This window comes from Herbidospora mongoliensis (genome assembly GCF_001570545.1).
In the GTDB taxonomy this organism is placed as follows: Bacteria; Actinomycetota; Actinomycetes; order Streptosporangiales; family Streptosporangiaceae; genus Herbidospora; species Herbidospora mongoliensis.
In genome coordinates this window covers 341,867-398,520 of the sequence record NZ_BBXD01000013.1, presented here as the reverse complement: position 1 = coordinate 398,520, position 56,654 = coordinate 341,867, and the positions used below count along the sequence as shown (strand labels likewise).

Here is a 56,654-nt window from a genome sequence, read left to right as displayed (position 1 = left end):
CGGGACCAGGGTCGTGCTGACCGTCAGGACGCCCAGGACGATGCCGAGCAGCCAGACCCAGAAGGCCGGTTGGCGGGTCACTGCTGCGCTCCGGCGAACTGGATCGAGGCGATCATCTGTCTGATGTCGTCGCTGTGGGCGGCGATCGCGGCCGGGTCACCGGCCACCAGGACGCTGGCGCCCTGGTCGGGGGCGGCGAAGACGGTCTGGGTGCCGATGCGGTCCTTCACGGTGATCATGCCGGACAGGCCGGGGACGCCCTGGCTGGTCGTGATCGGGGTGGGGCTCTCGGCGACGATGGGGACGCCCTGAGCCTTGAAGATGAGGTGCTGACCGGTCCAGAGCTGCTGCGGGGTGGCCGATTCCGCGTCGATGACGCCGAGCTGGACGGTCGCGCCTCCGTTGACCAGGGACACCGACTCCGACAGTGACGACGCGCCTTCGTCGAGGGACCATCCGGCGGGCACCAGCATGGAGATCGGGCGGCTGCCGTTGTCGAGCTCCTCGCCGACCTGGATGACCGTGCCGGGCTTGAGCGGCACGGCCTCGTCGACGAGACCGGCGTTGGCCAGCGGCAGGCCGATGGCCAGGAAGCCGAGAATCAGCAGGATCGCGATCGATCCGGGCCAGCCCGTACGCGCCATGATTCCCCTCACGATGTGGGGGGTTGTCCGACTCATAACCGCCTACGTCAGAACAAAACCTGCCTCCCGGGCAAGCTGCAACTCCTCCCGCGTCTCGACGACCAGGACCGGCACCCCGTCCGTGCTGATCAGGCCGTCTTCGGTACGGTTGCCGCCCACCGGCTCCCGCACCCCCAGCAGGCCCAGCCGCCGGCAGACACCCGCGCGCACCTCCGGCTGGTCCCAGCCGATCTCGCCGGTGAAGACGAGGGCGTCGAGGCGGTCGAGGGAGGTCGCGGCGGCGGCGATCTCGCGGGCCACCCGGTGGCAGTAGACGTCGAGGGTGAACGTGTCGCCCGCTTTGACCAGGTCGCGGGTGTCGCCGGAGAACCCGTTCGACAGGCCCAGCAGACCGGAGTGCTGCTCCAGGCCGTCTCGTACCTCCGAGAGAGAAAGGCGCCCGTCGAGGAGCCACAGCAGCATGCCGGGATCGACGCTGCCGGACCGCTTGCTCATCGGGACGCCCTCAAGTGGCGTGAACCCCATCGAGGTGTCCATCGACTGCCCGTCCTTGACGGCGCAGACCGACGCGCCGCCGCCCAGGTGGCACAGCACCATCTGGGACGCGTCGACCAACCCGCCGGCCCTGCGCAGGGCATGGGCGTAGGAGAGGCCGTGGAAGCCGTATCGCCGCAGGCCGAAGCGTGATCGCCAGTCGGCGGGGATCGGATAGGTCGAGGCGACCGCGGGCATCCCCGCGTGGAACGCGGTGTCGGGGCAGAGGACCTGCGGGACATCAAGGGCCTCAAGTGAGGCGCGGATCAGCTTGAGTGCGGGCGGCAGGTGAAGCGGGGCAAGGTCTGAAATCTCCGACAACTGGTCGACCAGCTCCATCGACGCGCGCACCGGTTCTCGCACGATCGATCCGCCGTGCACCAGCCGATGGGACACCGCGTCGGGCTTCTCGTCCAGGAATTCGAGCAGCGCGTCCGCCGACGTCGGGGCCTGTTCCACGTGGTGAGTGGCCAGAACCTCGTCTCCGGAGACCAGGTGGAGCCGCAAACTCGATGAACCGGCGTTGACCGTCAGAACCTTCACAATCCGGAGACTTCCCCGTATCAAGGGGTAGAGACCTCGAACATGGACGCTTTGCAGCAGGTCTCCGCCTACTGGCGCGCCGCGAATTATCTCTCCGCCGGTCAGATCTACCTTCTGGACAATCCGCTGCTGACCGAACCGCTGCGCCCGGAGCACATCAAGCCGCGCCTGCTGGGCCACTGGGGCACGACCCCGGGCCTCAACTTCCTCTTCGCCCACCTGAACCGGATCATCACCGAACGCGACCAGGACATGATCTACATCTGCGGCCCCGGCCACGGCGGCCCGGCGGCGGTCGCGCACGCGTGGCTGGAGGGGACCTACAGCGAGATCTACCCCGCCGTCTCCCAGGACGCCCGGGGCATGCAGCGCCTGTTCCGCCAGTTCTCCTTCCCGGGCGGCATCCCCAGCCACGTCGCCCCGGAGACCCCCGGGTCCATCCACGAGGGCGGTGAGCTGGGCTATTCGCTCGCGCACGCGTACGGCGCCGCGTTCGACAACCCCGATCTGGTCGTGGCCTGCGTGATCGGCGACGGCGAGGCCGAGACCGGGCCGCTGGCGGCGAGCTGGCATTCGAACAAGTTCCGCAACCCCCGCAGGGACGGGGTGGTGCTGCCGATCCTGCACCTCAACGGCTACAAGATCGCCAACCCGTCGTTCCTGGCCCGCATCCCACCGGCCGAGCTGACCAAGCTCATGGAGGGGTACGGCTACCGGCCCTACGTCGTCGAGGGCGACGACCCCTCCCAAGTGCATCCGTTGATGGCGAGCACCCTGGACGCCGTCTTCGACGAGATCGCGACCCGCCCTGAGCGCCTCCCGATGATCATCCTGAGGACGCCGAAGGGGTGGACCGGGCCTAAGGAGGTCGACGGGAAGCCCGTCGAAGGGACGTGGCGGGCCCATCAGGTGCCGCTCTCGGAGGTGCGGACCAACGCCGCCCATCTCGAACAGCTCCAGGACTGGATGTCGTCGTACAAGCCCGAAGAGCTCTTCGACGACAACGGCAGGCCCTATCCCGAAGTCGTGGGGCTGGTGCCGAAGGGGCCGCGCCGGATGAGCGCCAACCCGCACGCCAACGGGGGAGAGCTGCTCCGGCCGCTCGTGCTGCCGGACTTCCGGGACTACGCCGTGCCGATCGAGAAGCCCGGCACCGGCTCGACCGAGCCGACGCGGATCCTCGGTGAGTTCCTGAGAGACGTCATCGCCGCCAACCCGCACACCTTCCGGCTGATGGGCCCCGACGAGACGGCGTCGAACCGGCTCCAGGCGGTCTACGAGGCGTCCGGCAAGGAGTGGGAGTTGACCACGCTGCCGACGGACGAGAACCTCCAATCGGGCGGGCGAGTGATGGAGGTCCTGTCGGAGCATCTGTGCCAGGGCTGGCTGGAGGGCTATCTGCTGACCGGGCGGCACGGGCTCTTCAACTGCTACGAGGCGTTCATCCACATCGTCGACGCCATGTTCAACCAGCACGCCAAGTGGCTCGACACCGCTCGCGCGATCCCGTGGCGGCGGCCGGTCGCCTCGCTGAACTACCTCCTGTCCTCACATGTCTGGCGGCAGGACCACAACGGGTTCACCCACCAGGACCCGGGCTTCCTCGATGTCGTACTGAACAAGAAGGCGTCGGTCGTGCGGGTCTACCTGCCGCCGGACGCCAACACGCTGCTCTCGGTCGCCGACCACTGTCTCCGGTCGCGTGACTACGTCAACGTGATCGTCGCCGGGAAGCAGCCCGTCCTCGACCTGTTCGACCGTGACGAGGCGGTCGTCCACTGCACCCGGGGTCTCGGCATCATCGACTGGGCGTCCAACGACGCGGGTCACCAGCCTGACGTGGTGCTGGCCTGCGCGGGCGACGTCCCGACGCTGGAGACGCTCGCCGCCGCCGCGATTCTGCGGGAGAAACTGCCCGAGCTGCGGGTACGCGTCATCAACGTCGTCGACCTGATGCGCCTGCAGCCGCCGGGGGAACACCCCCACGGCCTGTCCGACCCGGAGTTCGACGCACTCTTCACGACCGACAGACCGGTGATCTTCAACTTCCACGGCTACCCGTGGCTCGTCCACCGGCTGACCTACAGACGGCACGGCCACCCCAACTTCCACGTGCGGGGATACCGCGAGGAGGGCACCACCACGACCCCGTTCGACATGGCCATGCTCAACGGCATCGACCGGTTCCACCTCGTCAGAGACGTGATCGACCGAGTGGAGGATCTGGGGGTCCGGTTCGCCGGCCTGCGCCAGGAGATGACCGACGCCCGCCTGCGAGCACGCGCCTACACCCGCGAACGCGGCGAGGACGCGCCCGAGATCAGCGACTGGGTCTGGCCTCGGTAGCCCACCAGCGCACCGGCCAGCACCGCCCCCACCACGGGGATCAGCAGCGCAGTCTGCAGTGACCCGGTCGCGTAGATCGCCGTGGCGGCCGAGACACCCAGAGCCATGCCGAACTGGGTGCACGTGTAGAGCAGCCCCCCGGCCAGCCCGTGCTCCCGTTCGGCCACGCCGTCGGTGGCGGCGATCGTGTACGGCCCATAGGCCAGCGCGAAAGCCACCCCCACCAGCAGCAGCGCGGGCAGCATCACCAAGACGGCCTGGTCGACACCGGTGGGCAGGAACAGCAGATAGGCGACCGCGCCGACGGCCGATCCGGCGAAGATGACCCGGGTCGTGCCGTACTTCCTGATCAACCAGGGTGTCACCGTCGGGCCGAGGATCGCGTCGACGCCCATCGTGGCCATGACCAGGCCGGTGGTCAGGGTCGACCAGCCGCGTTCCTCCTGGAGGTGCAGGGTGACCAGGAACTGGAAGGCCGAGAACGACGCCATGAAGAGGGTCGCCGACACGTTGGTGCGCGAGACGGTCTTCAGCAGGCCGAGCCTGACCAGTGGATAGGAGGCCCGCCGTTCGATCGCCACGAACGCCGCGACCAGGCCCAACCCGGTGGCGAAGATCGGCACCGCCCACAGGTCGGGGTGTTCCAGCCGGACCACCCCGTAGATCAGCAATAACATCGCGCCGGTCACGGTGAACGCCCCGGCGAGGTCGAAGCGGCCCCGCGTCCGCTCCCCGTTGTCGCGGATCAGCGGGATCGCCGCCGCGAGCAGCAGCGCCGCGAAGATGACCGGCGCGAAGAACACCCACCGCCAGCCGAACGAGGTCAGCACGCCCCCGGCGACCATGCCGAGCGAATATCCGGCCCCGCCGACCGCGCCGTAGATGATCAGAGCCCGGTTTCGCACAGTGCCCTCGGCGAAGTTCGCCGTGATCAGCGACAGCCCCGCCGGGGCGATGAACGCCGCCGCCAACCCCGTGACGAACCGGGCCAGCAGCAGCATCCAGCCCTCGGTGGCCAGACCGCCCAGCCCGCTGAACAGCACGAAGATCGTCAGCCAGGTCAGGAACATCCGTCGTCGGCCCAGCATGTCGGCCGCCCGCCCGCCGAGCAGGATGAACCCGCCGAACCCGAGCACGTACGCCGAGACCACCCCGCTCAGCATCGCCGTCGACAGCCCGAGGTCGGCCCTGATGGCGGGCAGGGCGACGTTCAGCAGTGCGACGTCGACGCCTTCCATGAAGATCGTCCCGCACAGCACGAAAAGCACACCCCAGGTGCGCATGTGTGGCCCCCTGTCTCGGTTACCTCTTGTAAGCGACTCCATCCTGGGTAACCATCAGGGGCTATGGAAGACGGGACTTTAAGTACACCGGGGCACTGCGGGGATACCGACTCTGACTTCGACGTATTCCAGTGGGACAGCCGCGAGGACTGCGAGGTCCGGCAGATCCTCGACCGGATCGCCGACAAGTGGTCGCTGCTCGTGATCGCGCTGCTCGACAACAAGAAGATGCGCTTCACCGAGCTGAAGCGCGAGATCGACGGCATCAGCCAGCGCATGCTCGCCCGCACGCTGCGCCACCTCGAACGCGACGGCCTGGTCAAACGGACCGTCTTCCCGGTCGTGCCGCCCCGCGTCGACTACGAGCTGACCCCTCTCGGCGAGAGCCTGCATGAAACGATCAAGGCCCTGGTGACCTGGACCGAGGCCCACCAGCAGGAGATCGCCCGCGCCCGGGAGACGTACGACCTCAGTGGATCTTCTCGGGGATGATCTGGGTCAGCCGCGTGCGCGGTTGTAGACGTTCCCTCAGCTGGGTGACCTGCCGCTGCACGTCGAGTTCCTGCAGGCAGGTGAGGGGTCCTGAACCGAGTTCGCGTACGGACAGACGGGCCCCGTAGTCGTAGGTGACGCCGGGCTTCCTGGGTTTCAGGGCCACGAGCCGGCAGACGCGGGGCAGCGCGAGCAGGATGTCCACGGCGAGATCGGTGCGGCGGACCGACAGAACGCCTCTCGCGATCTTCGTCAGACCGTCCGGCAGCAGGTCGGCCAGCCGGTAGACGTCGGCCACCGGCGGCAGCACGGTCACCACCACCTCGCCGTAACGCCCGTCGGTGCGCAGGAACGCGGTGACGGTGATCTCGTCGTCCTGGAGGATCAACCGGCGGTAGCCGCGCGGGCCCTCGCTGACGGTGATCGCCGGGCGGGCCTGGTCGAGCAGCGCCGACGTGGGTTCGAGCACCCCGGACGCCACGAAGACGTCGGCCTCCTCGGGCAGTTCCAGGCCAGGAGAAGGCCAGGTCTCGTGGACGTCGCCCGCCCCGATGAAGGGCCGTTTCGACAACGTGAGGTTGCCGTGCTGCGCCCGGCTCAGGTAGTCGAGCCTGGGGGTGTCGATCGGCTGGATCGTCGCGCCGGCCTTCAGCCGTCTGGCCAGGATCACCCCCGCCCTGACGCGGAATCCCGTCACGATGATCAAAGTGACCGCGATCGCCGACATCCCGACCGGCATGGCCCCCAGGTCGACCGGCTGCCCGCTGATCAGCGCCTCCAGCCACGGCACCTTGACCATCAGCAGCACGCCGATGACCATCACGACGACAGGCCCGCCCCGGCGCGAGTGCTGGAACCAGACGAACCCGCCCAGGACGATGAGCCAGCTCACCATCCGCCAGAAGTCGAGGATCAGCCCGGCCGCGATCACGACGGAGACCAGCAGGTCCCGGTACGCCATCAGCCGCCGCGCCCGCAGGCAGTGCTGAACCACCGGGACCACATCGAAGTCGCCCGCCGAGGGAGCCACACCCCGGTAGGGGTCGCGGACCAGCTCCCCGAGCACCGCCTCGCGGAACCGGGTGTCGAGATATCCGGCCGCGCAGAGATAGCGCGTCGTGTTCGACATGATTGTGGCCACATCAGGATGATAAGTAGCGGTATTCGAATTGCCTGCTGCCAAATGCGGCTATTGGCCAGCTTTTATCAATTCCTTGCGGAGAGCCGCCTATCGTCGGATTTATGGACATGAACGCCTGGGTGGTGGCCCGGCCGGGGACGCTGGAGTTCACTCGGCTGCCGGTTCCTGAGGCAGGGCCGGGCGAGGTGCTCGTGCGGGTCGAGGTGTGCGGCGTATGCCGCACCGACCTGCATCTTCTCGAAGGTGAGCTGCCGCCGCACCGGCCGAGGACCGTGCCGGGGCACCAGGCCGTCGGCCGGATCGTGGGCACCGGCGAGCGGGTCGGTGTCGCCTGGCTGCGCTCGACCGACGGGACCTGTCAATACTGCCGGCGCGGCAACGAGAACCTGTGCCCGAATTCGACCTATACCGGATGGGACGCCGACGGCGGTTACGCCGAATATTTGGTCGCGTCGAGCGATTACGTTTATCCGCTGCCCGACGACTATCCGGCGGAGAAACTCGCGCCGCTGCTGTGCGCGGGAATCATCGGCTACCGCTCGCTGCTCCGGGCCGAACTCCCGCCGGGCGGACGGCTCGGCATCTACGGCTTCGGCGCGTCCGCCCACCTGACCACACAGGTCGCGATCAAGCGGGGGGCGACGGTCCACGTGCTGACCCGATCTGAGGAGGCGCGCAAGCTCGCCCTCTCCCTGGGCGCGGCCAGTGCGTCGGGCGCCTACGAGCAGCCCCCGGAGAAGCTCGACGCCGCGATCCTGTTCGCGCCGGTCGGCGACCTGGTGCCGACCGCGCTCGAAGCCCTCGACCGGGGCGGCACGCTGGCCGTCGCCGGCATCCACCTGACCGACATCCCGGTGCTGAACTACGACAAGCACCTGTTCGAGGAGCGCGACCTGCGCTCGGTGACGGCCAACACGCGTGAAGACGGCCACGCCTTCCTGGAGTTCGTCGCCGACCACCCGCTGACCGTCGAGACCACTCCCTATCCGCTCGACCAGGCCGACCGGGCACTCACGGATCTGGCCAATGGTCGGGTGCGAGGTGCTGCGGTTTTGCGTATCGGAACATGATCCAGGCGCCGCCCGCCGCCGTCACCGCGCTGAGCACCACGGCCAAGACCGTGGCCTGCGCGTACGTGGGCACCCAACCGGCGCTCCAGGCGATGAACGGCAACATGATCAGCGACCACACGAGCCCGCCGACGACACACCCGATGGGCCAGATCCACCCGGGAGGGGCCGCCCGGCCCGCCGAGATCGTCATCACCACGATCGCGACCGGTACGCCCAGGACCAGCAGCATCGGGATGTTGACGTCGATCATGCCGATGGTCCGGTGATCCCGCGGCGTCAGGGCGCCCCAGGAGCCCAGCCAGATGACCAGCGCTCCGAGGGCGAAACTGGTCCGGCGCACCCCCATGGTCAGGGTCAGCAGCCCGGCCGCGATGGCGACCATCAGCGCGTTCATCGGCAGTGTGTCGTCGTAGCGGCCCGTGACGGTCAACGGCACCGTGAACGACTCGCGGAAGCCGTCTTCGCCGATGCCCAGCCGCTGCCAGGCTCCCGAGGCGTCCCTGACGGCGATACCGTCGGCGCCGTTCGCGACCACCACGACTCCGTTGACCGCCGCGACGCCCAGCGACTCGGTCGCTTCGCGATCCTCTTGGTATTGGGGCGGGTTCGCGCGCGCCAGCCGGTCCTGCGCCTCGACGGGGACCTCCCAGGCGGTGACCCACCGGCCCGCCACCGCCTCCTCGACCTTCAACCGGCCGGGCACGACCCGGTAGCAGCGACTGCCGTCGCAGTCTGACCTCGATGGAACGGCCGCCGGCTTGGGGGAGGCCATGAGGGACCAGGCGTGGGCGTCTGCGGAGACGAAGACGGGGCCGTCGTCGTCGATTCTCCCGCCGCCCAGGCCGCCCCGGGTGTGCACGATGATCGTCCCGCCGCGCTCCGCCACGCTGTAGGCGGTGTAGGTGTACCAGGTCGGTCCCGGGCCGGTGGCGGTCACCGCCAGCACCGCGGCCGGGATCAGCAGGATGACCACGGTCCGCCCCACGGGCACCGGGTTCCGGGAGGCCCACCAGGCGGCGTACAGCGCGGGCAGGGCGAGCAGGTCCGTGAGGTCGGCGAGGATCACCGACGGTCCCCAGACGAGCGACCACGCCTCGGAGGCCAGCCAGGCCCCCGTCTCGGTGGCCTTGACGAGGGTGAACCCCATGCCGGTCAGCGCGATCGAGAGGGCGGGACGGCGGAGCAGCAGGTCGAGCAGGGCGGGCGCGACGATCAGCCCGGCGACGTCGCTGAGTTTCCCGGTGACGAACCCGGGCCACGTGAATTTCAGCAGATGGTCGTTGACGACGAGCACGACCAGCGCCAGCACGGTCAGGGGCTGGCCGATCCACGAAGGCCGCATGGTCATGACCACCCGCCGTGCGGAACCGGAACGTTCGGCCGCCGCGTCCAGTCCCCGGCCCCGATCGCCGCCAGAGCCACGGCCCCGAAGGCGATCTTCGCTCCGGTGTCCGCGTCGGAGTAGAGCTCCAGCCAACCGGCCTGCCAGGCGGCGTAGGGCGCCACCACCGCGGCCACGGCCAGCAGCCCGGCGAGCAGGCTCACCGGGACCAGCCGCCCCGGCGGCCTGGCCCGGGAGACCCCGAAGGCCACCAGACCGGTCCCCGGCAGACAGACCATCAGCCCGAAGGGCAGCGCGCCCGAGATGATCAATGACTCTCCCGAGCTCAAGGCCACCCACAGGCCGAAGACCATCATGGCCCCGCCCACCACGACCAAAGGGCTGTGGGCGCCCCCGAACAGCGCCAGCAACGTGGCGACCAGAGCCGCCAGGCTCGCGAGAACGAACACGTCATAGCGGCCCGACACGGTCAACGGCGCCGCCCTGGCCGGGTCGAAGCCGCCGGGACCGATGCCGAGCCGGTGCCAGGCGCCCCGGGCGTCCCGCAGGGCGATGCCGTCGGCGCCGTTCGCGACGACCACCAGCCGCTCGGTCACCGCGACGGACAACGACTCCACCGGTTCCTTCATATCGCTCGAGTACGCCGGGTTCCCCTCGGGATAGAAGCGGAACAGGTGATCACGGATCTTGTCCGGGATGCTCCACACGGGCGTCCACACACCGGCCCGCGACTCCTCCACCCGCAGATGACCGCGCGCGACCCGGTAGCACCTCGCCCCCAGGCAGGCCTTGGCCGCGCCCTCGATCAGGTCGTGCTGGATCCACTTGTCCCAGGTGACGCCGTCGCGGGTCCGGTAGGCGATCAGGTCGCGGCCATAGCCGTATCCGCCCTCGGTGTGGACGACGATCTCGTCCCCGTCGGACACGACGGCGTAGGCGGTGTACGGCCAGTCGTACGCCGCCATGCTCGTCGCGGCCACCGCCAGCACGGCGGGCGGGACCAGGAGGAACACCACGGCCTTGTGCACCGGAACCGGGTGCCGGTACGCCCACCAGGCAGCCCACAGCGCGGGCAGGGCCAGCAGGTCGGTGGGGTCGGCGAGGACCACCGACGGGTCGAACACCAGCGACCAGGCCTCCGAGGCCAGCCACGCGCCGGTGGCGCTCGCCTTGACCAGCGTGAACGCGATTCCCGTGACGGCGATGGAGACCTTCGGGCGCCGCAGCACCAGATCGAGCAGAGGAGGAAGGAGGATGAGTCCGGCGACGTCACTCAGCTTCCCGGTCACGAATCCGGGAAAGGCCTGTTTCAGCACATGATCGTTCACGACGAGAACGACCAGGGCCAGCACGGTCAGGGGCTGGCCGATCCATGTATGCCGCACAACTCCCAGAGAAGGCGGTGATCCCGCGGAAACCGATAGCCGTGATCATTCTGGGGCCGGATCGTGCGTGCGCCGATGCGGCCGTTTACGGTTCGTGATCGTATCGGGACGGTTTTGTGTATTTGCCGAGGTCGGACATTTCCGACATCATCGGGGGGTTGACCACGTACGACCCCGGAGGCTCCCTCATGCACCGTTCCTCGCTTCTCCTGGCGGCCGGTGTGCTCATCCTCGCCACCGCCTGCGCTCCCGAAGAGACGGCCACGCCCCCGGCGGCGGCCCCCAGTGGGACGGCCTCGGCCGTGGACGCGTGCGCCAAGGAGAGCCTCAAGCTGATCACGCCGGGCAAGCTCACCATCGGGACCGACAAGCCGGCGTACGAGCCCTGGTTCAAGGACGACGCCCCCGACAACGGGCAGGGCTTCGAGGGCGCGGTGGCGGCGGCCGTCGCGAAGGGTCTCGGGTTCGCGCCGACCGAGGTCGTGTGGGAGACCGTCCCGTTCGACTCGTCGTTCGCGCCCGGCCCGAAGAAGTTCGACTTCGACATCAACCAGGTCTCCATCACGCCCGAGCGGGCGAAGGCGGTCGACTTCTCTGACGGCTACTACACCGTCAAGCAGGCCGTCGTCTCGCTGGGCGACTCCGAGTTCGCCTCCGCGACGAACCTCGCCGGGCTCAAGGGCGCGAAGATCGGCGTACAGGCCGGGACCACCGCGCTGAGCGCGGTGCGCGAGATCATCCAGCCGGAAGCCGACCCGAGCGTGTTCAACCAGCAGATCGACGCCGTCAACGCGCTGAAGAACAAGCAGATCGACGCCATCGTGGTCGACCTGCCGACCGCGTTCTACGTCACCGCCGCGCAGATCGAAGGCTCGAAGATCGTCGGGCAGTTCGCCGCCTCCGGTGGCACGCCGGAGGAGTTCGGGCTGCTCTTCGAGAAGGGCAACACCCTCGTGAGCTGCGTCAACAAGGCGCTGGCCGAGCTGAAGTCGTCTGGTGAGCTGGCCGCGATCGAGCAGCAGTGGCTGACCTCGACCGCGGGCGCGCCCGAACTCTCGTGACGACCACCTGGGTCAAGAGCGACCGCCAGAAGGAACGCGAGAAACTCCTCAAGGCCCAGGGGCGGCGGTCGCTGTCGGCCGCGACGATCTCCACGGTCGTCGTGGTCGGCCTGGTGGTCTTCGGGCTGCTCGCCTCGCCGGGCTGGCCCCGGGTGCGGGAGACGTTCTTCAGCTGGGACGCCCTGGTCACCGCGCTGCCCGATGTGCTCAGAGGGTTCCTGCTGAACGTGGGGATCTTCCTGATCGCCGAGCCGATCATCCTGGTGCTCGGGCTCGGGGTGGCGCTGCTGCGCGGGCTGCGGTCGCCGGTGTTCTTCCCTTTGAGGGCTCTCGCCGCGCTCTACACCGACGTCTTCCGCGGCATCCCGGTCATCCTGCTGGTCTACCTGGTCGGGTTCGGCGTCCCGGCGCTCCAGCTTCAGGGGGTGCCGAACGATCCGGTGGTGCTGGGGACGATCGCGCTGATCCTGTCGTACACCTCCTTCGTCGCCGAGGTGTTCCGCTCGGGGATCGACTCCATCCACCCGAGTCAGAAGGCCGCCGCGCGGTCGCTCGGGCTGTCCCATGGGAAGACGATGCGGTACGTCGTCGTCCCGCAGGCCGTCAGAAGAGTCGTGCCGCCGCTGCTCAACGACTTCGCGTCTCTCCAGAAGGACACCGCGCTCGTCGCGATGCTCGGGCCCCTGGAGGCGCTGCGGCAGGCGCAGATCCACGCGGCCGAGTCGTTCAACTACACCCCCTACGTCACCGCCGCGCTGCTGTTCGTGGCGCTGACGGTGCCGATGGCCCGCTTCACCGATCATCTGGCCGCCCGCGCGGCACGTCAGCGCGGAGGCGCGACATGACCCTCCTCACGATCGACGGGGTCTGGAAGCGGTACGGGGAGCACGACGTCCTCAAGGGCGTCGATCTCACCGTCGACACCCACGAGGTCGTCTGCCTCATCGGCGCCTCCGGCTCGGGGAAGTCGACCCTGCTGCGCTGCGTGAACCTGCTGGAGACCGTGGACGACGGCGCGATCCTGCTCGACGACGTCGAGATCACCGACGTCCGGACCGACCCCGACGACGTGCGCAAACGCATCGGGATCGTCTTCCAGGCCTACAACCTGTTCCCGCACATGACCGTGCTCGACAACATCACCCTCGCGCCCCGGAAGGTGCACGGCGTCGGCCGCGCGCAGGCCGAGGAGCAGGCGCGGGAGCTGCTGACCCGGTTCGGGCTGGAGACGAAGGCGCGCGACTACCCCGACCGGCTGTCCGGCGGCCAGCAGCAGCGGGTGGCGATCATCCGGGCCATCGCGACGCAGCCCCGGCTGCTGCTGCTCGACGAGGTGACCTCGGCGCTCGACCCGACGCTGGTCAACGAGGTGCTCGGGGTGATCAGGGAGCTCAAGGAGTCGGGCATGACGATGATCCTGGCCACCCACGAGATGGGCTTCGCCCGCGACATCGCCGACACGGTGTGCTTCCTGGCCGACGGCGTGTTGCTGGAACGCGGGCATCCTGACCAGATCTTCGGGGCGCCGCAGCATCCGCGGACCCGCGAGTTCCTGTCCCGTACGTGACCGGATCGGTCCGGCCCGGGACCCGATTCGGCCTGTTCTCTGGGCATTTTCGCGGGTCAGACTGGTAGGCATGAACAGAGCGCTCATCGTCATCGATGTCCAGGAATCCTTCCGCGCCCGCTCCGAGTGGGACCGGATCGGCAACCCGAAGATCGCCGAGCCGGTCAACCGGTTGGTCCGGGCGGCCCGGTCGCGCGGCGAGCTGGTCGTCTGGGTGCTGCACACCGAAGCGGGCAGCGGCGGTGTGTTCGACCCCGCGTCGGGTCACGTGAAGCTGCTTTCCGAGCTCGACCAGCCGGTCGCCGGGGAGCCGATTCTGTACAAGTCGGCGCACAACGCGTTCACCACGACCAACCTTCAGCAGCGGCTCGTGGAGGCCGGGGTGGGGGAGCTGGTGGTGTGCGGGATCCGTACCGAGCAGTGTGTGGAGACGACCGCCCGCCTGGCCAGTGACCTGGGCTACCAGGTCGTCTTCGTGACCGAGGCGACCACCACCGAAGGGGTCGGCGGCTTCACCGCCGAGGAGATTACGGCCCGCACCGAAGCCGTGCTCCGCGACCGGTTCGCCCGCATCGCGACGGTGTCCGAGCTGGAATGACCCTGATCGTCTTCGCCCTGGTCGACGGGGTGCACCTGCTCGACCTGGCCGGTCCCGCCCAGGTCTTCGACACGGCCGGCTACGACCTGGCCTACGTCGCGGAGCGCCCCCAGGTGGTCAGCGCCCAGGGCCTGCCCCTGGCCGCGGGCCAGACCTGGCCGGAGCTGACGGGCGACGACCTGATCCTGGTGCCCGGCTGGCGCGGCGAAGCGGCCCTCCCCGAGACGCTCCTGACCCGTCTGCGCGACCACCACCGCGCGGGCGGCGTGATCGCCAGCGTGTGCTCCGGCGCCCGCGCGTTCGGCGCCGCGGGCCTGCTCGACGGCCGCCGCTGCACCACCCACCACGACCTCCAGGACGATCTGGCCCGCCGCCACCCGAAGGCGACGGTGATCCGCGACGTGCTGTTCACCGTCGACGACCGGGTGATCACCTCAGCCGGCATCGCCAGCGGCGTCGACCTGGCCCTCCACGTGGTCGCCCTGCGCCACGGCCCGGCCCGAGCCGCTCAGGTGGCCAGGGAGATGGTCGTCTACGCCCGCCGCAACGGCACCGAACCCCAGGCCAGCACGATGCTCCGGCACCGCAACCACCTCGACGACACCGTCCACCAGGTCCAGGACCTGATCGACGGGCACTTCACCGAACCCCTTCCGCTGCCCAAGCTCGCCTTGGCGGCGGGCGTCAGCGAACGCACTCTGACCAGGCTGTTCACCCGCGCCACCGGCCTCACCCCGCTGCGCTACCAGCAGTCGCTGCGCCTGGAACACGCCGAACACCTGATCGGCCACGGCACGACGGTCGAGGCGGCGGCGCGCGAGTCGGGCTTCGACGACGCCCGCATGCTGCGCCGCCTGCGCTCCCGTTTTCGCTCTGCGCTACCGGGGTAAAACAGATCAAATGGGGTGATCTTCAGAGGCGGGGTGCCATGCCTGTGCACGACAGAGCTGCCGGTTTAGCCGAATACCAGAGGGCTCTCGCCAAGGCGAAGGAACAACCGCCGGCCGCCCCCTCCTCGGTCAACCACCGCGCCCGCGGCATCGCCATCGCGCTCCTGGGCCTGGCCTTCGTGCTGATCGCCGGCGCCGGCTTCTACTCCGACTGGTACGGCCCCACCTACGGCAGGTCCACGACCGGGACGGTCGCCGAGGTCGAGGGACGGACGATGTACGTCACGTTCACGACCGCCGAGGGCGTGCCCCAGGTCGGAAGCACCAAGAAGTTCCCGGGAGCGCGGGTGGGGGAACAGCGGGAGATCCTCTACCTGGAGGGTTCGCCGTCCACGGGCGTCGTGGACATCTGGAACCCTGAGATCCCGCCGAGCATGCCCCTTTCGATCATGTTCGCCCTCGCGGGTCTCGGCGCGGTGGCCGCCGGGGTCATGGAGTTCTCCGGCCGCGCCCCCTGGCGCGACGCCGTCGTGCTCGACGAGGCGTCGATCAAGGCTCGATGAGCCCGGCCCTGATCGCGTAGCGGGTCAGTTCGAGACGGTCGCTCATGCCGAGTTTGGCCAGGATGTTGGCGCGGTGGCGGTCGACCGTCTTCGGGCTGATGACCAGGATCTCGGCGATCACCTTCGTCGAGTTGCCCTCGGCGATCAGTTTGACGATCTCCTCCTCGCGCGGCGTCAGGATCTGGTCGGGCAGCGGGTCGCCCTGACGGTGGCGGTGGAGGTAGTCGCGGATCAGCGCGGTGACCGCGCCCGGGTAGAGGAACGGCTCGCCGCGCACCGCCGCCCGGCACGCCTCGATGAGGTCCTGGTCGGCGACCGACTTCAGCACGTAGCCCGACGCGCCGGCCTTGAGGGACGCGAAGAAGTACTGCTCGTTGTCGTACATCGACAGGATCAGGATGCGGATCCCCGGCCAGCGCTTCGAGATCTCCCTGGCGGCCTGAAGACCCGTCATCCGGGGCATCGCGATGTCGAGGATGGCCAGGTCGACGGCATCGTCGCGGCAGGCCTCCACTGCTTCGGCGCCGTCGGCGGCCTCCGCGACGACCTCCAGGTCGGGTTCGGCGTCGAGGATCAGGCGCACCCCGCGCCGGACCAGCGCGTGGTCGTCGGCGAGCAGGATGCGCGTCATCAGATACCTCCAGCGTGGAGACCCCAGGCTTGAGCCCTGGGGAGGAAATGCGACACGGCGCCGCGTGGTCTGGCATCGAAAACACGCCCAGACTTAACTGATCGCGCGGTAAAATGTGAGGCATGGCGCAGGTCGTGAAGCGGGCGTACAAGTACCGCTTCTACCCGACCCCTGAGCAGGCGGCGGAGCTTGCCCGGACCTTCGGCTGCGCCCGCATGGTCTACAACAAGGCGTTGGAGGAGCGGACCCGCGCCTACACGCTGGAGGGCCGGAAGGTCTCCTACGTGCAGTCGTCGGCTGCGCTCACCGAGTGGAAGCGCACCGATGACCTCGCGTTCTTGAACGAGGTGTCCTCGGTTCCGCTGCAACAGGCGCTTCGCCACCTTCAGGCGGCGTTCGCGAACTTCTTCGCCAAGCGGGCCGGGTACCCGACGTTCAAGTCCCGGAAGAAATCCCGGGCGTCGGCGGAGTACACCCGCTCCGCGTTCAAATACCGGGACGGTGCGCTGACGCTGGCGAAGATGGACGGCCCGCTGAACATCTTCTGGTCGCGCCCGTTGCCCGAGGGCGCCGAACCGTCGACCGTGACCGTGAGCAGGGACGCGGCCGGGCGCTGGTTCGTCTCGATCCTCTGCCAGGACGCGATCCGGCCCCTCGGCCCGACCTCGAACACGGTCGGCGTGGACGCGGGAATCACGGCGCTGGCGACGCTGTCCACCGGGGAGAAGATCGTCAACCCTCGGCACGAGCGGGCCGACCGGCGCAAGCTGGCCAAGGCTCAGCGGGCGCTGGCCCGCATGCAGAAGGGTTCGGCCAACCGGCAGAAGGCGAAACTCAAGGTCGCCCGCGTGTACGCCCGGATCTGCGACCGCCGCCGCGACTTCCTGCACAAGCTCACCACTCGACTCGTCCGTGAGACCCAAACGGTCGTGATCGAGGACCTCACCGTCCGCAACATGGTGAAGAACCACAAGCTGGCCCGCGCCATCTCCGATGCCTCCTGGCGGGAGATGCGGACCATGCTGGAGTACAAGACGCAGTGGTACGGGCGGGAACTGGTCGTTGTCGACCGGTGGTTCCCCTCCTCCAAGCTGTGCTCCGCCTGCGGCATTCTGCAAGACGAGATGCCGCTGAACGTCCGGACGTGGGAATGCGCCTGCGGTGCCGCCCATGACCGGGATGTGAACGCCGCGAAGAACATCCTCGCCGCCGGGCTGGCGGAGAGGTGAAACGCCTGTGGAGGGCTGGTGAGACCAGACCCGCGAAAGCGGCGAAGGCGCGGCCCCGCGAAGCAGGAAACCCGACCCGTGAGGGTGGGAATCTCCCGGCTTCAGCCGTGGGGAGGATGTCAAGCGATCACTCCGGGGATCGTCAGCTTGACCTCGGTGCCGTCGGCCGACGTCACGGTCAGGCGGGCGCCGATCAACAGCGCCCGTTCCTGCATACCGCGCATTCCCGCTCCTTCGGTGCGCGCCCCGCCGACCCCGTCGTCGGTGATGCGCAGCACGAGGTCGGGCCCGTCGGCGGTGAGCGACAGCCATACTTTCAGCGCCTGGGAATGGCGCACCACGTTGGTCAGGCTCTCCTGCGCGATCCGGTAGATGACCAGCTCGACCTCGGGGGAGAGCGGCGGCAGGGGTTCGATCCGCCGCGTCACCGCCACGGCCGGGGCCACGTCGGCGGCCAGCGCGGTGAGCGCGCTGTGGAGGCCGAGATCCTCCAGCACGCCCGGACGCAGCCGCCGCGCCACCTGGCGCACCTCGTCGAGGCTGCCCCGAATGGTGTCCCTGACCAGGTCGAGCTCCTCTTTGAGTGGTTCGGGTGCGCGGTCGACGGCCCGTTTCAGGCCCAGCAGCGCCACCGTCAGGCTCTGGCCGATCTCGTCGTGCAGTTCACGCGCGATGCGCTGCCGTTCGCCCTCCTGAGCGGCGAGCGCGTGCGCCGAGGCCGACGTGCGCTCGTTCTCCAGGCGTTCCAGCATCGTGTTGAAGCTGTCGATCAGGTGCGTCAGATCTCCGTTCCCCCGGTCGATCGCCCGGTCGTGGGTGTGCAGGTCGACCCGGTGCATGAGGGCCGTGAGGGTGGTCAGCGGGGCGAGGCTGGTGCGCAGCAGCAGCGCGTTGGTCACCAGGATGATGGCCAGCCCGGCCGCCAGCACGAGGATCTCCCGGAGCAGGACCGGCGAGGACACCGTTGCCGGAGAGAGCGCCAGCGCGAGCGTGCCGACGGTGAAGACCGCGCCGTTGATGACGCACAGTCGCCAGAACAAGGGGCCCATGGTTCCAGGTTGGCAATCTTCGCCCGGTCTGTCCATGCAGGTTGTGCGTCACCGAAGATGGGTGTCAGCCCCCATAGTCGGACAAAAGACTAAACGGAAGACTGAAGGAGTTCCCAACTCCGGAGGTGACAGGCCGTGACCGAGACCTACACGACCTACCGTCCGGCGCGAGTGGATGGTGACATGCAAGCGCGCGACATCGCCGCGACCCTGCCGACCGTGACCTCGACCGACTCGGTCGTGCGCGCGGTCCGGATCATGGTCCTCAACCGGCTTCCCGGGCTCGTCGTGGTCGACGACCGGGGCCGACCCTGGACGGTCCTGCCCGGCACCCAGGTGCTCCGGCTGGCCATCCCGCTGAGTATCCACGAAGACCCCGCCCTGGCGCGGACGCTGGACGAGGCCCACGCCGACGTGTTCTGGCAGGAACTCGGCACCCTGACCGTGGGCGACTGCCTGCCCAAACCCGTGGCCAAACCGGTCACGGTACCCATGGGGGCGACCCTCTTGGAGATCGCCGCGCTGATGGCACGGGCGCGGAGCCCGCTGGTGGCGGTCGTCGCCGACGACGGCACCCTGCACGGCGCGATCACTCTGGAACGGCTGCTGATCAGCCTGTCCGTCTGAGCCCGGGCCGCTCGCTCATGGGCCTGTCAGCGTAAGGCGAGCGGCCCGGCCCTCCACAACGGGCCCGACATTTCCGACTTGGGCGTCGGCGGTTTGTGACTGTGCGGGCTGTCCCCGCCGGCGCCCAACCCCTCATTTGCTCGGAGGTCGTTTTCGCATGCCCACGATCCGACTGGTCAGGCCGGGATGAGCGCGATCCTCGCCATCGGCGTCTTCGTGATCGCGTTCTTCTTCATCGCCACGGAGAAGGCCGACAAGGTCAAGGTCGTTCTCATCGCCGCCGGGGTCATGACCGTCCTCGGTTTCGCGCCCGGAGCGGACGTCTTCTTCTCCGAGCACTCCGGCGTCGACTGGAACGTCATCTTCCTGCTGCTCGGCATGATGGTGATCGTCGGGGTCATCAAGCAGACCGGACTGTTTGACTATCTGGCCATCTGGGCCGCGAAGAAATCACTCGGCCGGCCCTACCGGCTGATGGTGATGCTGATGGCCATCACGGCCGTCGCCTCGCCGTTCCTCGACAACGTCACCACGATCATGCTGGTCGCGCCGGTCACCGTGATGGTGTGCCAGCGGCTGCGCATCCCGGCCCAGCCCTACCTGATCGCGGAGATCCTGGCCTCGAACATCGGCGGCGCCGCCACCCTGATCGGCGACCCGCCCAACATCATCATCGGCAGCCGCGCGGGCCTGACGTTCAACGACTTCCTCATCCACATGGCCCCGGCCGTCGTCGTGATCTTCGGGGCGTTCGTGCTGCTGACGTACCCGCTGTTCCGCAAGTCCTTCGAATACCACCCCGAGCACGTCGCGGCCGTCATGGCCATGCAGGAGAAGCGTGCGATCACCGACAAGGTCCTGCTGGTCAAGTCGCTGACCGTGCTCGGCGCGGTGGTCATCGCCTTCGGGTTGCACTCGGTCTTCCACGTCCAGCCGTCGATCGTCGCCCTGATCGGCGCCGGCGTCATGCTGCTGGTCACCAAGGCCGACCTGTCCGACGTGCTCAGAGAGGTCGAGTGGCCCACGCTGGTCTTCTTCATGGGCCTGTTCGTGATGGTCGCCGGGCTCACCCACACCGGGGCGATCCGGGCGATCGGCGAGTGGACCGTCGACCTGTTCGGCCAGAACCACTTCGCCGCCGCCACGTCACTGCTCTTCGGCTCGGCCGTGCTGGGCGCGTTCTTCGACAACATCCCGTACGTCGCCACCATGGCCCCCGTCGTGGAGGGCATGGCCGCCGCCGCCCCCGACCCGCAGACCTCGCAGGCCCTCTGGTGGTCGTTCGCCTTCGGCGCCGACTTCGGGGGCAACGGTACGGCCGTCGCGGCCAGCGCCAACGTGGTCGCCATCGGCATCGCCGCCCGGACCGGGAACCCGATCTCGTTCTGGCAGTTCACCCGCTACGGAATCGTGGTCACCCTGCTGAGCACGACGATGGCGTGGGCGTACATCTGGCTGCGCTACTTCTGATTCTCTTTGTGGACGGGGCAGCCCTTGGCCGCGTACAGGAGGAAGTGCGTCGACTCCTGCGGTGAGAAGTTGTCGTCGGAGCCGATGACCAGGGTGCACTCACCCGTCTTCAGCCTCGGGCCCCAAGCCAGGCTCTCAAGGTTCTGGGTGGGTTCGGGCTGGTTGATGTCGAGGATCAGGTGCTTGCGGACCGGCTGGTAGAACATGCGGGTCATCAGACTGTCGCGGTGCAGGATGTTGGTCGCGCCGCGCAGGTCGATCTCGTAGAGCCGCACGCGGTAGTTGACGCCCTCGATCCACGACCGCTCCAGCGCCAGGTAGCGGTTGTCGTCGATGGCCAGCAGCTCGGACACGCCGCTGTCGGTCGCGCCGGTCGGCGGGATCGGGGCGGCGGGCAGCTTCTCGATCGGGTAGGCGTACTGGGCGCGGACCCGGCCGTTGCGGTTCCACACCGTGATCCGCGCCGGGGCGCCGCCGTCGGTGGTCGGCGGGGTCCCGTCCTCGAAGCGCGGGCCCTCGACGATCGCGGCGATCCGGTGCTTGGTCAGCGTCAGGCCCTCGATGCCGAAGTTGCGGCGCGGCCCCCGGTTCTCGTTCGTCAGCAGCAGGTTGCCGGGCAGGTGCAGGGCTCGGACATGCTCGCCCTCCTTGTTGGCCCAGCGGATGAACTGCTGCGACAGCGGGATGGCGGTGTTCTGCGGATCGGGCCGGTCACCCTCGCTCGACCAGATGAGCCGCCGGGTGAGCGGGTCCCACCGGATGCTCTCCGGGTCGGCCGAATCGGGCTGGGCGTAGGCGGGGTAGGGGCTGCCGTCGGACCGCTTGAGCGTGTGGACGCCCTTGATCGTCACCCCGCGGAACTCGCCGGTCCGCCGGTTGATGTCGAGTTTGCCGGTGTAGAAACGGGCCGGCTGGTAGCGCCAGCGGTCGTCGGAGATGAAATACCAGGTCCCGGTGAGCGGGTCGCGGTCGAGGCCGGACAGCCCGCCGAGCGTGGTGCCCTCGACCTGGGTCAGGTGCGGCAGTCGCTGCTCACCGAGGAACCGGGTGATCCGGAAATCCGGCCGGTCGGCGGCCAGCGCGGGCAGCGCGGGTTGCGCCATCGCGACCAGGGCCAACGCCACCAGGGCGATCCGGGCAAGATGATGTCGCACGATTCTCCTCGTCCCCCGAACAATTCGATCGGGGTTCATGAGATCGCGTACGGAGCTCCAAGTCACGCGTGGTGATTCTGGGCGTGCTTACGGAATTTTCCGCATATCGCGGGCCTCAGGGCAGTTCCGCGAACCGCTCCACGTCGTCGGTACGCCCGGAGATGAGGATCACGTCGCCGTAGGAGAGTTCGGTGTCGGCGGTCGCGTAGGTAAAAGCTTGGTCGGGGCTCTTCACCGCCACCACCGTGACCCCGTATTTGCGCCGCAGATTCGACTCTCCCAGCGGCTGCCCGACGTATTCACGCGGCGGCCGGGTCTTGCAGAGCGCGAAGTCGTCGTCGACCTGCATGTAGTCGAGCATCCGCCCGCTCACCAGCCGCGCCACCCGCTCGCCCATGTCGTTGTCGGGGAACACCACGTGATGCACCCCGATGCGCCGCAGGATCTGCCCGTGCTGCTTGCTGATGGCCTTGGCCCAGATGTCCTCGATCTCCATCTCGACCAGCAGGGCGGCGGTCAGGATGCTCGCCTCCAGCCCGGTTCCGATGGCGACCACGGCCCGGTAGAAGTCGGGCACGCCCAGCTGCTTCAGCGCCTCCAGGTCGGTCGCGTCGGCCGTCGCCACGTGGGTGATGTGCCCGGCCAGGTGCTGCACCGTCTTGGAATTGCTGTCGATCGCCAGGACCTCGGTGCCGCGCCGGGTGAGTTCGAGAGCCAGCGAGCTCCCGAACCGTCCCAGCCCGATAATCACGACGGCGTCGCTCTTGTCAGCCAACGATCACACGCTCCTCGGGGAGTTCGTAACGGCGCGAGCGTTCCTTCAGCGCCAGCGCCGAGCCAAGAGTGAGGGGCCCGATACGCCCGATGAACATCAGAATGAGGAGCAGCACCTGCCCGGCCTGCGGCAGATCAGCCGTGATCCCGGTCGACAGCCCGACCACGCCCGTGGCCGACACGACCTCGAACAGCACCCGCTCCAGGTCGTGGGGGCTGATGAGCAGCAGCACATACGTCGACACGACCACCAGCGCCGCGCTCATCGCCGTGATGACGACCGCCTGCCGCTGGACCGACGACGACAGCCGCCGATGCCCGACGTTGACGTGGTTCTCGCCGCGCATCTCGGCCCACACGATGAGCACGATCAGCCCGAACGTGGTCACCTTGATGCCCCCGGCCGTGCCGGCGCTGCCGCCGCCGATGAACATCAGCAGCTCGGTCGCCAGCCAGCTCGACGGCTCCATCGACGCGATGTCGATGCTGTTGAACCCGCCCGACCGGGGCATCACGGCGGCGAAGAAGGCCACCAGCAGCTTCCCCGGGTCGTCGATCGCGCCCAGCGTCTTGGGGTTGTGCCATTCGACCGACAGGAAGATGAGCGTGCCCCCGGCCAGCAGCACGGTCGTCATGAACATCGTCACCCGGGTCAGGACGGACCAGCGACCGGGGTGGCGCCACAGACGTACGAGCTCGAAGATGACCGGGAACCCCAGGCCGCCGACGATGACCGCGATCGCGATGGTCAGGCAGATCCACGGATCGGTGGCGAACCGCACCAGGCCGTCGGGCCACAGCGCGAAGCCGGCGTTGTTGAAGGCCGAGATCGAGTGGAAGAAGCCCAGGTAGAGGCCACGCCAGAAGGGCTCGTCGTAGGCGATGACGAACCGGGCGGTCAGGATCGTGCCCGCGATCGTCTCGCAGAAGAGGCTGAACAGCACCACGTTGCGGACGACCCGCCGCACGTCGCTCATGTTCATCGCGCGCGTCTCGACCTGCGCGATCATCTGGGTGCGCAGCTTCAGCTTCCGCGCGATCAGCACGGTGAACAGCGTGGCCAGCGTCATGATCCCGAGGCCGCCCATCTTGATGAGCGCGGCGATCACGATCTCGCCGAACACCGACCAGTGGGCCGCGGTGTCGACCATGGTCAGCCCGGTCACGCAGGCCGCCGAGGTGGCCGTGAAGAGGGCGGGCATCAGCCCGGGGGAGGTCCCGGCCGTCGTGGCGATCGGCAGCGACAGCAGCGCGGTGCCGACCAGGATGGCGAGCCCGAACCCGCCGACGACGACGCGTGCGGGATGGTGAAATATCGACGGGCGGCGGACGCGCCGCGCCGTTAACAACCCTGCCATTGGAGAAAACGCCTCCGCGGAGCGCGCGAGATCGGGCCCAACGGTAACAGCAATGGCCAGGTTAGGGTGGATCGCATGGCTCCCCGGCATGCCGCCAACTTCGGCTGGTCCATCAGCATGGTCCTGCGCCGCTGGCAGGAGTTCGCCGAGGAGGTCTTCCAAGACCTTCCCCACGGCAGCCGGGGGTTCCACCTGCTCTCCGTGGTGGTGCACGAAGACGTCCCGACCCAAGGCGCCCTCGCGACCCGGCTCGCGGTCGACCGGACCGTCCTCACCTATGTCATCGACGACCTCGAGAAGGCCGGTCTGATCGAGCGCCAACTCGACCCCCGCGACCGCCGCGCCCGGAAAATCGTGGCCACGGAGGAGGGCCGAAAAGTCCAGGCCGAGGGCGAGGAACGCATGGCCGACGCCGAGGAACACGTGCTCGGCGGCCTTCCGGAAGACCAGCGTGAGGCCTTCCGCGACTTCGCCGGGCGGGCCGCTGAAGCGATCTTCAACGCGGCTCCCGGAACCAACCCCTGCCTGGCGGCCGAGAGCGTCTACCCGGTCAACTGAGAAACCTTCAGCGGATGTTCAGGGTCTGACATATCGTCCAAAACGTGCAGACCACCGTGATCCGGCTCAACCACTTACCGGCCGGCGAACGCTTCGACTTTTGGTGGGAGGCCGTCGGCCAATCGGTGGTGTCGGTCGACGCCGCCAGCGAGCACGCGGCCGACTTCTGGGCCGAGATGACCGCCGTCGACCTGGGGCTCATCCAGGTCTCCCGGGTGCGTTCCGCCTCGTTCGACGCCCGGCGGACCGTCCGGCGGATCCGTCAGTCGGACCCCGAGTTCTACCAGCTCAACTACACCGTGACCGGCCGGTCGGGCCTGGACCAGAACGGCCGCCAGTGCTCGCTGGGGCCTGGTGACTTCGTTCTGTACGACACCTCGCGCCCCTTCCACGCCTGGTCGGGCATCGCCCCCGGACAGGCCGACGGCATCGTCGTCCAGTTCCCGCACCAGGCGCTCCCGCTGCCCGCCGGCACCGTCGAACACCTGCTGTCCACCCGGATCCCCGGCGTCGGCAGCCTGCTCGCCAACCTGCTGCTGCACCTCGCCGACCAGAACGCCCGGCCCCGGCTGGCGTCGAGCCTCCTGGAACTGGTCACCGCCCTGCTCGCCGGCCGCGCCGGGATCACCCCACCCGGCCCGATCCCCCTGATCCAGGTGCAGGCGTTCATCGAAGACCACCTGCACGAGGCGACCCTTTCTCCCATCACGGTCGCCCACGCCCACCACATGTCGCTGCGGCACCTTCAGCGGCTGTTCGAGCGCCAGGGGCTGTCAGCGGCGGCGTGGATCCGCGAGCGGCGGCTGGCGCGGGCGCGCCGGGACCTGGCCGACTCCCGATATGACGCGCAGGCGGTCCGGGCCATTGGGGCGCGCTGGGGCTTCCACAACGACGCGCACTTCAACCGGACGTTCCGCACGGCGTTCGGGGTGTCGCCGGGGGCGTATCGGGCCGGTCTGCGTCAGTCGTAGGACCGAAGGGCGTTCCGCAGGGTGATGGCCAGGGCGCGCTGTAACAAACGCGCATAGCGTTAGCTTTCATCTACTGAGCGCATCGGTCGCCGGAACCGGGAGCACCACCTCCACTGTGGTCCCCTCACCGGGCCCGCCGGTGATGCGGCAGCGCCCGCCCAGCTCGGCCGTGCGTTCGCGCATCGACGCCAGCCCGACGCCCGCCCGGCGATCTCGCGGCAGCCCCACCCCGTCGTCGGCGATCACCAAGCGCAGCGACTCGGCCTCCCGGCGCAGCTCGACCCGGACGTGAGTGGCGTGCGCATGCCGCCGGACGTTGGTCAGCGCCTCCTGCGCGATCCGGTAGGCGGCCACCTCGACGGCGGCCGGCAGGTCCGCCAGCTCTCCGTCGACGCGCACCTCGGTGCCGGGCACGGCCAGTGCTTCGATGGCGGCGGCGAGGCCCAGATCGTCCAGAGCGGGTGGACGCAGGCCGTACACGAGCTCCTGGATGTCGCCCGTGACCGCGTCCATGCCGGAATGCAGGTCGCGCAGCAGCCCGTCGGCCTCCTCCGGGGAGTTCGTCAGGGTGAGACGGGCCATGTTGATGCTCATGGCCATGCTGCTGATCGTCTGGCCCAGGCCGTCGTGCAGGTCGCGGCGCAGCCGTCGCCGTTCCTCCTCCTGCGCGGTCAGGATGCGCTCCCGGGAGCGTTGTAGATCGGCGGTCAGCCGCAGGGCGTGCGCCACGTCGGCCGCGTAGGGGACCAGGGTGGCCAGCACCCGCTCGTCGTGGGCCGCGGGGAAGCGGCGCGGGTTGGGCGGGCCGACGAGCAGCCGCCCGACCTGCTCGCCGTGCCAGATCAGCGGCACCTCGCGCGGGGAGTCGCCGACCTGGCCGCTGACCTGCTGGGCCGGTTCGCCGTCGATGACCTCCACCATGATCCCCTGGACGGCCAGGCCCTCGCGCAGCACCCCGATCACCGACGCCAGCGCCTGCGCCGGATCTCCTTGGCGCATCTCGTGGACCAGTCGCTCGGCGAGCACCCGGGGGTCGCCGACGGGGCCGTAGAGCAGGCGGTCGATGGCCCGCTGCAGCATCCGCCGCAGCGGCTGGAAGAACGCGCCCGTGAACAGGGCGGCCGCGAGCCCCGCGACCTGCCCGAACCCGGAGACGATCAGGCTCGACAGCGCGCCCACGCCGAAGTAGACCCCGCCGACCACAGCCAGCAGCCCGGCGGCGACGAAGGCCCGGCTGATGATGGTGTCGATGTCGTACAGCCGATAGCGCATCACCGAGAACAGCAACGCGACGGGGATGACCCCCGCCCAGATGACCGACACCCAGTAGAGCTCCATCGAGACGATGCCCGCGAGCATGAACAGGATGTAGGCGGCGAAGGCCACCAGCGGCCAGCCGATCTGCCGCCGGCCCACCGGATCGGCCCGGCGGAACCGCACCAGCAGAGACACCGCCGCCAGCGGGATCGTGACCATGATCCCCGTCCAGGCGACCAGGGAGATCAGGTCGTCGTAGGGCGCCAGCGCCGGGATCGCCAGCGGATTGTGGATGACGGCGGGCAGCACATAGCCCTCGGCCGGCGGATCAGGCCGCACGAACTGGCGCACGGCCTCGGCCCCGATGAACACCCCGCCCAGCACGACCAGCACCCGCCAGCGCCTGGACGGCAGCCTGCCGTCAGGCGAGTAGAGCGGGAGCAGGATCTCCAGCGTGAACGAGCACACCGCCCAGCCGATGTGGGCGGGGAACCGCAGGAACTCCGCCATCCCCTGATCCCCACGGGATGCGGCCGCCAGCATCCCCGCCTGGCAGAAGCTGTAGACGGCGCCCCCGAGCCCGCCCGCGGACATCAGCCACGCCAGCCTGAGCCGGGGGTTGTAGGCGATCAGGAACGCGCCGACGGCGGGAAAGGTCAGTGCGGCGACCGTCAGCGGCGAGAACATCCCCGGCGGCCGCCATTCGCCCGGCAGCCAGGCGGTGATGAGCAGGGCCGCGACGGCGAGCACCGGAGAGACGACGGCGACGAGGAAGGCGACCACCCGGGCTGCCCACGCCATCCCGCCTCCTGTTGGACTCTCTCCCTGTGTGAGGCCTCACGCTACTCCCGACCATTTCCCGTAGAGAAAGCGACGGATGACCATGCACCACTGTGAGACGACGACTTTGGGGGTGTTGTTGCGGCATGAAGGACTCGATCTGTCCGAGCCCATGCTCTTCGGACTCGGCTCGGGACTGTCCTTCATCTACTGGGACAGCAAGGCGATGGAGTTTCCCTTTCTGGGTGGCCGCGTCAAACCGTTCGAGCTCACCAGGAACCTGACCGCCAGACTCGGCCTGACTCTGCGGGTCGAGGAGACCGCCTCCCCGCGCAGGGCCTGGCAGAACGTGGTCACCCCGATCGACGCCGGTCGGCCGGTCGGCCTCCAGCTCGACTGCTACCACCTGGAGTACTTCCGCACCAAGGTGCACTTCGGCGGCCACGTCGTCGCCATGCGCGGCTACGACGAGAACGACGTCCACCTGATCGACACCGACCAGCAGGGCGGCGCGGTCCGCACCAGCAGGGAAAGCCTGGCCGCGGCCCGCGCCGAACGCGGCCCGATGACCGCGCGGAACCGGTCGTTCACCATCACCCGGCCGGAGCGCTCACCGAGCTGGCAGGACGAGCTCATTCCCGCCATCCGAGAATGCGCCGAGGCCTTTCTCGCCGCCCCTATCGCGAACCTCGGTCATCGCGGCATAGAGAAAGCCGCGAAACGGGTTCCACAATGGCGGCTGCGCCCCGACAGCCTTTCGCAGATCGCCCTTCTCATGGAAAAGGGCGGCACCGGCGGCGCTCTGTTCCGCGCCCTTTACCGCGACTTCCTCGATGAATGCGTCCAGCTCGTCGACAACCCTCAACTCCGCGCCGCCCACACGCTGTATGCCGAGGCTGCGGCCCTGTGGACCGGCGTTTCCGATTCGATCGCCGAGGGGTCGCTCACGCAGGCCGGCGCCATTCTCCATAATCTCTCCCGCATTGAGAAAAACGCCATGGAAGCACTGCGCCGGGTATAGCGGTCGTCAAACTTGTTCCTTGTGTACGGATATGTGGTTACTCATCCGGTTCGTGGGGAGGGAGGGCCTGTTCGGGAAAGGGATGAGCGCGATGGCCACACCGAAGGCGCCGGTCCCTGGGGAAGCCGCAGCGGTACCGCCGCTCGAACGGCTCCTTCAGGAACTGCGGAACCTCCTGGAGGCCCTCGCCGAGCGCGCCGCGCCCTCCCCTGGCCCCGAAAAGCCCGTCGTCACTCGAGAACGGCCGGAAGCCAACGTCGAACGGCCGGTACGCCGCATCGGCCGACCGGCCACCAAGGAGAGGTAACTCATGACGGTGCAGCCTGTGGGAAGCCGCCCGGGAGGCGGAGTGCAGAACCGCTCATCCGGGGGAGGCAGCCTGGCCGACGTCATCGACACGATCCTCGACAAGGGCCTCGTCATCGACGCCTACGTCAGCGTCTCGCTGATCGGCATCGAGATCCTCAGCATCGACGCCCGGATCGTCATCGCCAGCGTGGACACGTATCTGCGCTTCGCCGAGGCGACCAACCGGCTCGACCTCACCAAGTCAAAGCCCGGCCTGCCGGACGTCGTGGCGGGCGCGATGGGCGGCGGCGCCGCACCGGAGCCGCCCCAGGTCGAACAGGTCGAGCAGGTCAAGGACCGCAGCTCGCTGGAGGCCGCCGGCGACAAGCTGAACGACTTCGCCGACGGACGCGAGCACGCCGTCCCCCGCCAGAGCAGGCAGGAGAGCTGACATGGACCAGTCCGGGACCTACATCTACGGAGTCGTACCCGAGGACATCGAGATCGACGAGAAGGCCCAGGGCGTGGCCGACGCGCCGGTCCTGTCGATAAAGCACGGCAAGATCGCCGCGCTGGTCAGCGACATCGGCATGACCCGTCCGCTGGGCACGCCCCAGGACCTGCGCGCCCACGAACAGCTCCTCAACGCCACCGCCGCCGAGGTGCCCGTGCTGCCGATCCGCTTCGGCGCCGTGCTCGCCGACCGCGACGCCGTGATCGAGGAGTTCCTGGCCCCGTTCCACGACGAATTCGTCGCCGCCCTCTCCGAACTGGACGGCCGCGCCCAGTACGTGATCAAGGGACGCTTCGTGGAGGACAGGGTGCTCGGCGAGATCCTGGCCGAGAACCCGGAGGCGGCCCAGCTCCGCGACGACATCAGAGCCCTGCCCGAAGACGCCTCCAGAGACCACCGCATCCGCCTGGGCGAGATCATCAACCAGTCGATCGAGGCCAAACGAGACGCCGACACCGCCGCGATGTGGGACGAGGTCGAACCCGTCAGCGTCATGGCCGCCGTCCGCCCGCCGTCCCACGAGCTCGACGCCGTCCACCTGGCCGTACTGGTGGAGAACAGCAGGCAGCACGAACTGGAGCAGGCCGTCGAGAGCCTGGGCAGGAAGTGGGCCGACCAGGTGGAACTGCGCCTGATGGGCCCGATGGCGCCCTACGACTTCATCGTCTCGCAAGACCAGGACGCCGAGTGATGGGCCTGTTCACCTGGCCGCTCGCCCCGGTCAGAGGAGTGATCCGCCTGGGCGAACTGCTCCGCGACGAGGCCGAGCGCAAGATGTCCGACCCGACGGTGGCCAGACGGGAACTGGAGGAGATCGAGGCGGCCCAGGCGGCCGGCGAACTCACCGAGGAGGAGGCGTCTGAGGCCATGACCGAGGTCCTGCAACGGATGATGCCGGGAGAGGAGTGACCTCATGGGCGACCTGACGGCCGTGACCGCCGGCGAGGCAGGGGTGAAGCACATCTCCGGCCTGACCTCGAAGGACGCTGAGGGCGTCACGCTGGTGGAACCGGCGAAGGACGGCTGGGTGGTGGTCGTCGAGGTCGTCGAGGACCGCCGCATCCCGTCGTCGGGCGACATCCTGGCGCTCTACGAGGCCGACCTCGATGGGGAGGGCAACCTCCTGTCGTACCGGAGAAAGGCGAGGTACCGGAGAGGCAGCGGGGGGTAGCGACATGACGGACGGCTCACGATACGCACCGGCCGTACGCCCAGGGTCCTCACCGGCCCAGCCACGCCGGGAGCCCGCCAACCTCGGCGACATCCTGGAGCGGGTGCTCGACAGGGGCGTGGTGATCGCCGGCGACATCAAGGTCAACCTGCTCGACATCGAACTGCTCACGATCAAACTCCGCCTGGTGATCGCCTCGGTCGACACGGCCAAGGAGATGGGCATCGACTGGTGGGAACACGACCCGTGGCTGACGGGCGACAGCAAGGCCCTCCAGGAAGAGAACCGCCGCCTCCGCGCCCGCTTGAACGCCCTGGAGGAGAACCGGTCGATCGGAGACGGTCATGAGTGACACCGGAACGTACCTGTACGCGGTCACCGGCGAGACCTCGTCCGCTTCTCCGGAGGGTTTGGTGGGCGTCGCCGGGACCGCGGTGCGGACCATCCCGTGTGCGGGATTGGTCGCCTATGTGAGCACCGTCCCGCTGGACGAGTTCGGCGCCGAGCCGCTGCGGCGCTCGATGGAGAACCTCGAGTGGCTAGGGGAGACCGCCGGGGCCCACCACAACGTCGTGGAGGAGGTGGCGGAGGAGCGGCCCACCGCGCCGGTCCGGCTGGTGACCGTCTACCGGGGCGACGAGTCGGTCAGGAAGCTTCTCCGCGAGCGGCACGACGATTTCCTGGACGTGCTCGCCCAGATCGCCGGGCGGCGGGAGTGGGGCGTGAAGGCCTACATCGATCTGGCGGCGGCGGATTCCGGCGCGGCGGCCCCATCGGCGGGCGGCCCGGGAACGGCGTACCTCAAGAAGCGCCAGGCCGGGCTGCGCAGCCGCGAGGAGGCCTGGCGCTCGGCCGCCGCCCGCGCCGAACAACTGCACGACACCCTGTCGTCGGTCGCCGTCGCGAGCCATCGGCATCGCGCCCAGGATCCCGAGCTGTCGGGCCGCAAGGAGCCGATGATCCTCAACGGCGCCTACCTGGTCGAGCGCGACCGTCGTGAGGAGTTCACCCGCGTGGTCGAGGAACTGCGGGGCGAGGGCGTCGACGTGGAACTCACGGGTCCCTGGGCGCCCTACTCCTTCACCGATTTGGAGGTTCGCGGTGACGGTTGAGAATCCACGCGGAGCGGCCCTCGCCGAGCAGGGGCGGCTGCCGTCCGAACGGGTGGCCCTGGTCGACCTGCTGGACCGGCTGCTGGCGGGGGGCGTGGTGGTGAGCGGTGACCTGGTCCTGTCCATCGCGGACATCGACCTGGTCCGGATCTCACTGCGCGTGTTGATCATGTCCGTACGAGAGAACCTGGGGGAGCCGTGACAGAACCGGTCCGGACGACCCGGATGCGGATCCAGTCCGACCCGGAGGCCATGGAACGCGATCTGTCTCGCCTGGTGCTGACGCTGGTGGAACTGGTCCGGCAGCTGGTGGAACGTCAGGCCCTGCGGCGGATGGAACAGAGCGACCTGACGGACGACCAGATCGAGACACTCGGGCTGACCCTGATGAAGCTGGAGGAGGCCATGACCGAGGTCTGCGAACGTTTCGGTCTGTCGCCCTCCGACCTCAACCTCGACCTGGGCCCCCTCGGCACACTCCTGCCAGAGAGCTGATGCCGTGTCTTTGGCCCTCTCTTGGGGCGGCACCGGTCATGGTCGTTGAGCGTGAGGATCAGTGTTGAAGAGCGTCCACAAGTCCACGCGCCCGCCGAGAACGACGACCGCCTGACCGCCAGGGTCGAGACAGGCCTGATCGTCGCGGGCCTCCTTGGCATGCTCTTTCTGCTTCCCCGGCTGAACTGGGGTGACGGCTCGATCCGCTACTTCCAGTTGACCGACCTGCTGACCCGGGGGACGGTGCCCGACGACAAGTACTCGCTGATCGGGCCGCTGATCTCGGCCCCGCTCTGGCTGATCGGGAAGATCGTCGGGTCGCCGGAGTGGTGGACGTTGCGCTACAACACCCTGCTGCTCACGGGAGGCGTGGCGTTCGTCTGGTACGCACTGCGAGACCGGCTGCCGAGGCCGCTCGTACGCCGGTTCGTCATGCTGCTGGTCTTCGCCTCGATGTTCGCCCACCACCAGCTGGCGTACAACGGAGAGGTCTTCACCGCGATCCTCGTGCTCGTCGGGACCGTCGCACTCGTCGGCGGCAGGGCGTGGCCGGGGTGGCTCACGGTGGCCGTCGGGGTCGCCGGCACCCCCGCCACCCTGCCCGCCATGGCTTTGATGATCGCCAGAAGGATCTGGGACGTCCGGAGACTGCGCTGGGCGCTGGCGGGCTGCGCGGCGGTCACGCTGGTGCTGGCGGAGGCGTGGCTGCGGCGGGGCAGCCCGTTCCTGACCGGCTACGAGGACGGCAACCAGGGCCGCCAAACGATCATGCCGTACTCGGGCCTGCCGGGCTTCAGCTATCCGATCTTCTTCGGCCTGCTGTCGCTGATCTTCTCCTTCGGCAAGGGCCTGCTCTTCTTCGCCCCCGGCCTCTTCCTGCCGGTCCGGCGATCCCTGCGCGACCTGGGCCCCGGACGGCAGCTCTACGACCTGTGGCTGGCGTTCGTGATCGGCCTGCTGCTGGTCTACGCGATGTACTGGTCGTGGAGCGGCTCGTCGTTCTGGGGGCCGCGTTACCTGCTGTTCGCGGCGGTGCCCGCGGCGTTCGCGCTGGCCGTCCGCTGCTACCGGCGGGATGCCTCGCCCCTGGCCGACGTCGTCACCGTCGGGGCGCTCGGGCTGTCGGTCTGGGTCGGGCTCAACGGGGCGGTGTTCGGCGACGTCGACGTACCCAAGGTGTGCTGGCCCGACGGGGCCGGCCACTACGAGGCTCCGATCTGCTTCTACACGCCGGAGTTCAGCGCGCTGTGGCATCCGTTCGTCACGGGGTTCAAGCTGCTGACCGCGGGCCAGTGGATGTATCTCGCGTACGGCCTCGTGGTGGGCGCCTACCTGATGTCCGGGCCGGTGCTGCGACTCGCCGGACACGCGCGCATCCGGCCGAGGGCTCTCCGGTGGTGACTCCGGCCGTGGACACGGTGAACCCGCACCGGTGACGGCCGGATGCGGTCGCCAAAAGATGTGAGGAATGGAGCAATCCGCCAGGCGCGCTGGGGCGAAACATTCTCAGTATCTCCAGCACCACGGAGAAAGGACGCATGCCCATGCGGATACGCCTATTCCTTCTACCGCTACTCGGTCTTCTCGTCATGACCGCCGTTCCCGCGCACGCGGACGTAATTCCGGAACAACGCTGCGAACTCGCGCTGGAGCGACTGGCCACTTTCGAGGAGCAGCCCAAGAAGGAAGCGCCGAAAGAGCAGCCGAAGAACGACGGCCTATGCCTCATCTACGGCCTCAGCTCGCTGTTCAACGCCACCGTCAGCCAGAAGGACAAGGTACTGACGATCTACTTCAGCCCCTCTGACATCGGCACAAGGGCGGGATGCAAGATCTCCAAGGTGGAGGTCACCTACGACCGCGGCACCCCCAAGCCGGAAAAGGCCGAGGCGAAACACGAACTCGGCAAGTTAGGCGACGCCATCTGGACCTACGACTACAGCAAGGTCGAGAAGGTCGGTGGCGCGAAAATGACCGTGACGGCTACCTTCACGTGCACGAACCTGAAAAAGGGAACATCACTGCCCGCCGCCGAGGGTGACGAAAAGGAGGATCCGAAGAAGGAATTCATCGTGTCCACCACATTCATCTTCGACCCGTCTCACACTCCACCCCGCTTCGTTCTGCAATAACGCCGATTCCCTGCGGGGGTCCGGTGACCCCGGGGCCCCGCACCTTTACGCGTGCGAATGGAATTGTCCGCAGAGCACGTCACCGGCCGCGGCCGATGGTGAGGACGGCTGACCAATGGCGGGTGAGTCGCCTGTCTGGGCGGATGGCGAGCGGCGGCGGATCTCTGGCAGAGGCCTGGAAGCAGCCGCTGAGGCACGCTGATCGCTGGCTGGATGCTCGAAGAGCGGAGCCGCAAGGCCGTCCTCGAACCCAGCTCAGACACGGATAACCTTGGACAAAACGAAGTCCTGGTTGCTGCAGTGAGCAACCAGGACTTCATAGTCTGTCGGTACGTGTCCGAGGGGGGACTTGAACCCCCATGCCCATCACTGGGCACTAGCACCTCAAGCTAGCGCGTCTGCCTATTCCGCCACCCGGACCGGGTTCCCCACGCGGAACATCATCCCGCGTCGGTGCTGTTAAAGGTTAGCACTCCCCGCCCCGTGGTTCATCCCGAGATCCAAGCGGCAGGATGGGAGCCGCAAGCCGAACCACCCTCTGGAGGAACGCCATGACCGCCGTCACCGGCGAGAACGACGTCGTCACCCTGTGCCAGGAACTCATCCGCATCGACACCACGAACGCGGGCGACAACCGCGGTCCCGGTGAACGCGAGGCGGCGGAGTACGTGGCGGAGAAGCTCGGGGAGGTCGGTGTCCAGGCCACGATCCTGGAAAGCGACCAGAAGCGGGCGAATGTCATAGCCAGGATCGAAGGGACCGACCCCTCTCGTGAAGGGTTGATCCTGCACGGTCACCTCGACGTCGTGCCCTTCCGCGCCGAAGACTGGCGTCACCATCCCCTGTCGGGCGAGATCGCCGACGGCTGCGTCTGGGGGCGGGGTGCGGTGGACATGAAGGACATGGACGCCATGATCCTGGCCACCATCCGTCAGCGGCTCAGGGAAGGCCGTCGGCCCAAACGAGACATCCTGCTCGTCTTCACCGCCGACGAGGAGGCGGGCGGCAGCTACGGCGCCCAGTGGCTCGTCGACAAGCATCCCAACCTCTTCGACGGCGCCACCGAGGCCATCGGTGAAGTCGGCGGGTTCAGCGTCACCGTCGCGGAGAACAAGCGTCTCTACCTCATCGAGGCCGCCGAAAAGGGCATCGCCTGGATGAAGCTGACCGCCACCGGCAGGGCCGGCCACGGGTCGATGCTCAACAGCGAGAACGCCATCACCGAGCTCTCCGAGGCCCTGGCGAGGCTGGGGCGCTACGAGTGGCCTATCCACATCACCCCGACGGTCAGGTCCTTCTTCAAGGAGGCCTTCGACATCGAGATCGAGGCGGAGACCGCCGAGGCGGCCGTCGCCAAGCTCGGGCCGCTCGCGCGGATGGTCGGGGCCACCCTTCGCAACACCACCAACCCCACGATGCTGGAGTCGGGCTACAAGGCCAACGTCATTCCCCAGACCGCCACCGCCCGGGTCGACGGACGGTTCCTCCCCGGTCTGGAGGAGGAGTTCTTCGAGAAGATCGACGAGCTCCTCGGGCCCAACGTCACCCGCGAGTTCGACTATCACGACATCGCGGTCGAGACCTCGTTCGACGGTCGCCTGGTCAAGGCCATGGCGGACGCGCTCGAACAGGAGGATCCGGGCGCGAAGGCCGTTCCCTACATGCTCTCGGGCGGTACGGACCTCAAGGCGTTCAATCGCCTGGGAATTCGCGGATTCGGGTTCGCGCCCCTCAAGCTCCCCGCTGACCTGGACTTCTCTGGGATGTTCCATGGCGTGGACGAGAGGGTGCCGGTCGATTCGCTCCAGTTTGGGGTGCGGGTGCTTGATCGGTTCCTGGACTACTGCTGAGTATCGGGTTGCGATCACTTGGCGTGGCTGTAAAGTTACCCAGCGTTGAGGGGTTGATCCGCACTGGGCGGCTCGACGGCACCTGGGAGGTCGCGTGTTCCGCATGCCGCGTGTTCAGCGAGGGGCGTTCGCGCCCGTCGTTGACCGGCGTGAGGGCGCGGCCGTCCCGGCCGGGAGCCGGGAAGCTCGGATGGCGCGGTTCGCGGCCGTTTCCTGGCTGAGTCGCCTGTTGGCCGTCGGTGGTCTGATCGCCGTCGGCTGGGTGCTCGGAGTGGTCTTCGGGTTCGCCGGTGAGGCGCATGCCTCCACCGGCCCCGCCCCCTCACCTGTCGTCGCCGGGTCGGTGCAGATCGCCGACGGGTTCCCCACGGCGGGCGACGCGCAGGCCATGGCCGGGCGCAATGTCGACGGGCTGACCAGCTCGTCCGCCCCGGTCGCGCCTCCTCCCGCCTCCGCCGAGCATTCTCAGGGCAACGGTCTTGTTCCCCCCAACGGCGGCGGTTCCATCTCTTTCGGGGATGTCACGCGATCCTTCGCCGGACCGCGTCCCGCGGCTCTGCCTGTTCCCCTGGCGGCCGTGCTTCCCCCGGTCGTCCGCACAGCGGCGGACGACCCGTCTTTCTCCCCTGACTGATCCTGCGATCCGGTGATCGGTCTCGCCTGAGTCCTGGCGTCCCCTGCCGGGCAGGCATCTCTTCTCTCAGCGCGTCAGTCGCGCGATTTCCCCATCCTCGTGACGCTCCATGGCACCGCTGTGCCTTCGGCCTGGAGTCCTTCAGTCACGAGTTGTCAGGTACCCCCAGAAAAAATGGAGCTTCATCATGCGAACGTGGACGAAGGGCACTGCCCCCGCGGCACTTCTCGCGGTCGGCGTCATGGCCCTCGGCACGGGCACCGCTGTCGCCGACACCGACGGGCAGAGCTCGGTCGGTGGCGGTAACCAGGTCAACCTGCCGATTTCCCTTCCGATCGACCTGAGCGGCAACGCCGTCGGAGTCGCGGGCGGTTCGACCGCCACGTCGAAGGGCGGCGCGTCCGTCGACAACAGCGAGACCGGCGGCAAGGGCATCCAGGGCAGCACCTCCGGCAAGAGCAGTGTTCTGGGCGGCAACCAGGTGAACGCGCCGGTCAGCGCGCCGATCAACGCCTGCGGCAACGCGATCTCGCTGTTCGGCAACTCCGACGCCGGGTGCAAGGGCGGCTCGGAGGTCAAGACGTCCGGTCAGGGCGGCGCCGGCAAGAACACCACGAGCGGCGCCAACAGCCTGCTCGGCGGCAACCAGGTCACGGCGCCCATCAGCGCCCCCGTCAACGCCTGCGGCAACGCGGTGGCCATCTTCGGCGACGCGGTCGCGGGCTGCAAGGGCGGCTCGACGGTCAAGAACACCGGCGTCGGCCCCGGCGGCAACACCACCTCCGGGCGCTCCGCCGCCCTCGGCGGCAACCAGGTCATCGCACCGGTCAGCGCGCCGATCAACGTCTGCGGCGTCACGGTCGCGGTCTTCGGCGACGCGTTCTCCGGCTGCAAGGGCGGCTCGTCCACGACCAACGGCGACCCCGGTCCGAAATACCAGCACGGTCCCGGCAAGCCGGGCTCGACCGGCAACGACACCGACGGCCGGTTCGGCGCCGGCAGCGGCAACCAGGTGATCGCCCCGGTCAACCTGCCCGTCAACGTCTGCGGCAACGCCATCGGGGGCGCGCTGGCAGGATGCAAGGGCGGTTCCGAGTCGGTCAACACCACGCCGGGCACCGGTGCCGGCGGCAACTCCACTGACGGCCGTTCGGGGGTCGTCGCGGGCAACCAGGTCATCGCGCCGATCACCGCGCCGATCAACATCTGCGGCAACGCGGTCGCCCTGTTCGGCGAGGCGTTCGCCGGCTGCAAGGGCGGCGCCTCGGTCAAGAACGGCGGCAAGGGGGCCGGTGGCAACACCACCTCCGGCCGGTCCGGGGTCGTCGCGGGCAACCAGGTCATCGCGCCGATCACGGCCCCGATCAACGCGTGCGGCAACGCCGTCGCTGCGGCGGGCGGGGCCGAGGCCCACTGCACCGGTGACGTCTCCGCCGACGGCGGGCCCGGTGGCGGTGGCAACAAGACCGACGGCAAGTCCGGCGTGCTCGCCGGAAACCAGGTCATCGCGCCGATCACGGCCCCGATCAACGCGTGCGGCAACGCGGTCGCCGGGCTGGGCGACGCCGCGGCCGGGTGCCTCGGAGGCAGCAAGGTCGGCCGTTCGGTCAACCACACCACCGGTGACGGTTACGACAACCTCACCAAGAGCTGGGGCAAGATCGACGCGGCCGAGAACTCCGGTCCGCTGCCCGCCCTGCCCGCTTCGAGCTCGGCCCGTCAGCTGACCAAGATGAGCGCCGCCGGTCTGCCGCTCGTCGGCGACCTGCCCGGCATGCTGGGCCTCCCGGCGCTGCCGGGCCTGCCCGGTGCGCCGGCCGTCCCGGCCGCGTCCAAGGGCAAGGTTCCCAGCAAGAACGCGCAGGCCAGCCCGCTGGCTCCGGTCACCGGCGCCGCTCAGGCGCTGCCGGTCGCGGGTTCGCTCGGTTCGGCCACCTCGGCCCTGCCGGTCGGCGGTCTCGGCCTGATGAGCGCCGCTCAGCCCGACTCGATCACGGGCATGAACTCCGGCTCGCTGGCCGCCCTGCTGCTGGGCGCCATGTTCGCCGCCTCCGCGACCTTCTTCGCCGGCGCCCGCCGCCTGCGGTTCGGTCGCCGTAAGTAAGTAAAACGTGCCGCCGCCGTCAGGCGGCGTGCGAACAGGTGTCTCCCCCGGCCGGGCGGTTCCCGCTGGGGGAGGCGGGAAAGCTTTGCCCGTCTCGGGGGCGCGGCCCGGGGCGGGCAAAGCCATGTTTACAGAGTGCTGACGACGCGTATGATCTTCCGTCGCAGCCAGACCCTCCGGCTGCCGTCGGAATAGAGACGCAGGCGATCGAGTTCCCAGTGGCCGTACTCGGCATGCTCTGTCAGAAGTCGACGGGCCGCTTCACGCGATGTTCCGCGTGGAAGGAACAGCTCCATGTAGGAGTAGTCGAGCACAGCGATTAGTCTCCCGTTGGGGACGGTGGAGTCCGATGGGCTCTATTGTGCGTCCTCGTGGGATAACGGGTCCAGGTGGTTACAGACCGGGGCCCACCCGGGTAGCCCGAGGGGGAGGGCCGCTCGTGACGGGTTACCGTGAAAAGGCCCACACCGACGGGGATAAGCAGCGAACAGCGAGGTAGGTAGCAGCGTGCCAGCGAACAACGGCAACGCCGGCGGAACCCGCCTGGTGATCGTCGAGTCGCCCGCTAAGGCGAAGACGATCGCCGGGTACCTCGGGCGCGGTTACGTCGTCGAGTCCAGCATCGGCCACATCCGCGACCTCCCGGGGAAGGGTGACACCATCCCGGAGGAGTACGCGAGCCAGGCCTGGGCCAAGCTCGGCGTGAACGTCGACGACGATTTCGAGCCGCTCTACATCGTCAACAGCGACAAGAAGTCGCAGGTCTCGAAGCTGAAGCAGCTTCTGAAAGAGGCCGACGAACTCTATCTCGCGACGGACGAGGACCGCGAGGGCGAGGCCATCGCGTGGCACCTGCGCGAGGTTCTGAAGCCGAAGGTGCCCGTCCACCGCATGGTGTTCCACGAGATCACCCCGCAGGCGATCCGCGACGCCGTCGCCAATCCGCGAGACCTCAACCTGCGTCTCGTCGACGCGCAGGAGACCCGGCGCATCCTCGACCGTCTCTACGGTTTCGAGGTCAGCCCGGTTCTCTGGAAGAAGGTCAAGCAGGGGCTGTCGGCCGGTCGCGTCCAGTCGGTCGCGACGCGTCTGGTGGTCGAGCGGGAGCGGGAGCGCATCGCGTTCACGAGTGCCTCCTACTGGGATCTTTCAGCCGCTTTCGACACCGGGCTGGACAGTGACGATCCCAGCCGGTTCGGCGCGACTTTGCTGTCCGTCGCGGGCAAGCGGGTCGCCCAGGGCCGAGACTTCGGCTCTGATGGCCTTCTGACCAGGCAGGATGTGCTTCACCTCGACCAGGCGGCGGCTACCGCGCTGGCCGGTCGGCTCGATGGGGCTTCTTATTCCGTACGGTCGGTCGAGCGCAGGCCGTACACGAGAAAGCCCTATGCGCCGTTCCGGACGACGACCCTCCAGCAGGAGGCGAGCCGCAAGCTGGGGTATTCGGCGAAGTTCACCATGCAGGTGGCCCAGAAGCTCTACGAGAACGGGTTCATCACCTACATGCGTACCGACAGCATCACGCTGTCGGGGACGGCCGTGGCCGCGGCGCGCAGCCAGGCGATCAAGCTCTACGGCGCGGCCTACGTGCCCGACAAGCCGAGGGCCTACACGAGCAAGGTCAAGAACGCTCAGGAGGCCCACGAGGCGATCCGCCCGTCGGGTGAGGAGTTCCGCACTCCGGGCGAGACCGGGCTGTCCGGTGACATGTTCCGCCTCTACGAGCTCATCTGGCAGCGGACCGTCGCCTCCCAGATGAAAGACGCCGAGGGCGAGTCGGTCTCGGTCAAGGTGCTGGCCGACCGCGAGCAGGCCGAGTTCAGCGCCACCGGCCGGACGATCACCTTCTACGGCTTCCTGAAGGCCTACGTCGAAGGCGCCGACGACCCGACGACCGACCGCGACGACTCCGAGAAGCGGCTGCCCAACCTCGCCGAGGGCCAGGCGGTCAACCTTCTCGAGCTCGCCCCGGCGGGGCACGCGACCAAGTCGCCCGCCCGCTACACCGAGGCGTCGCTGGTCAAGGAGCTGGAAGACCGCGAGATCGGGCGACCGTCGACCTACGCGTCGATCATCGGGACGATTTTGGAACGCGGCTACGTGTTCAAGAAGGGCACCGCGCTGGTGCCGTCGTTCCTGGCGTTCGCCGTGGTCAACCTGCTGGAGCAGCACTTCGGCAACCTGGTCGACTACGACTTCACGGCCGAGATGGAGAAGGTCCTCGACGACATCGCCAACGACCGCGCGGAGCGGGTGCCGGAGCTGCGGCGCTTCTACTTCGGCGACGGCGGCGACGGCGAAGAGGGCCTGAAGGACCTGGTCAGCGACCTGGGCAACATCGACGCCAAGGAGATCAGCTCGTTCCCGATCAAGGGAACCGACATCGTCATCCGCGTCGGCCGCTACGGCACCTACCTCGACCGCGAAGGTTCGAAGGTCAACGTGCCCAGCGACGTCACGCCCGACGAGCTGACGGCCGAGAAGGCCGAAGAGATGTTCGCCCAGCCGTCCAGCGCCCGTGAGCTGGGCCTCGACCCGTCGACCGGGCACACGATCTGGGTACGCAACGGGCCTTACGGCCACTATGTGACCGAGGTCTTCCCGGAGGAGCCGCCGGCCGCCGACGCCCCGAAGAAGCGGACGAAGAAGGCCGATCAGCCGAAGCCGCGCATCAGCTCGCTGTTCAAGACGATGGACCCCGAGGAGATCACCCTCGACGACGGGTTGCGGCTGCTGACGATCCCCCGCGTGGTCGGGGTGATCGACGGCGAGGAGGTCGTCGCGCACAACGGCAAGTTCGGCCCCTACATCAAGAAGGGCACCGACTCCCGGTCGCTGACGACCGAGGAGGAACTGCTCACGATCACGGTCGAGCAGGCCGGGGAAGTCTTCGCGCAGCCGAAGCAGCGGGGCCGCAGGGCCGCCGCCGCGCCGCTGCGTGAGCTGGGCGACGACCCCGTGTCCAAGAAGCCGGTCGTGGTGAAGGAGGGCCGCTTCGGGCCCTACGTGACCGATGGCGAGTCGAACGCGTCGCTGCGCAAGGGCGACACGGTCGAGGAGATCACCATCGAGCGCGCGGCCGAGCTGCTCGCCGAGCGGCGGGAGAAGGCCCCGGTCAAGAAGGCGCCCGCCAAGAAGGCTCCGGCGAAGAAGACCACCGCCACCGCCGCGAAGGCCAAAACCGCCGCGGCGAAGTCGACCACGGCGAAGCCGACGGCTCGGGCGAACACGAAGGCGAAGTAACCGTTTTACAGCTTGTCAGCCTGCGCGGTCCGCCGCGCAGGCTGAGTTGTCCACAGGCGTCAGGTTGTCCACAGGCGGCCTCCCCGGTCGCGCCGCACGAGGTTTTTACTCGTAGCATGAGCGCGGTCGACAGGGGGTAACCGTGGGTTTTTTCGTCGTTGTGTTCGGCGTCGTCTTCGCCGTCCACTTCTACCTCTATCGGCGGCTGGTCCGGCAGACCACCCGGCCGGGGTGGGTGCGGCGGGCCCTGACCGGTGTTCTGGTGCTGATGCTCGCGCTGCTGCTGGTGGCGCTGGTGGGCAGCCGCATGTCCTCGTCGTGGATCGTCCACGTGCTGGCCTGGCCGGGGTTCATCTGGGTCGCGGTCATGTTCTATCTGACGCTGATGTGCCTCGCGCTGGAGATTCCCCGGCTGATCCTCAGCCGCGTCTTCAGGGGCGATCCGGTCAAGGTGGCGCCGCCGCCCAAGGTCATCCCGGCGACGGTGGGGTCGACGTTCGGGCCGAAGCGGATCGAGATCCAGCTCGAAGACGTCGTCGAGCCGCCCAAACGGCCCGACCGGCGCCTGTTCATCAACCGCACGGCCGCCGTCGTCGCCGGAGTCGGCGCGAGCACGATCGTCGGGTTCGGCATGGAGTCGGCGCTGGGCGATCCGGTGATCGAGAAGGTGCGGATCACCCTGCCGAAATTCAACGGCAGCCTGCGCATCGCCCTGGTCAGCGACATCCACCTCGGCCCGCTGACGAACATCGGCCACACCGAGCGCATCGTCGAGCAGATCAACAAGATCGACGCCGAGCTCGTCGCCATCGTCGGTGACCTGGTCGACGGATCGGTCGCCGAACTCGGCCACCTGGCCGCCCCGCTCCAGCACATCCGGCGCCCGGCCTACTTCGTGACCGGAAACCACGAGTACTACCTCGCGGGCGGCCCGCAGGAGTGGATCGACACCCTCGGCGGTTACGGCATCCGGACCCTCGCCAACGAGCGCGTGACGATCGCCCACCCAGGCGGTGAGATCACGCTGGCCGGTGTCAACGACGTCACAGGCGACACCCTGCGCGACGGCCCTGACCTGGAACTCGCCCTCCACGGCCGCTCCCGGGAGGCCTCGACGATCCTGCTGGCCCACCAGCCGGTGATCGGCCTGGAGGCGGCGAGGGCCGGAGTCGATCTCCAGCTCTCCGGCCACACCCACGGCGGCCAGATGGTGCCGTTCGACCGGATCGTGCCGCTCCAGCAGCCGGTGGTACGGGGGCTCGGCAAGATCGACGACATGCAGATCTACGTCACCAGAGGCGCCGGTTTCTGGGGGCCGCCGGTCCGGGTCGGGGCGCCGCCCGAGATCACCGTGATCGAGCTGACGTGACGACCGGGCGATGGGTTGGCGCTCCCGCCCAAGTCGGAGGGAACGCGCATGAGTACTGCGGCGATACCAGGTTCGTAATACCCTCAGGCGATGAGCAGCCGGGGCAAAACCGGCCTGTTCCACCCCCCACCCGCTGCGAGCACCTGGATACGCTAAAACCATGAGCACCCCCGGTCGGGCCCGAAAGCCGTCCCATGTGCTGACCATCGCTCCGTTCCGCCGTTTGTGGACCGCGATGTCAGTGGGCGGGCTGGGTGACTGGCTCGCCCTGATCACGCTGACCGCCCTGGCCGGGACGATCACCCAGGGGGACGGCTATCCGGCGCAGAGCCTGGCCGTCGGCGGGGTCTTCCTCGCCAAGCTGCTCCCGGCCGTGCTGCTGGGGCCGCTGGCCGGGCTGCTGGTCTCCAAGGTCGACTGGCGGCTGGCCATGGCCGCGGCCGACGCGGTGCGCTTCGTGGTGGTCCTGCTCGCGCTGGTCATCGGCGGCTACCAGTGGCTCATCCTGGCGATGTTCCTGATCGAGTGCGCGTCCCTGGTGTGGAACGCGGGTCGTGACGCCGCGGTCTCCGGGCTGGTCCCGGCCGAGCGGCGGGCCGACGCCGACCGGGTGGGCCTGCTGGCCTGGTACGCCATGGCGCCCCTCGCCGCCTTCCTGTTCGCCCTGATGGCGGGCCTGGTCAACGTTCTGACGGCGGTCATCTCGGGGTTCGAGGTCGGAGCCGGGAAGATCATGATCGTGGTGACCGGGATCAGCTACCTCGCGACCGCGGCGCTGGTGTTCACCCTCGATCTGCGTCACGCGGGCGGCGCGCCCAAGCCGTCGGTCCTCGCCCAGCTCGCCGACGGATGGCGGCTCGCCACCGCCAACAAGGCCGTCAAGCGGTTCTACATCGGCATGATCGGCGTGTTCGCGGCGGTCTCCGTCGTGGTGGCGGTCGGACGCGCCTATGTCGCGGTTCTCGGCGCCGGCGACGCCGGATACGCCTCGCTGTTCTGCGCCGTGTTCGTCGGCGCGGCCGTGGGGGCCTACTTCGGGCTGCGGTGGCTCAAGGAGCTTTCCCGCACCAGGTTCTTCGGGCTCTCGATCATCCTGACCGGGTTCACGCTGGCCGCCGCCGGGCTGATCCACAACCTGGTGATCCTGGTCGTGCTGACCCTCGTCGCCGGGGTGTTCGCCGGGATCGCCTGGATCATCGGCTTCACCATGATCGAGGCCGAGGCCGAGGGCAAGCCGCCGGTCGACTTCCTCCACTCCGTCACCCGGGTCGTGTTCCTGGGCGTGGTCGCGGTGGCGGCGCTGGTGGGCGGGTTCTTCGGCGTCCACGACCTGACGATCAACGTGCTGACCTACCGGTTCGACGGGGCAAACCTGGTGCTGCTCGCCGGGGCCGTGCTGGCCGTGGCGATCGGCGTCGTCTCGCTGCGGCGGCTCGACGACCGTCCTGAGGTGCCGCTCCGGGTCGACCTGGTGGCGGCGTTGCGCGGCGAGCCGTTCGGGGCCGAGCCCCCGCAAGAGGTCCCGGGCATGTTCATCGCCTTCGAGGGCGGTGAGGGGTCCGGGAAGACCACCCAGTCGCGGCTGCTCGCGATCTGGCTGCGTGACCAGGGGTTCGACGTCGTCCAGACCCGGGAGCCCGGGTCGACCAAGGTCGGCATGCGGCTGCGGGCCATCCTGCTCGACTCCGCCCATCAGGGGCTGTCGGCCCACGCCGAGACGCTGCTCTACGCCGCCGACCGGGCCGAGCACGTCGAGAAGGTCATCCGGCCGGCGCTCGACCGCGGGTCGATGGTCGTCTGTGACCGCTACGTCGACTCGTCGCTGGCCTACCAGGGCGCCGGGCGCGTCCTCGGGGCCGACGAGGTCGCCCAGATCAACGGGTGGGCCACCGGCGGGCTGGTGCCCCATCTGACCGTGCTGGTCGACGTCCCGCCGTCGGTGGGCCTGCGGCGGCACGCCCACCCGGCCGACCGCATCGAGTCGGAGCCGATCGACTTCCACGAGCGGGTCCGCAAGGAGTTCCGCGCGCTGGCCGCCCGCGACCCCGAGCGCTACTACGTCGTCGACGGCACGCTCACCCAGTCTGAGGTGTCCCGGTTGATCCAGGATCGGGTCCGCGAGGTGCTGCCCGACCCGGTGCCGCAGGAGACCGAGGCCAACACCGGAACGATGCCCGCGATCAGGGACTAGCCTTTCCGGGTGGACGTGTTCGATGACCTCGTCGGCCAGGAGCAGGCCGCGACGGTCCTGCGCCGGGCCGCCGCCGCTGCCGCCGAGGTGCTCGCCGGGGGCCGTGGCGCGGGCATGACCCACGCGTGGCTCTTCACCGGCCCGCCCGGTTCCGGCCGCTTCGACGCCGCCAAGGCCTTCGCCGCCGCGCTGCTCTGCCGTGACCAGGGGTGCGGTCACTGCGACGCGTGCCACCAGGTGATGGTCGGGTCGCATCCCGACCTGGAGTCGGTGCGGCCTCAGGGGCTCTCGTACGGCGTCAAGCAGACCCGCGAGCTCATTCTCCGGGCCGCCGGGCGGTCGACGATGGGTCGCTGGCGGGTGGTCCTGTTCGACGACGCCGACCGGGCGACCGAGCAGGCGGCCAACGCCCTGCTGAAGGCCATCGAGGAGCCCCCGCCCCGAACGGTCTGGCTGCTGTGCGCGCCGGCCATCGACGACATGATCATCACCATCCGGTCGCGCTGCCGGGTGGTGACCTTGGTGACGCCGTCCAGCCAGGCCGTCGCGCATGCTCTCGTGACGAGAGACAACGTGCCGCCGGGGGTGGCGGAGTCGATGGCTCGGGCCTCTCAGGGGGATCTGGCGCGGGCTCGACGGCTGGCGCTGGACGAGTCGGCGAGGGGGCGGCGCGAGGCCGTACTGACGATCCCCAAGAGCCTGACCAACGTCGGCGAGTGCATCACCGCGGCCGAGAAACTGGTGAAGACCGCCGACGAAGACGCCGAAGCGGCCACCACTCAGCTCAACGAGAGCGAGATCTCCCAGCTCCGGGCGATCTATGGCGAGGGCTCGACCGGGAAGGGCCTCAACCGAGGCCTGGTCAGGGGTGGCGCGGGCGCGCTGAAGGAACTGGAGACGGCGCAGAAGTCGCGGGCGACCAGGATCAAGCGCGAGTCGCTCGACACGGCGCTGCTCGACCTGATGGCGTTCTACCGCGACGTGCTGGCGGTGCAGTTCGGGTCACAGGTCGAACTGGCCAACGGCGACCGGCGAGCGGAACTCGAGGCCGCCGCGAAGGCATCGCGGCCCGAGGACACTCTGAAGCGCACCGCCGCGATCATGCGCTGCCGCGAGCGACTGGCGGCCAACGTGAACCCGCAGATCGCCGTCGAGGCGTTGACGCTGACCCTGTGGAAGCCCAACGGCTGACCTGGGAGTCGTCGATCAGGGCGCGGAGGTCGCTGACGCGGGCCTGCCGGGTGACGTAGGCGGATAGAGCTGCTCGATGCGGCTGCCGATGGAGTCCCGCGAAGGGATGTCGTCTTCACCCCACTACAGACGCAGCCATCAGCCCGATGGTCACATCCGAATCGGCACCCCGGGCCTGCTCTGGACATTCGTGGCCGGAGGCGAGCAACCTCGGGGTGTTCTGTACGTCTCTGAAGCATGCAGGCCGAAACGGTGGACATCGCCCTCTCCTCCGGTGATCGAGATGAAGCGATCAGCCGGCTCTATGAGGAGCATGCGCTCGGGCTGACCAGGCTCGCCCTGATGATGGTCGGCGACCGGGAGAGCGCGGAGGACGCCGTCCAGGATGCGTTTCTCGGGCTACATCGCCGGTGGCGGCTGCTTCGTGATCCGGCGGCCGCGCTGCCCTATCTGCGTAGCTCGGTGTTGAACAACGCGCGCAGCGTGCTGCGGCGAAGACGGCTGCCGTCGTGGTTCGCGGGGGCCTACGACCCACCCGTCTGGTCGGCCGAGTCGGCCGCGTTACTCGGCGCGGAACGCCGGGAGGTCCTGGACGGCCTGCACCGGCTGCCGCAGCGGCAGCGGGAGGCGCTCGTGCTGCGGTATTACGCCGAGCTGTCGGAGGAGGAGACCGCCCAGGCGATGGGGGTCAGCAGGGGGACCGTCAAATCCACGACCTCCCGGGCGCTGGACGCGCTGGGGCGCATCCTTGGAGAGAACGCATGAACGACGTCATTTCCCGCCTGAAGGACGCGACGACCGCCGCCGGCGAGACGATCTCCGACGTGCCCGAGCTTCGCCTGGAGAGGGCTCAGAGGGGGTTTCTGGTGCCGGTGGCGGCGGCCCTGGCGGTCGGGCTGGCGATCGCCGGGAGCGTGGTCATGACGCGGGGGGCGCTGGACCAGACGGTGGCGACGAATATGGCGCCCCGGTTCTTCGTCGAGGCGCGGGACCAGGTGGCGGTGAACATCCGCAGTGTCACCGACGGCGCCGCCGTCGACCGGCTCGATGCGACCGGCGGATGGTTGTACAACCAGGTCCAGGCCGCGCCGGACAATCAGACCTTCTACGCCACCATGAGCGGGGCCGGATCCTGCTCCGGCAAGATTGTCCAATTCGCTTTGGACAATGACGGGCGGGCCGGACCGCTCACCGAGCTGCCGGTTCGGCCGCCGAGCGGCAACAGGTTCAGCGCTTTCACCGTGAGCGGCGACGGGACGAAAGTGGTCTTCGGGGCGGTCCCGTGCGCGGCCGGCGGCAACGGCACCATCGTGGTCGCCGACGCCGAGTCGGGGGCTGCCCAGACGCTGTCGGTCGGACCTTCGGCGGGGTTCACGTCGATCTCCGCGAATGAGGACGGGTCGAAGATCGCGTACATGCCCCTGTCGATGGGGGACGTCACGGTGCACATCTCGGAGCCGGCTGTCGAGCTCTCACCGGGCAGTCCGTCCGGTGATGTCGTGGTCATACCGCCACCTACTGTCGTCCCGTCTTCGGCGGTGTCAGGAAATATGGCGACGATCGCCCCGCCCCTGACAGGACCGGGTGGGCCCATTGCCACCACGAGCTCGGGTGCGGTGAATGTCGCACCAGCTGATCTCGTCCCGTCGCAGGCCGGAGACGGCACGCTGGCGAGTATCAGTTCCTGCCGCTTCTACGCGCCGGTGGCGGACCGCCAGATCCTGCCCGGACAGACGTGGACGCTCGACTGTCCCGACGCCTCCGAGGTGTACGTGATCGACGCCGCCCAGCCCGGTGCCGCGCCCCGGCAGGTGGAGCTGGCGGCCACCCTCGGCGGGACGAAGGGCGAGGTCTACGGGGTGCGGATGTCCGCCGACGGCACCCGGCTGATCGCTGGAGTGGGCACCGGCACGGCTGATCTGGACAATGCCCAGGCCGCGATCATGGCGTTCGACGCGAGTAGCGGCGCGCCTGCCGGGATTCTCTACCAGGGCCGCCCCTGGCTCCGGCTGCTCGACCTGGCCGCGGGAGACACCCGGATGCTCGTCCAGAGCCAGCTGGAGATCGGGGTGGTGTCCGAGAATGCGTACAGAAAGGTGTTGGACATTCCCGGCCGGGTCATGGACGGAGTGGTTGCCTGGTAAGGAGGGCGCGTAGGGTGGCGTGAGGCGTAACCATACGAGGAGGCCTGGCTCCCTTGGGCATGATGATGGCCGTGAGTTTCACCCGATACGGGCGGTTGTACTACCTGGATCCGGGTGGCCACTCCCCAAAGGTGGGCGAAAGGGTCCTCGTGCCGACGGATGCCGGTTTCGAGGTCGCCGAGACCATCTGGGCTCCCCAGTGGGTGTCCGACGAGGTCGAGGGGCTGCCCGTCTGCGGCGGCCTGGCCGGTGAGGAACACCTCACGCGCGACGAGTCCAACAAGCGCCGCCGCGCCGAGGCCCGCAGCGTGTCCAAGCGTCTGATCAAGCGCCACGAGCTGCCGATGAAGGTGGTCGGAATCGATTTCATCGACGCCGACAACGTCTACACGGTCTACTTCTCCGCCCCTCACCGGGTCGACTTCCGCGCGCTGGTCCGCGACCTCGCCCGCAACCTGCGGGCCCGCGTCGAACTGCGCCAGATCGGGCCGCGCGACGAGGCCCGGCTGCAGGGCGGGATCGGGCCGTGCGGGCGCGATCTGTGCTGCGCGACCTTCTTGAAGGACTTCGAACCCGTTTCTGTACGTATGGCGAAAGACCAGGATCTTCCCGTCAACCCGCTGCGGATCGCCGGGGCGTGCGGGCGGTTGATGTGCTGCCTGAAGTTCGAGCACCCGCTCTACCAGGAGTTCCGCGCCGGGGCGCCCCGGGTGGGGCTGGCCGTGGACACCCCGGAGGGCGCCGGAGTGGTCGTCGGGCACAACGTGCCGTCCGATTCGGTGATCGTGCGGCTCAACGACGGCGGGCGGCGGTGCGCGTGCTCCAAGGCGAGTGTGTGCGGGCCGCGGAAGGCGTACGAAGAAACCTACGAATCGTCGTGAGGCGCCTGCTGCTGGCGTTAGCCCTGGTGGCGACCGCGTGTTCGGCGCCGGCGGCACCGCCCACCTCGTCGTCCGCCCAAGATAAGGCGCTGTCGTGGACGCCGTGCCATGAGGGCCTGGAGTGCGCTTCGCTGACCGTACCGCTGGATTACGACCAGCCCGGCGGCCAGAAGATCAAGATCTCCGTCGCCAAGCGGCCTGCCACCGGGGAGCCGATCGGGTCACTGCTGATCAATCCTGGTGGGCCTGGAGGGTCGGGCATTGAATACGTCCAGGATTCTCCTGTTTCTGAGACGCTGCTCGAACGGTTCGACCTGATTGGATTCGACCCCCGAGGGGTGGGGGAGTCCACCCCGATACGGTGTCTGTCCGAGCCTGACCTCGATTCCTACCTGTCGCTGGACATGACGCCGGACACCCCGGAAGAGAAGGCGGCGATCGTCGCCGGGGCCAAGGAGTTCGCCGCCGGGTGTGAGAAGAACGCCGGCTCGCTGCTCGCTCACGTGGGGACCGCCGACGCGGCCCGGGACATGGACGTCTTGCGCGAGGCCCTCGGCGACTCGAAGCTGACGTACCTGGGGAAGTCCTACGGGACCTACCTCGGGGCGGTTTATGCGCAGCTGTTCCCCGATCGGGTGCGAGCACTTGTCCTGGACGGGGCGGTCGATCCCCGGGTTTCCGCACTGGATCTGAACGAGGTGCAGGCCAAGGGCTTCGAGGTCGCGATGCGAGCCTTCGTCGAAGACTGCTTCACAGTCGCGGACTGTCCGTTCTCATCGCGGAACGTCGAGGGGGCGCTGGACGAGATCTCCCGCCTGTTGCAGCGATCTGACCTGCTGCCGCTGCGGAACCAGGCCGACTCCCGGGTGATCAACGACACGTGGGCCGCTTTCGGGGTGATCACCCCGCTGTATGACAAGGGCGCCTGGGAGGTGCTCCGGGGGGCACTTCGGGACGCTTTCGCCGGAGATGGCAGCCAGCTGCTGCGGATGGCGGATGTGCTGCTGGGACGGCGGATGGACGGCTCGTGGAGCAACCAGACAGAGGCCAACAAGGCGGTCAACTGCCTTGATCACGCCTTTCCCACTGATGTGGCCGCCTATGAGGCCGCGGCTCGGGGGGCGGCTGAGGTGGCGCCGCGGTTCGGGGCTTTTGTGATGTGGGACAGCTTGGCCTGTGCTTACTGGCCTGCCCGGTCATCTGAGGCTGATTTGCGGATCACGGCGGCCGGGGCGGCGCCGATTCTGGTGGTGGGGACCACCCGGGATCCGGCTACGCCTTATGAGTGGGCTGAGGGGTTGGCTGCCCAGTTGGAGTCCGGGGTGCTGCTGTCGTATGACGGGGACGGGCATACGGCGTACGGGACCGGGTCTCCGTGTGTGGACAAGGCTGTGGACGCCTACCTGGTGGATTTGGCGGTTCCGGCTGAGGGGACTCGGTGTTGATCGTGGGCGCGGAGTAGGGGGCGGAGGCTGTACAGTAGGGCGTGCCGCTTGTCGGCATGCCGCCTTAGCTCAGTCGGCCAGAGCGACGCACTCGTAATGCGTAGGTCTGGGGTTCGATTCCCCAAGGCGGCTCCACTCTTGACCAGGGCGTTTCCCTCCGGGGAGGCGCCCTGTGATCGTTTCCAGTTGCAGTTCCAGTTACCTCATCATGCTCAAGCCACGAACCCCCAAGTCAACCCTGGCAGCTGAGGTTCCCGCACCCCGCAAGCTGCTCCAACCGGCTCCCACTCCAACCGCCGCCGACACGCGCGGTCCAATTGAGCTCTAAGGAACAGTCGACTCCGGAGGGGACGGACAGCGTCCCCTCCGGAGGTCCGGGCGACTTACGAGGCGTAGACCTCGAACTCCGAGACCTGCCCTGCGGGCCAGCCGGTGTTCGCGGTGATGGTCAGGCGCAGGTAGCGCCTGCTGGTGGCGGGGAACGTGATGGTGGCCGTGTTCCCGGTGGCCGGGTTGAAGGTGTACGCCGCCGAACCGACGACGTTGGTGAAGGTGGTTCCGTCTGTGCTGCCGAGGACGGTGAGCGTCTGGGTGCGGGTGGCCCAGGCGGTGGCCGGGGGCAGCTTGAGGACGATGCGACCGACGCTGACCGAGGAGCCGAGGTCGACGGTGATCGACTGCGCAAAGGCGTTGTTGACCGACTCCCAGTAGGTGTCGGCGTTGCCGTCCACGGCGTTACCGGACGCGTATGTCTGCGCGTGGCTGGTTTCGGTGGTCGGCCGGCCCTGCGCCAGGTTGCTGACCGGAACGGCGGCGCCGATGCCGCTGAGAGCGACGGTCAGCGGGCTGTTCGGGTCATTGCTGGCGACGCTCAGGGTGCCCGTGCGGGTGCCCGTCGCGGTCGGGGTGAAGGTGACGTTGACCGTGCAGGACGCGCCGGCGGCCAGCGAGGCGCCGCAGGTCTTGGTCTGCGCGAAGTCACCGGTGTTGGTGACCGTGCCCAGCGTCGCCGGCCCCGTGCCGGTGTTGGTGACCGTGACGGCCTGCGCAGGGCTGGTGCTGCCGACAGTCCTTGAGGCGAACGACAGGGTGGCCGGGGATGCCGTCAGGTTCACGGTCGGCGGCTGGTCACCACCGCCCGGGAAGACCTGGAACTCCGCGATCTGCGCCGCGGACCAGCCGGTGTTGGCGGTGATGTTCAGCCGGACGTACCGCGCGCCCGTGGTGGTCAGCGGGATCGTGACGGAGTTTCCCGTCGCGGGGTTGAAGGTGTAGGGGGCGGACGGCTTGAGTGTGGTCCACGTCGTGCCGTCGGTGCTGCCCTGGACCGACAGGGTCTGGGTCCGGGTCGCCCATGCCGCGGGCGGCGGCAGCTTCAGCGTGATCGAGCCGATGTTCTGCGTGGAGCGCAGGTCGGCCTGCAGCCACTGCGGGAAGGCGTTGTTCGCAGACTCCCAGTAGGTGGCGGTGTTGTCGTCGTTGGCGTTGCTCTGCGGGTAGCCGCCGTTGGAGCTGCTGGCGGTCATCGCGGCGCCGAGGGCGAGGTTGGTGGTCGAGGTGACGCCGCTGCCGGACAGTGCCACCGACAGCGGGCCGTTCACGTCGTTGCTCGCCACGTTGAGCGTGCCCGTTCGGGTGCCCGTCGCGGTGGGGGTGAAGGTGACGTTGACCGTGCAGGACGCGCCGGCGGCCAGGGTGGCGCCGCAGGTGCTGGTCCGCGCGTAGTCACCGGTGACGGTGACGCCGCTCAGGGTCGCCGCGGCGCTGCCGGTGTTGGTGACGGTGACCGCCTGGGGCGGGCTGGTCGTGCCGGTGTTGCGCGACCCGAAGGACAGGCCGGCGGGGTTGGCGCTCAGGGTGACGCCGTTGACGCTCCTGCTGATGAAGTCGGTCCAGTTGACGTTGATCAGCGCGCCGTTGCCGGTGCTGCCCGTCGGCTTGCGGACGACGAAGTACAGCGGCCCGCTCGTCGTGGGCGGGTTGGTCAGCGTGACAGAGAAGTTCTGGTAGGTCTGCCAGCCGCCGGTACCGGTCACCGTGGCCGTGCCGACCAGCGGACCACCCACGGCGCCCGCCCGGATCTCGATCGTGCCTCCGGTCGAGCCCGAGGCCGCGCGGAAGGTCAGGCGCTCGATCGCCGACAGGTTGACCGGGTCGTGGCTCCAGTAGTCGCCGTCCTCGATGGAACTGATGTTGCTGAAGCCGCCCTGTGTGTCGGAGGTCGTCTCCACCCGCACACCGGGGTCGCCGGCGCCGGTGCCGTCGGGGGCGCGCCCGGTCGCCGTGAAGAACTCGGCCTGCTTGTGCTTGGGCTGCAGCAGCACCTGGGTTCTGGTGGTCAGCGGACCGGCGGATCCGGCGCCACCTTGGTCGGTGTAGCTGGCCTCCAGCACGTAGAAGACGTTGTCACCGTCGCTGTGCCCAGAGGACAGGGTGGTCTGGACGGTGCCCGAGCAGCCGGTGTACTGGTCGAGCGGGTGGCCGTGCGTGTCGTGCCCCAGGATGGCCTGGATCTTGACGTTCGCGCAGTTGACCGTGCCGTCTTCGGGGTCGGTGACCGTCACGGTGAAGTCGACCCGGTCGCCGAAGTTGAAGAAGCTGCCGTTGGGCGGCAGATTGATCGTCACAGTGGGCGCGGTGTTGCCGGCCACGATCGGCACGTTGGCGGTGGCGGTCGTGCCGCCCTGGTCCTTCACGGTCAGCACGGCGGTGAAGTTGCCCGCCGTGGTGTAGGTGCGAGTGGGGTTCGCCTCGGTGGAGTCGACGCTGCCGTTGCCGTCGAAGTCCCAGGCGTAGGTGAGCGGCGTCCCGTCGGGGTCGGCGGATCCGGCGCTGGAGAACTGCACGGTCAGCGGCACGGGGCCGTTGGTTCTGTTGGCCTTGGCCTGGGCGATCGGCGCCCGGTCGCCCTTCGTGTAGTCGATCCGGTAGATGCCGGAGTCGGCGTTGTTGCCGCCGAATCCCGAGCCCCAGTCGATGACGTACAGCGCCCCGTCAGGGCCGAACTTCATGTCCATCGGCTTCTTGAAGCTCATCGTGCCCAGCAAAGGGTTGATGTCGACCAGTTGCGAGCCGTCGGCGCTGAGCTGGAAGGAGTACAGGCGATTCTGGTTCCACTCACCGAAGACGGCCTTGCCGTCCCAATAGGCGGGCCACTTGCGGGCCGACACCAGCGCCGGGTCGTAGCGGTAGGCGGGCCCTGCCATGGGTGCGCCGCCGCCGCCGAGTTCGGGAAACGCGGGGTCGGCGGCGTAGTGGTAGTAGACCGTGGCGGCCTTGGCCGCGGGCAGGTCGGTCAGGCCGGTGTTGTTGGGCGAGTCGTTCTTCGGCGCCGCGCAGTTGAACGCCTGCTTCGAGGTGTTCGTCGCGAAGTCGAAGTCGATGTAGGGCCTGTTGTTGCCGACGCAGTACGGCCAGCCGTAGAACCCCGGGCCGTTGAGGATGTCCCACTCGACGGTGTTCTCCGGGCCGCGTGTGGCGCTGGCCTGGCCGGCGTCCGGGCCGTAGTTGGCGACCAGCAACTTGTGCGTCTTGGGGTCGATGCCGATCCGGAAGGGATTGCGGAGACCCATCGCGTAGATCTCCGGGCGGGTCTTCGGCGTGCCCGGCGGGAACATGTTGCCTGCGGGGACGGTGTAGGTGCCGTCCGGCTCGGGGTGGATGCGCAGGACCTTGCCGCGCAGGTCGTTGGAGTTGGCCGAGGTGCCCTGGGCGTCCCAGCTGGACCGTCCGGCGCGCTCGTCGATGGGGGTGTACCCGTCGGAGGCGAAGGGGTTGGTGTTGTCGCCGTTGGCGAGCCACAGGTCGCCGGTCGCCTTGTCGAACACCATGCCACCGCCGTGGTGGCAGCACTCCGCCCGCTGGACGGGCACCTCCAGCACGACCTTCTCGCTGGCGAGGTCGAGCGTCAGGTCTGCCCTGACGACGAAGCGCGACAGCCGGTCCACGGCATTGGACGGGGGCGAGTAGTACAGGTACATCCAGCGATTGGTGGCGAACGCCGGGTCGAGGGCCAGACCCAGCAGGCCGCTCTCGTTGGCGTTGAAGACGTTCAGATGTCCGGAGGCGACCACACCGCCGCCCGGCTTGACCGCCTTCACGTCACCGCTCAGGTCGATGTAGAAGACGGTGCCGTCGGCGGCGACGTCCAGCATCATCGGGTTGGAGGTGTTGTCGTCGACGGTGACCTTGGCGAACGACGAGTCCAGGCTCGCCGAGCAGTCGGCCGGCACCACGCCCGCGGCGGTCTGCAGGCCGCCGAGCAGCATCTTCAGAAAGTTGGGCTCGGCGAAGGACTCGTCGGAGTGGCCCAGCGCGGTGTACCACGAGCGGCCGCCGTCGTAGTTCTGGCACCAGCTGGTGGGGTGGTCGGCGCCCATCGTGCCGCCGCTGTAGCTGGTCTCGTCCAAGGAGGTCAGGACGTGGACCGCGCCACGCGGGTTGGTGCGGAAGTCGTACCACTCATCGGTGCGTGACCAGCGCGCGGGCAGCCCGGCGGTGGAGGGGTGCGCGGGGTCCTCGACCTTGACGGTGGCCTGCTGCGGCGCGGGGTGCTGCTTGAAGTAGGCGCCGACCAGCTTGCCGTACCAGGACCAGTCGTACTCGGTGTCGGAGGCCGCGTGCACGCCGGCGTACCCGCCGCCGCCCTTGATGTACTGCTCGAAGGCGGTCTGCTGGGTGGCGTTCAGCACGTCACCCGTGGTGGAAAGGAAGACCACGACCTGGTATTTGGCCAGGTTGGCCGCGGTGAAGGCGGCCGAGTCCTCGGTGGTGTCGACCGTGAAGCTCTGTTCCTGGCCGAGCTGCCTGATGGCGGCGATGCCCGCCGGGATGGAGGTGTGCCGGAAGCCGGCGGTCTTGGAGAAGACCAACGCGGCGAACGGCGGTCCGGCGGCGGCCTGCGCCGGACTCACCTGCGAGGGGATGAGGAGGGTGGAGACGAGCAGCAGCAGGGCGGTGAGAACTCTTCTCATGCCGCACCTCGCGCGCTGCGCGGGTGAACGTCCATGTGCATGTGCATGTCGACCTGACCTCACGACTCAGTCAGGCAAGGCGCGCGCCGCCACGCTGTTTGCCCGGGGTGGTGTACGAGGGTCGGAGTGTGCCGACTCCGTCGTGCCGTCGAACGGTTGTAGGGCGTGCCAGTAACAGCACATTTACGCGGCGGACGCTAGCCAATGCGGTTTTAACACGTTCATGCCAGGCGTGTATAGACACAAGATGACGCGAGGCCGTGCTTGAGCGTTTTTCGAAAAAGACCCGAGCTGTCGGTCGTGCCATTCGCGACAGCGGCCGCAGAATGGGGCCAGAGGCTCATCCATTCGTATGAATCTGGATCTCGGGCTGGTCGCCGACTTTCTGGTGCTGGTGCAGGAGAAGCACTATGGCCGGGCGGCTGCACATGTCCTCGTCGGCCCTGACGAAGCGTGTCCAGCGTCTCGAAGCGCAGGTCGGGGTCACCCTCGTCGCGCGGGGCCCGCAGGTGTGCTCGCCGTCACCGCGGCGGGCGGCGGTGGTCAGGGCCTTCCGCTCATGAGCTCGTTCAGCGC

The 56,654-nt window shown here is 68.6% G+C and carries 52 protein-coding genes, 2 tRNA genes and 1 pseudogene (1 of these 55 cut by a window edge); 39 read left to right on the top strand and 16 right to left on the bottom strand.

Annotated features, from left to right (window positions below):
- The 3 genes in view from AW272_RS18970 to AW272_RS18960 are tightly spaced (at most 42 nt apart) and all read right to left on the bottom strand, a layout consistent with a single transcriptional unit that may run on beyond the window.
- Positions 1–81: the 5' end (the start) of a PrsW family intramembrane metalloprotease gene (locus AW272_RS18970; RefSeq protein WP_066366753.1), read on the bottom strand. It extends 783 nt beyond the left edge of the window; only the first 81 of its 864 coding nucleotides appear in the window; the start codon lies at positions 79–81; its stop codon lies off the left edge, out of view.
- The gene (locus AW272_RS18965) at positions 78–644 is read right to left on the bottom strand and encodes a hypothetical protein (RefSeq protein WP_066366751.1); all 567 of its coding nucleotides are present in this window, start codon (positions 642–644) and stop codon (positions 78–80) included. The genes AW272_RS18970 and AW272_RS18965 overlap by 4 nt, the downstream gene beginning before the upstream one ends.
- A gap of 42 nt (positions 645–686) precedes the next feature.
- Positions 687–1,721, bottom strand: coding sequence for an acetate/propionate family kinase (locus tag AW272_RS18960; RefSeq protein ID WP_066366749.1), 1,035 nt, complete (start codon positions 1,719–1,721; stop codon positions 687–689).
- Positions 1,722–1,763: 42 nt separating this feature from the next.
- Between AW272_RS18960 and AW272_RS18955 the strand changes: the two genes are divergently transcribed.
- Positions 1,764–4,067 (top strand): phosphoketolase family protein, encoded by a 2,304-nt coding sequence (locus AW272_RS18955; protein WP_066366747.1) that lies wholly within the window; start codon positions 1,764–1,766, stop codon positions 4,065–4,067.
- Here AW272_RS18955 and AW272_RS18950 read toward each other — a convergent pair.
- Positions 4,007–5,350, bottom strand: coding sequence for an MFS transporter (locus AW272_RS18950; RefSeq protein WP_066366746.1), 1,344 nt, complete (start codon positions 5,348–5,350; stop codon positions 4,007–4,009). The two genes, AW272_RS18955 and AW272_RS18950, sit on opposite strands and share 61 nt — an antisense overlap.
- Before the next feature lie 63 nt (positions 5,351–5,413).
- On the opposite strand from AW272_RS18950, the gene AW272_RS18945 reads away from it, so the two are divergent.
- Positions 5,414–5,842, top strand: a complete 429-nt coding sequence (locus AW272_RS18945; RefSeq protein ID WP_066366740.1) for a winged helix-turn-helix transcriptional regulator — start codon at positions 5,414–5,416, stop codon at positions 5,840–5,842.
- On the opposite strand, the gene AW272_RS18940 is transcribed toward AW272_RS18945, so the two are convergent.
- On the bottom strand, positions 5,820–6,983 hold the full coding sequence (locus tag AW272_RS18940; RefSeq protein WP_157518634.1) for an AbeC-like domain-containing protein: 1,164 nt from the start codon (positions 6,981–6,983) through the stop codon (positions 5,820–5,822). The two genes, AW272_RS18945 and AW272_RS18940, sit on opposite strands and share 23 nt — an antisense overlap.
- Before the next feature lie 101 nt (positions 6,984–7,084).
- Between AW272_RS18940 and AW272_RS18935 the strand changes: the two genes are divergently transcribed.
- The gene (locus AW272_RS18935) at positions 7,085–8,053 is read left to right on the top strand and encodes a zinc-dependent alcohol dehydrogenase family protein (protein ID WP_369408738.1); all 969 of its coding nucleotides are present in this window, start codon (positions 7,085–7,087) and stop codon (positions 8,051–8,053) included.
- Here the strand turns inward: AW272_RS18935 and AW272_RS18930 are convergent.
- Positions 7,995–9,404: a hypothetical protein gene (locus AW272_RS18930; RefSeq protein WP_157518633.1), complete on the bottom strand. Its 1,410-nt coding sequence runs from the start codon at positions 9,402–9,404 to the stop codon at positions 7,995–7,997. The two genes, AW272_RS18935 and AW272_RS18930, sit on opposite strands and share 59 nt — an antisense overlap.
- Positions 9,401–10,783 (bottom strand): hypothetical protein, encoded by a 1,383-nt coding sequence (locus tag AW272_RS18925; protein WP_066366734.1) that lies wholly within the window; start codon positions 10,781–10,783, stop codon positions 9,401–9,403. Before AW272_RS18925 ends, AW272_RS18930 begins: the two co-directional genes overlap by 4 nt.
- Before the next feature lie 158 nt (positions 10,784–10,941).
- On the opposite strand from AW272_RS18925, the gene AW272_RS18920 reads away from it, so the two are divergent.
- The 6 genes from AW272_RS18920 (at position 10,942) to AW272_RS18895 (ending at position 15,462) form a co-directional block, all read left to right on the top strand.
- Positions 10,942–11,844 carry an ABC transporter substrate-binding protein gene (locus AW272_RS18920; protein WP_245657621.1) on the top strand — a complete coding sequence of 301 codons (903 nt, stop codon included), beginning with the start codon at positions 10,942–10,944 and terminating at the stop codon, positions 11,842–11,844.
- Positions 11,805–12,689 (top strand): amino acid ABC transporter permease, encoded by an 885-nt coding sequence (locus tag AW272_RS18915; protein ID WP_245657620.1) that lies wholly within the window; start codon positions 11,805–11,807, stop codon positions 12,687–12,689. Before AW272_RS18920 ends, AW272_RS18915 begins: the two co-directional genes overlap by 40 nt.
- Positions 12,686–13,411: an amino acid ABC transporter ATP-binding protein gene (locus tag AW272_RS18910; protein ID WP_066366733.1), complete on the top strand. Its 726-nt coding sequence runs from the start codon at positions 12,686–12,688 to the stop codon at positions 13,409–13,411. The genes AW272_RS18915 and AW272_RS18910 overlap by 4 nt, the downstream gene beginning before the upstream one ends.
- Before the next feature lie 70 nt (positions 13,412–13,481).
- Positions 13,482–14,009 (top strand): cysteine hydrolase family protein, encoded by a 528-nt coding sequence (locus tag AW272_RS18905; protein WP_066366730.1) that lies wholly within the window; start codon positions 13,482–13,484, stop codon positions 14,007–14,009.
- A complete protein-coding gene (locus AW272_RS18900; protein ID WP_066366728.1) occupies positions 14,006–14,899 on the top strand; it encodes a GlxA family transcriptional regulator in 894 nt (297 codons plus the stop codon). The genes AW272_RS18905 and AW272_RS18900 overlap by 4 nt, the downstream gene beginning before the upstream one ends.
- A gap of 44 nt (positions 14,900–14,943) precedes the next feature.
- On the top strand, positions 14,944–15,462 hold the full coding sequence (locus AW272_RS18895) for a hypothetical protein (RefSeq protein ID WP_066366725.1): 519 nt from the start codon (positions 14,944–14,946) through the stop codon (positions 15,460–15,462).
- On the opposite strand, the gene AW272_RS18890 is transcribed toward AW272_RS18895, so the two are convergent.
- Positions 15,449–16,093, bottom strand: a complete 645-nt coding sequence (locus AW272_RS18890) for a response regulator (protein ID WP_066366724.1) — start codon at positions 16,091–16,093, stop codon at positions 15,449–15,451. The genes AW272_RS18895 and AW272_RS18890 overlap by 14 nt on opposite strands.
- Before the next feature lie 122 nt (positions 16,094–16,215).
- Between AW272_RS18890 and AW272_RS18885 the strand changes: the two are divergent.
- Positions 16,216–17,424: pseudogene (locus AW272_RS18885) on the top strand (RNA-guided endonuclease InsQ/TnpB family protein); the annotation flags it as partial.
- Between the two features lie 17 nt (positions 17,425–17,441).
- On the opposite strand, the gene AW272_RS18880 reads toward AW272_RS18885, so the two are convergent.
- Positions 17,442–18,371 carry a sensor histidine kinase gene (locus tag AW272_RS18880; protein WP_066366718.1) on the bottom strand — a complete coding sequence of 310 codons (930 nt, stop codon included), beginning with the start codon at positions 18,369–18,371 and terminating at the stop codon, positions 17,442–17,444.
- Positions 18,372–18,506: 135 nt separating this feature from the next.
- On the opposite strand from AW272_RS18880, the gene AW272_RS18875 reads away from it, so the two are divergent.
- Together AW272_RS18875 and AW272_RS18870 are read left to right on the top strand one after the other, a co-directional pair.
- Positions 18,507–18,998: a CBS domain-containing protein gene (locus tag AW272_RS18875; protein ID WP_245657619.1), complete on the top strand. Its 492-nt coding sequence runs from the start codon at positions 18,507–18,509 to the stop codon at positions 18,996–18,998.
- A gap of 186 nt (positions 18,999–19,184) precedes the next feature.
- A complete protein-coding gene (locus tag AW272_RS18870) occupies positions 19,185–20,468 on the top strand; it encodes an ArsB/NhaD family transporter (protein WP_066366715.1) in 1,284 nt (427 codons plus the stop codon).
- Here AW272_RS18870 and AW272_RS18865 read toward each other — a convergent pair.
- The 3 genes from AW272_RS18865 to AW272_RS18855 all read right to left on the bottom strand — a co-directional run bounded on the left by AW272_RS18865 (position 20,459) and on the right by AW272_RS18855 (position 23,754).
- Positions 20,459–21,622 (bottom strand): esterase-like activity of phytase family protein, encoded by a 1,164-nt coding sequence (locus AW272_RS18865; RefSeq protein WP_083958442.1) that lies wholly within the window; start codon positions 21,620–21,622, stop codon positions 20,459–20,461. The genes AW272_RS18870 and AW272_RS18865 overlap by 10 nt on opposite strands.
- Positions 21,623–21,737: 115 nt before the next feature.
- The gene (locus AW272_RS18860) at positions 21,738–22,397 is read right to left on the bottom strand and encodes a potassium channel family protein (RefSeq protein ID WP_174551831.1); all 660 of its coding nucleotides are present in this window, start codon (positions 22,395–22,397) and stop codon (positions 21,738–21,740) included.
- Positions 22,390–23,754 (bottom strand): TrkH family potassium uptake protein, encoded by a 1,365-nt coding sequence (locus AW272_RS18855; RefSeq protein WP_066366713.1) that lies wholly within the window; start codon positions 23,752–23,754, stop codon positions 22,390–22,392. The genes AW272_RS18860 and AW272_RS18855 overlap by 8 nt, the downstream gene beginning before the upstream one ends.
- Before the next feature lie 75 nt (positions 23,755–23,829).
- On the opposite strand from AW272_RS18855, the gene AW272_RS18850 reads away from it, so the two are divergent.
- The gene (locus AW272_RS18850; RefSeq protein WP_066366712.1) at positions 23,830–24,312 is read left to right on the top strand and encodes a MarR family winged helix-turn-helix transcriptional regulator; all 483 of its coding nucleotides are present in this window, start codon (positions 23,830–23,832) and stop codon (positions 24,310–24,312) included.
- A gap of 44 nt (positions 24,313–24,356) precedes the next feature.
- The gene (locus tag AW272_RS18845) at positions 24,357–25,283 is read left to right on the top strand and encodes an AraC-like ligand-binding domain-containing protein (RefSeq protein WP_066366710.1); all 927 of its coding nucleotides are present in this window, start codon (positions 24,357–24,359) and stop codon (positions 25,281–25,283) included.
- Positions 25,284–25,349: 66 nt separating this feature from the next.
- Here the strand turns inward: AW272_RS18845 and AW272_RS18840 are convergent, their stop codons facing one another.
- A complete protein-coding gene (locus tag AW272_RS18840; protein WP_066366709.1) occupies positions 25,350–27,341 on the bottom strand; it encodes a sensor histidine kinase in 1,992 nt (663 codons plus the stop codon).
- Between the two features lie 76 nt (positions 27,342–27,417).
- Here AW272_RS18840 and AW272_RS18835 point away from each other — a divergent pair, with 76 nt between their 5' ends.
- From AW272_RS18835 to AW272_RS18780, 12 genes are all read left to right on the top strand, one after another.
- On the top strand, positions 27,418–28,341 hold the full coding sequence (locus tag AW272_RS18835) for a BtrH N-terminal domain-containing protein (RefSeq protein ID WP_066366702.1): 924 nt from the start codon (positions 27,418–27,420) through the stop codon (positions 28,339–28,341).
- A gap of 91 nt (positions 28,342–28,432) precedes the next feature.
- Positions 28,433–28,648, top strand: a complete 216-nt coding sequence (locus tag AW272_RS18830; RefSeq protein ID WP_157518630.1) for a hypothetical protein — start codon at positions 28,433–28,435, stop codon at positions 28,646–28,648.
- 3 nt (positions 28,649–28,651) lie between these two features.
- Positions 28,652–29,080 (top strand): gas vesicle protein GvpJ, encoded by a 429-nt coding sequence (gene gvpJ, locus AW272_RS46315; RefSeq protein WP_066366698.1) that lies wholly within the window; start codon positions 28,652–28,654, stop codon positions 29,078–29,080.
- Between the two features lies 1 nt (position 29,081).
- Positions 29,082–29,834, top strand: a complete 753-nt coding sequence (locus AW272_RS18820; RefSeq protein WP_066366695.1) for a GvpL/GvpF family gas vesicle protein — start codon at positions 29,082–29,084, stop codon at positions 29,832–29,834.
- On the top strand, positions 29,834–30,052 hold the full coding sequence (locus AW272_RS18815) for a gas vesicle protein GvpG (RefSeq protein ID WP_066366693.1): 219 nt from the start codon (positions 29,834–29,836) through the stop codon (positions 30,050–30,052). The genes AW272_RS18820 and AW272_RS18815 overlap by 1 nt, the downstream gene beginning before the upstream one ends.
- Before the next feature lie 4 nt (positions 30,053–30,056).
- Positions 30,057–30,314, top strand: a complete 258-nt coding sequence (gvpO, locus tag AW272_RS18810; protein ID WP_066366690.1) for a gas vesicle protein GvpO — start codon at positions 30,057–30,059, stop codon at positions 30,312–30,314.
- A 4-nt stretch (positions 30,315–30,318) separates the two neighbouring features.
- Entirely contained in the window at positions 30,319–30,666 is a 348-nt protein-coding gene (locus AW272_RS18805) for a gas vesicle protein (protein WP_066366689.1), read from the top strand.
- Complete coding sequence (locus AW272_RS18800) at positions 30,659–31,426, top strand: GvpL/GvpF family gas vesicle protein (protein ID WP_066366687.1); 768 nt, start codon at positions 30,659–30,661, stop codon at positions 31,424–31,426. The genes AW272_RS18805 and AW272_RS18800 overlap by 8 nt, the downstream gene beginning before the upstream one ends.
- Entirely contained in the window at positions 31,416–31,628 is a 213-nt protein-coding gene (locus AW272_RS18795) for a gas vesicle protein (RefSeq protein ID WP_066366686.1), read from the top strand. The genes AW272_RS18800 and AW272_RS18795 overlap by 11 nt, the downstream gene beginning before the upstream one ends.
- A complete protein-coding gene (locus AW272_RS18790; protein WP_066366684.1) occupies positions 31,625–31,921 on the top strand; it encodes a gas vesicle protein K in 297 nt (98 codons plus the stop codon). Before AW272_RS18795 ends, AW272_RS18790 begins: the two co-directional genes overlap by 4 nt.
- Positions 31,922–31,972: 51 nt before the next feature.
- Positions 31,973–33,322 carry a hypothetical protein gene (locus AW272_RS18785; protein ID WP_066366681.1) on the top strand — a complete coding sequence of 450 codons (1,350 nt, stop codon included), beginning with the start codon at positions 31,973–31,975 and terminating at the stop codon, positions 33,320–33,322.
- A gap of 188 nt (positions 33,323–33,510) precedes the next feature.
- Positions 33,511–34,053: a hypothetical protein gene (locus AW272_RS18780; RefSeq protein WP_066366679.1), complete on the top strand. Its 543-nt coding sequence runs from the start codon at positions 33,511–33,513 to the stop codon at positions 34,051–34,053.
- 334 nt (positions 34,054–34,387) lie between these two features.
- Here the strand turns inward: AW272_RS18780 and AW272_RS18775 are convergent.
- Positions 34,388–34,473, bottom strand: a tRNA-Leu gene (locus AW272_RS18775).
- A 131-nt stretch (positions 34,474–34,604) separates the two neighbouring features.
- On the opposite strand from AW272_RS18775, the gene AW272_RS18770 reads away from it, so the two are divergent.
- The 3 genes from AW272_RS18770 to AW272_RS18760 all read left to right on the top strand — a co-directional run bounded on the left by AW272_RS18770 (position 34,605) and on the right by AW272_RS18760 (position 38,641).
- The gene (locus AW272_RS18770; RefSeq protein ID WP_066366677.1) at positions 34,605–35,903 is read left to right on the top strand and encodes a M20/M25/M40 family metallo-hydrolase; all 1,299 of its coding nucleotides are present in this window, start codon (positions 34,605–34,607) and stop codon (positions 35,901–35,903) included.
- Positions 35,904–36,006: 103 nt separating this feature from the next.
- Entirely contained in the window at positions 36,007–36,537 is a 531-nt protein-coding gene (locus AW272_RS18765) for a hypothetical protein (protein WP_245657618.1), read from the top strand.
- A gap of 187 nt (positions 36,538–36,724) precedes the next feature.
- The gene (locus AW272_RS18760) at positions 36,725–38,641 is read left to right on the top strand and encodes a chaplin family protein (RefSeq protein ID WP_169807566.1); all 1,917 of its coding nucleotides are present in this window, start codon (positions 36,725–36,727) and stop codon (positions 38,639–38,641) included.
- A gap of 128 nt (positions 38,642–38,769) precedes the next feature.
- Here the strand turns inward: AW272_RS18760 and AW272_RS45080 are convergent, their stop codons facing one another.
- Positions 38,770–38,937, bottom strand: coding sequence for a DUF5703 family protein (locus AW272_RS45080; protein WP_439649040.1), 168 nt, complete (start codon positions 38,935–38,937; stop codon positions 38,770–38,772).
- Between the two features lie 211 nt (positions 38,938–39,148).
- Between AW272_RS45080 and topA the strand changes: the two genes are divergently transcribed.
- The 9 genes from topA (at position 39,149) to AW272_RS18710 (ending at position 51,240) form a co-directional block, all read left to right on the top strand.
- Positions 39,149–41,884 carry a type I DNA topoisomerase gene (gene topA, locus AW272_RS18750; RefSeq protein WP_066366672.1) on the top strand — a complete coding sequence of 912 codons (2,736 nt, stop codon included), beginning with the start codon at positions 39,149–39,151 and terminating at the stop codon, positions 41,882–41,884.
- 142 nt (positions 41,885–42,026) lie between these two features.
- Positions 42,027–43,253 carry a metallophosphoesterase gene (locus AW272_RS18745; RefSeq protein ID WP_066366670.1) on the top strand — a complete coding sequence of 409 codons (1,227 nt, stop codon included), beginning with the start codon at positions 42,027–42,029 and terminating at the stop codon, positions 43,251–43,253.
- Positions 43,254–43,413: 160 nt separating this feature from the next.
- A complete protein-coding gene (gene tmk / locus AW272_RS18740; RefSeq protein ID WP_066366667.1) occupies positions 43,414–45,444 on the top strand; it encodes a dTMP kinase in 2,031 nt (676 codons plus the stop codon).
- 9 nt (positions 45,445–45,453) lie between these two features.
- Complete coding sequence (locus tag AW272_RS18735) at positions 45,454–46,635, top strand: DNA polymerase III subunit delta' (protein ID WP_066366664.1); 1,182 nt, start codon at positions 45,454–45,456, stop codon at positions 46,633–46,635.
- A 237-nt stretch (positions 46,636–46,872) separates the two neighbouring features.
- Positions 46,873–47,400 (top strand): SigE family RNA polymerase sigma factor, encoded by a 528-nt coding sequence (locus tag AW272_RS18730; RefSeq protein WP_066366662.1) that lies wholly within the window; start codon positions 46,873–46,875, stop codon positions 47,398–47,400.
- On the top strand, positions 47,397–48,779 hold the full coding sequence (locus tag AW272_RS18725; RefSeq protein WP_066366659.1) for a TolB-like translocation protein: 1,383 nt from the start codon (positions 47,397–47,399) through the stop codon (positions 48,777–48,779). The genes AW272_RS18730 and AW272_RS18725 overlap by 4 nt, the downstream gene beginning before the upstream one ends.
- 65 nt (positions 48,780–48,844) lie before the next feature.
- Positions 48,845–49,660, top strand: coding sequence for a PSP1 domain-containing protein (locus AW272_RS18720; RefSeq protein ID WP_245657625.1), 816 nt, complete (start codon positions 48,845–48,847; stop codon positions 49,658–49,660).
- Positions 49,657–51,105 carry an alpha/beta hydrolase gene (locus AW272_RS18715; protein WP_245657617.1) on the top strand — a complete coding sequence of 483 codons (1,449 nt, stop codon included), beginning with the start codon at positions 49,657–49,659 and terminating at the stop codon, positions 51,103–51,105. Before AW272_RS18720 ends, AW272_RS18715 begins: the two co-directional genes overlap by 4 nt.
- Positions 51,106–51,163: 58 nt before the next feature.
- Positions 51,164–51,240, top strand: a tRNA-Thr gene (locus AW272_RS18710).
- 248 nt (positions 51,241–51,488) lie between these two features.
- Here the strand turns inward: AW272_RS18710 and AW272_RS18705 are convergent.
- Positions 51,489–56,078 carry a ThuA domain-containing protein gene (locus tag AW272_RS18705; RefSeq protein ID WP_066366657.1) on the bottom strand — a complete coding sequence of 1,530 codons (4,590 nt, stop codon included), beginning with the start codon at positions 56,076–56,078 and terminating at the stop codon, positions 51,489–51,491.
- 410 nt (positions 56,079–56,488) lie between these two features.
- On the opposite strand from AW272_RS18705, the gene AW272_RS46025 reads away from it, so the two are divergent.
- Entirely contained in the window at positions 56,489–56,641 is a 153-nt protein-coding gene (locus tag AW272_RS46025; protein WP_083958439.1) for a helix-turn-helix domain-containing protein, read from the top strand.
- Positions 56,642–56,654: the final 13 nt, after the last annotated feature.

Bases quoted from the DNA above. Each gene is read 5' to 3' on its own strand.
- AW272_RS18720 (WP_245657625.1), top strand. From the start codon at position 48,845: ATGGCCGTGAGTTTCACCCGATACGGGCGGTTGTACTACCTGGATCCG.
- AW272_RS18890 (WP_066366724.1), bottom strand. From the start codon at position 16,093: ATGACGCGCATCCTGCTCGCCGACGACCACGCGCTGGTCCGGCGCGGG.
- AW272_RS18770 (WP_066366677.1), top strand. From the start codon at position 34,605: ATGACCGCCGTCACCGGCGAGAACGACGTCGTCACCCTGTGCCAGGAA.
- AW272_RS18905 (WP_066366730.1), top strand. From the start codon at position 13,482: ATGAACAGAGCGCTCATCGTCATCGATGTCCAGGAATCCTTCCGCGCC.
- AW272_RS18910 (WP_066366733.1), top strand. From the start codon at position 12,686: ATGACCCTCCTCACGATCGACGGGGTCTGGAAGCGGTACGGGGAGCAC.
- AW272_RS18935 (WP_369408738.1), top strand. From the start codon at position 7,085: ATGGACATGAACGCCTGGGTGGTGGCCCGGCCGGGGACGCTGGAGTTC.
- AW272_RS45080 (WP_439649040.1), bottom strand. From the start codon at position 38,937: ATGGAGCTGTTCCTTCCACGCGGAACATCGCGTGAAGCGGCCCGTCGA.
- AW272_RS18725 (WP_066366659.1), top strand. From the start codon at position 47,397: ATGAACGACGTCATTTCCCGCCTGAAGGACGCGACGACCGCCGCCGGC.
- AW272_RS18830 (WP_157518630.1), top strand. From the start codon at position 28,433: ATGGCCACACCGAAGGCGCCGGTCCCTGGGGAAGCCGCAGCGGTACCG.
- tmk (WP_066366667.1), top strand. From the start codon at position 43,414: ATGAGCACCCCCGGTCGGGCCCGAAAGCCGTCCCATGTGCTGACCATC.
- AW272_RS18870 (WP_066366715.1), top strand. From the start codon at position 19,185: ATGAGCGCGATCCTCGCCATCGGCGTCTTCGTGATCGCGTTCTTCTTC.
- AW272_RS18840 (WP_066366709.1), bottom strand. From the start codon at position 27,341: ATGGCGTGGGCAGCCCGGGTGGTCGCCTTCCTCGTCGCCGTCGTCTCT.
- AW272_RS18850 (WP_066366712.1), top strand. From the start codon at position 23,830: ATGGCTCCCCGGCATGCCGCCAACTTCGGCTGGTCCATCAGCATGGTC.
- AW272_RS18945 (WP_066366740.1), top strand. From the start codon at position 5,414: ATGGAAGACGGGACTTTAAGTACACCGGGGCACTGCGGGGATACCGAC.
- AW272_RS18855 (WP_066366713.1), bottom strand. From the start codon at position 23,754: ATGGCAGGGTTGTTAACGGCGCGGCGCGTCCGCCGCCCGTCGATATTT.
- AW272_RS18950 (WP_066366746.1), bottom strand. From the start codon at position 5,350: ATGCGCACCTGGGGTGTGCTTTTCGTGCTGTGCGGGACGATCTTCATG.
- AW272_RS18800 (WP_066366687.1), top strand. From the start codon at position 30,659: ATGAGTGACACCGGAACGTACCTGTACGCGGTCACCGGCGAGACCTCG.
- AW272_RS18955 (WP_066366747.1), top strand. From the start codon at position 1,764: ATGGACGCTTTGCAGCAGGTCTCCGCCTACTGGCGCGCCGCGAATTAT.
- AW272_RS18900 (WP_066366728.1), top strand. From the start codon at position 14,006: ATGACCCTGATCGTCTTCGCCCTGGTCGACGGGGTGCACCTGCTCGAC.
- AW272_RS18965 (WP_066366751.1), bottom strand. From the start codon at position 644: ATGGCGCGTACGGGCTGGCCCGGATCGATCGCGATCCTGCTGATTCTC.
- AW272_RS18805 (WP_066366689.1), top strand. From the start codon at position 30,319: ATGACGGACGGCTCACGATACGCACCGGCCGTACGCCCAGGGTCCTCA.
- AW272_RS18820 (WP_066366695.1), top strand. From the start codon at position 29,082: ATGGACCAGTCCGGGACCTACATCTACGGAGTCGTACCCGAGGACATC.
- AW272_RS18880 (WP_066366718.1), bottom strand. From the start codon at position 18,371: ATGGGCCCCTTGTTCTGGCGACTGTGCGTCATCAACGGCGCGGTCTTC.
- AW272_RS18835 (WP_066366702.1), top strand. From the start codon at position 27,418: ATGACCATGCACCACTGTGAGACGACGACTTTGGGGGTGTTGTTGCGG.
- AW272_RS46025 (WP_083958439.1), top strand. From the start codon at position 56,489: ATGGCCGGGCGGCTGCACATGTCCTCGTCGGCCCTGACGAAGCGTGTC.
- AW272_RS18730 (WP_066366662.1), top strand. From the start codon at position 46,873: ATGCAGGCCGAAACGGTGGACATCGCCCTCTCCTCCGGTGATCGAGAT.
- gvpO (WP_066366690.1), top strand. From the start codon at position 30,057: ATGGGCGACCTGACGGCCGTGACCGCCGGCGAGGCAGGGGTGAAGCAC.
- AW272_RS18780 (WP_066366679.1), top strand. From the start codon at position 33,511: ATGACCGCCGTTCCCGCGCACGCGGACGTAATTCCGGAACAACGCTGC.
- AW272_RS18765 (WP_245657618.1), top strand. From the start codon at position 36,007: ATGCCGCGTGTTCAGCGAGGGGCGTTCGCGCCCGTCGTTGACCGGCGT.
- AW272_RS18930 (WP_157518633.1), bottom strand. From the start codon at position 9,404: ATGACCATGCGGCCTTCGTGGATCGGCCAGCCCCTGACCGTGCTGGCG.
- AW272_RS18815 (WP_066366693.1), top strand. From the start codon at position 29,834: ATGGGCCTGTTCACCTGGCCGCTCGCCCCGGTCAGAGGAGTGATCCGC.
- AW272_RS18705 (WP_066366657.1), bottom strand. From the start codon at position 56,078: ATGAGAAGAGTTCTCACCGCCCTGCTGCTGCTCGTCTCCACCCTCCTC.
- gvpJ (WP_066366698.1), top strand. From the start codon at position 28,652: ATGACGGTGCAGCCTGTGGGAAGCCGCCCGGGAGGCGGAGTGCAGAAC.
- AW272_RS18760 (WP_169807566.1), top strand. From the start codon at position 36,725: ATGCGAACGTGGACGAAGGGCACTGCCCCCGCGGCACTTCTCGCGGTC.